We start from the raw sequence: 55652 nt of genomic DNA, 5'->3' as shown, positions 1-55652 counted from the left end.
CCCGCACTGCTGGCGCCACAAGACGCCGGTGATCTACCGCGCCGCCGCCCAGTGGTTCATCCGCATGGACGAAGGCGAAGGCGTGTTCACCAAGGACAAGGCACCGCAGACGCTGCGCCAGACCGCGCTGGCCGCCATCGAGCACACCGGCTTTTTTCCGGCCAACGGCAAGGCGCGCCTGCACGACATGATCGCCAACCGGCCCGACTGGTGCATCTCGCGCCAGCGCAGCTGGGGCGTGCCGCTGCCGTTCTTCCTGCACAAGGATTCGGGCGAACTGCATCCGCGCACCATGGAGCTCCTCGACCAGGCCGTGGCCATCGTCGAGCAGGGCGGCATCGAGGCCTGGAGCCGCGTGACCGCCGAAGAGATCCTGGGCGCCGAGGAAGCCGCCGTCTACACCAAGAGCACCGACATCCTCGAAGTGTGGTTCGACTCCGGCTCCACCTTCTGGCACGTGCTGCGCGGCACCCACCCCGAGGCGCACCACGACACGGGGCCGGAGGCCGACCTGTACCTCGAAGGCCACGACCAGCACCGCGGCTGGTTCCACAGCTCGCTGCTGCTGGCCTCGGCCATCGAGGGCCGCGCGCCCTACCGGGGCCTGTTGACCCACGGCTTCACCGTGGACAGCCAGGGCCGCAAGATGAGCAAGTCGCTGGGCAACGGCATCGAGCCCGACGAGGTCAGCAAGAAGCTGGGCGCCGAGATCATCCGCCTGTGGGTCGCATCGAGCGACTATTCGGGCGACATCGCCGGCGACGACAAGGTGCTGGCCCGCGTGGTCGACAGCTACCGCCGCATCCGCAACACGGTGCGCTTCCTGCTGGCCAACACCAGCGACTTCGACCCGGTCAGGGACGCCTTGCCGCTCGACGAGCTGCTGGAGATCGACCGCTACGCCCTGGCCCGCGCTGCGCAGTTCCAGGCCGAGGTGCTGGAGCACTACCACGCCTACGAGTTCCACCCCGTGGTCGCCAAGCTCCAGCTCTACTGCTCGGAAGACCTGGGCGGCTTCTACCTCGACGTGCTCAAGGACCGGCTCTACGTCACCCAGGCCAAGAGCCCGGCGCGGCGCAGCGCGCAGACCGCGCTGTGGCACATCACCCAGGCGATGCTGCGCTGGATGGCGCCCTTCCTCAGCTTCACCGCCGAGGAGGCCTGGAAGGTGTTCGCGCCGGGCCAGTCGCCGTCGATCTTCACCGAGACCTTCTGGAGCGTGCCGCAGCCCGCCGGCGACGCGGCGCTGCTGCACAAGTGGTCCCGCATCCGCGAAATCCGCGACGTGGTCAACAAGCGCATCGAGGAAGTGCGCGCCGAAGGCCGGATCGGCTCGTCGCTGCAGGCGGCCGTCACCATCGCCGCCGCGCCCGAGGACCATGCCCTGCTCGCGAGCCTGGGCGACGACCTGAAGTTCGTGACCATCACCTCGGCGGCCGCGCTGGCCGCCGGCGATGCGCTGGCGGTCGAGGTCGCGCAGGCGCCGGGCGCCAAGTGCGCGATGACCTGGCACTACAGCGAGACCGTAGGCCGCGACCCGGCCCACCCCGAACTGTCGGCCCGCGCCATCGACAACCTCTACGGCGCCGGCGAAACGCGCCGCTTCGCCTGAATATACTCCCCTCCCCAGGCCGCCACAGCGGGCGCAAACCGCGCGCTGTGGCCATATACCCTCAGTATTCACGCAGCACACGACATGCCACGCTCCTCGTCCCCGGCCGGCCGCGGCCCCTGGCTCTGGCTCGGCTGGGCGCTGATCCTGCTGATCGCCGACCAGTTCACCAAACTCCTGATCCTGGGCTGGTACCGGCTCGGCGACGCAACCTACGTCACCGGCTTCTTCAACGTGGTGCGGGCCCACAACACCGGCGCGGCCTTCTCGTTCCTGGCGACCGGCTCGGGCTGGCAGCGCTGGCTCTTCATCGGCATCGGCGCGGCCGCCGCCGTGTTCATCCTGTGGCAGCTGTGGCTGCACGCGGGCCAGCGGCTGTTCTCGTTTGCGCTCTCCAGCATCCTGGGCGGCGCGGTGGGCAACGTGGTAGACCGCGCGCTGCACGGCTACGTGGTGGACTTCCTCGACTTCCACTGGGCCGGGCGGCACTTTCCGGCTTTCAACGTGGCCGACGCGGCCATCACCGTCGGCGCGGCCTGCCTGATCCTCGACGAACTGCGGCGCGTCGGAAAGAGCCGGTAGAGCCGTCTGCCCGGCCGATCCGCCGGGCCATACCGGCGCAGGTATCGCGGCAGGCCGGGCGCCGCGGCGGAGGCCGCGCACCGCAGGAACGGGGGTATAGTCAATGCCCTGTTTTTATGAAGCACCTGCTGAACCTGCTCGCCGCCGTCGCCTTGCTCGTCTGGGGATCTAACCTGGTACGAACGGGTGTGCTGCGGGTGTTCGGCGCCAGCCTGCGGCAGATCCTGGCGCGCAGCATGGGCAACCGCTTCACCGCGGCGCTGTCGGGCATCGGCGTCACGGCGCTGGTGCAGTCGAGCACCGCGACCTCGCTCATGACCTCCTCCTTCGTCGGCCAGGGCCTGATCGCCCTGCCGGCGGCGCTGGCCGTGATGCGCGGCGCCGACGTGGGCACGGCGCTGATCTCGGTGCTGTTCTCGGTCGACCTGTCGTGGCTGTCGCCGCTGTTCATCTTCGTCGGCGTGGTGCTGTTCGTCTCGCGCCAGGACCGGCCCTCGGGCCGCGTCGGCCACGTCTTCATCGGCCTGGGCCTGATGCTGCTGGCGCTGCAGCTCGTGGTGCAGGCCACCGAGCCGCTGCTGGCCGCGCCTGCGGTGCGCACCCTGCTCGGCTCGCTGTCGAGCGACATCCTGCTGGAGATCACCATCGGCGCCGCGCTGGCCGTGGTGGCCTATTCGAGCCTGGCCATCGTGCTGCTGATCGCCGCCATGGCCCAGTCGGGCGCGGTGCCGATGGAGGTGGCGCTGGGTCTGGTGCTCGGCGCCAACCTGGGCAGCGGCGTGCTGGCGGTGCTGACCACCGCCAAGTCGGCCGTCGAGGTGCGGCAGGTGACCATCGGCAACCTGTTCTTCAAGCTGCTGGGCGTGGCCTTTGTCTCGCCCTTCGTCGGGCTGTGGATCGACCACGTGCATCCGTACATGACCGACCGCACGACCAGCGTGGTGCTGTTCCACCTGGGCTTCAACGTGGTCATCAGCCTGGGCTTCATCGGGCTCACGCAGTGGGTGGCCGACGCCATCACCCGGCTGCTGCCCAAGCCGCAGGACAGCGCGTCGTCGCTGCGCCCGCGGCACCTCGACCCGTCGGCGCTGTCGACGCCGACGCTGGCCATCTCCAACGCCGCGCGCGAGGCGCTGCACCAAGCCGACATCGTCGAGACCATGCTGCTCGGCGTGCCCGAGGTGATCCGCAACAACGACCTGCGGCTGGCCCAGGATCTGCGGCGCATGGACGACCGGGTCGACGAGCTGTACTCGGACATCAAGTACTACCTGACCAAGGTCTCGCGCGAATCGCTCGGCGAGGAGGAGAGCCGGCGCTGGACCGACATCATCAGCTTCACGATCAACATGGAGCAGATCGGCGATATCGTCGAGCGCATCCTCATCGACATCGAGGACAAGAAGATCAGGCAGGGCCGCAGCTTCTCCGAGGCCGGCATGGCCGAGATCACCGAACTGCACCAGCGCCTGATCGCCAACCTGCGCCTGGGCATGAGCGTGTTCCTCAACGGCAGCGTGCGCGACGCGCAAAAGCTGCTGGAGGAAAAGGCCCGCTTCCGCGATCTGGAGCGCGCCTACGCCGGCACCCACCTGGAGCGGCTGGCCGACCAGACGCTGCCGAGCATCGAGACCAGCTCGCTGCACATCGACCTGATCAGCGACTTGAAGCGCATCAACTCCCACATCTGCTCGATCGCCTACCCGATCCTCGATTCGGCCGGCGCGCTGGCGCCGAGCCGGTTGCGCGAGCCGGTCGTCAGTGGAGACCGGACCGTGCCCCAGCCCCCCCCGGCTCCGTGACGCCGCCGGCCGTGGCCCGGCGCTGCTGCTCGCGGCGGCACCAGGTCATGAGCGCATCGATCTCGGTGGACTTGTCGAACACTGCATCGGCGCCGAGCTGCGCGCAGCGCCAGCGGATCTCGCGCGTGGCATGGTTGCTCAACACCACCATCTTCTGCTGCGGCCGCCGGCGCCGGCAGGCTTCGAGCACATTGAGCCCCGAGCCTTCGCGCAGGAAGAGATCGACGATGGCGATGTCCCACTGCTCGGCGTGGCTCAGCAGCCAGTCCTTGCCTTCCTGCTCGGTGTCGGCCTCGCCGAGCGCCTCGACGTCGGCCAGTTCCTTGAGCGCTTCCTTGAGGTTGTCGCGGATCGTGACACTGTCCTCGACGATGTAAGCCCTGAATCCCATGTTCCGTTCTCCTTCGGCAGAAGGCGGGGCACCTTGCCGGCCCCAGCGTCCGGAGTCAATGTAGGAGTCGGGCCGTCCCGGGGGTGAGAGCCCACTGCCCATGGCCGGGTAGGAAAAACTGCCGCCGCCTAGCGGGCCGGCGTGGCCGCCGCCGTAGGCACCGCCGGCGCGTCCGGCCGGCGCGCATAGCGCTGCGCCAGCACGGCACAGACCATCAGCTGCATCTGGTGGAACAGCATCACCGGCAGCACGATCGGCCCCACGGCCGCGGCCGGGAACAGCACGTTGGCCATCGGCACGCCGCTGGCCAGGCTCTTCTTGGAGCCGCAGAAGACGATGGTGATCTCGTCCTCCTTGCCGAAGCCGAGCCGGCGGCTGGCCCAGGTCATCGTCGCCAGCGCGGTGGCCAGCAGCAGCGCGCAGACCAGCAGCAGGCTGGCCAGCTGCGCACCCGAGACCTGGTGCCACAGCCCTTCGATCACCGCGGCGCTGAAGGCGGTGTAGACCACGAGCACGATGGAGCTCTGGTCCACCAGCTTGAGCGTCTTGGCCCTGGCGCGCACCCAGCCGCCGATCCACGGCTGGAGCAGGTGCCCCAGCGCGAACGGCACGAACAGCTGCAGCACGATGCGACCGACGGCTTCGAGCCCGCCGTACGAGGCGCCGCCGTGCGGCGCGACCAGCGCGCCGACCAGCAGCGGCGTGACGAAGATACCCAGCAGCGTCGAGGCCGAGGCGCTGCACACCGCCGCCGATACGTTGCCGCGCGCAAGCGCCACCATCGCGATCGACGACTGCACCGTCGAAGGCAGCACGCAGATGTAGAGCACGCCGAGGTAGAACTTGGGCGACACCAGCGGCTCCAGCAGCGGCTTGAGCACCAGGCCCAGCAGCGGGAACAGCACGAAGGTGCTGGCCAGCACCAGCAGGTGCAGCCGCCAGTGCAGCAGGCCGGCGACGACCGCCTGGCGCGACAGCCGCGCCCCGTGCAGGAAGAACAGCAGCGCGATCGCCAGCGTGGTCAGCCACTTGAAGACGACGGCGGCATCGCCGGCAGCGGGCAGGACGCTCGCCACCACGACAGTGGCGACGAGGCAGAGCGTGAAGTTGTCGGGCAAGAGCGCCGGGCGGGCCATGGCGGAATCCTCAGAAATCTGGATGCGGAGCAGGCGGCGATTGGACCCCAGCCGCGCGCCGAAAAGAAATGGATTTATGTGATGTATCTATGATTACGAATCATCAATTCACTGAGACACCATGTCCGATGCCGACCGCCCCTGGAATCCCAACATCACGCTGCGCCAGCTGCGCGTGTTCCAGGCGGTCGCGCAGCAGCGCAATTTCAGCGGCGCCGGCGAATCGATCGGCCTGACCCAGCCGGCCGTGAGCCGCAGCATCCGCGAGCTGGAGGCGCAGCTGGGCCTGAAGCTGCTCGACCGCACCACGCGCGAGGTGGCGCTGACCGACGCCGGCCGCAGCCTGGCCGGCCGGCTCGACCGGCTGCTGGACGACCTGGAACTCGCCCTGCTCGACCTGCGCGGCATGGCCACGCGGCGCCAGGGCCGGGTGCGTGTGGCCAGCAGCCCGACGCTGTCGGCCAACCTGCTGCCGGCCTGCATCGCGGCCTGCCGCACGCAGGCGCCGGGCATCGAGATCGTGCTGCTCGACCGCTTGCAGCAGGACGTGCTGGCCAGCGTGCGCTCGGGCGAAGTCGATTTCGGCGTCGTGGTCGAGCCGGGCGCGGCCGGAGATCTGCACTGCGAGGCCATCCTGCGCGAGCCCTTCGTGCTCGTCTGCCCCGGCGACCATGCGCTGGCGCAGGCGCGCGCGGCGGCCTGGCCTGCGCTGGCGGACTGGCCGCTGGTGCTGCTGGACCATGCCTCGGGCAGCCGCCGGCTGATCGACGCCGCGCTGGCGGCCGAAGGCGTGGCCGCCGAGGTGGCGCAGGAGGTCGGCCACGTCAGCACCGTGTTCCAGATGGTCGCCGCCGGCCTGGGCGTGGCCGTGGTGCCGGCCCTGGCCCTGCCCTGCCTGCCGGCCGGCGCCACCGGGCTGGCGGTGCGGCCGCTGGCGCCGCAGGTGGAGCGCGACGTGATGCTGGTGCACCGGCGCAACCGCACGCTGGCACCGGTGGTGGAACAGGTCTGGCAGCTGGTGCGCGGCGTCGCCGCGGCGATGGAGCCTATCGCACCGGCGCCGGCTGGAGGTTAGGCATACCCCCCGACCAACCAACCGCTGGCGCACGGCCTACGCTCACTACAGGGATATACCCCCGTTAAAAACAACAAGCCCCGCAGCGCGGGGCAGATGCAGGTAGCGGCTGCGCGCTCAGACTTTCCATTTCTCCAGCAGCTTCTGCGGCCGGGTGCGGTCGTAGGCTTCGAACGGCTGGTGGATCCAGGGATTGGTCGGCAGGAATTCGACCGAGTAGTCGGCCTGGAACACCGACACGCCCTTGGTCCAGATCACGGCCGTTCTGAGTTCGGTGACCGGCTTGTAGTGGGTGCGCAGGTTGTCGACCACGGCGCCGAACGTCCTGCCCGAATCGGCCAGGTCGTCCACCAGCAGCACGCGCCCTGCGATTTCGCCGCGCGGCGTGGTGATGAAGCGCGCGATGTCGAGCCGGTCCTGCACCGTGCCCGCCTCGGCGCGGTACGAGCTGGTCGACATGATGGCCAGCGGCTTGTCGAAGATGCGCGAGAGGATGTCGCCGGGCCGCATGCCGCCGCGCGCCAGGCACAGGATGTTGTCGAACTCCCAGCCCGACTGGTGGATCTTGATCGCGAGCTTCTCGATCAGGTTGTGGTACTCGTCGTAGCTGACGTAGAGATGCTTGCCGTCTTCGGTCAACATGGTGGGGGACTCCAGCTTCGCCCTCAATCGGCCAGGTAGGGGTGGCGCTTGAGGATCGTGTGATCGCGGTCGGGGCTCGTGGAGATCAGGTCGATCGGCACGCCGGAGATGTGCTCGATGCGCTGCAGATACAGGCGCGCGTTGACCGGCAGGTCTTCGTAGCGGGTCACGCCCACGGTCGATTCGGTCCAGCCTTCCAGCGTCTCGTAGACCGGCTTGCAGCGCGCGATCTCGTCGGCGCCCAGCGGCAGGATGTCGATCCTCTGGCCGTCGAGCTCGTAGCCGGTGCACAGCTGCAGCTCCTCGATGCCGTCGAGCACGTCGAGCTTGGTGATGCACAGGCCGGACAGGCCGTTGACCTGCGCGCTGCGCTTGAGCAGCGCGGCGTCGAACCAGCCGCAGCGGCGGCTGCGGCCGGTGGTCACGCCCTTCTCGGCGCCCACGGTCGACAGGTGGTAGCCGACGGTGCCCGGCGTCTCCCAGTCCAGCTCGGTCGGGAACGGGCCGCCGCCCACGCGGGTGCAGTAGGCCTTGGTGATGCCCAGCACGTAGTGCAGCAGGCCCGGGCCCACGCCGGCGCCCGCGGCCGCGTTGCCGGCCACGCAGTTGCTCGACGTGACGAACGGATAGGTTCCGTGGTCCACGTCGAGCAGCGTGCCCTGCGCGCCTTCGAACAGCAGGTTGGCGCCGTCGCGGTGGGCGTCGTTGAGCTCGCGCGACACGTCGGCGATCAGCGGCCCCAGCAGCACGGCATGGCGCAGCGCCTCGTCGTAGATCGGCTCGAACTCCAGCGCCGGTGCCTTCAGGTACTGCGTGAGCACGAAGTTGTAGAGGTCCAGCAGCACGCGCAGCTTCTCGGCCAGGCGCTCGGGGTGCTTCAGGTCCTGCACGCGCAGCGCGCGGCGGGCGATCTTGTCCTCATAGGCCGGGCCGATGCCGCGGCCGGTGGTGCCGATCTTCTCGCTGCCGCCCTGCTCGCGCGCGGCCTCGCGGGCCACGTCGAGCGCCGCGTGGAACGGCAGGATCAGCGGGCAGGCTTCGGACACGCGCAGGCGCGAGCGCACCTCGACGCCGGCCTTCTCCAGCCCCTCGATCTCCTCAAACAGCTTGGCCGCCGACAGCACCACGCCGTTGCCGATGTAGCACTTCACCCCGGGGCGCATGATGCCGCTCGGGATCAGGTGCAGCGCCGTCTTCACGCCGTTGATCACCAGCGTGTGGCCCGCGTTGTGGCCGCCCTGGAACCGGACCACGCCCTGCGCGCTCTCGGTCAGCCAGTCCACCAGCTTGCCCTTGCCTTCGTCGCCCCACTGGGTGCCGACCACCACCACGTTGCGACCGCTCGTCTTGCTCATCTTGCTTCGCCTGCTGAAACTACTCAAATGGATTGCACGACCCACTGCCCGCCCTGCTCGATCAGCTCGCGGTCGCAATGGAATTCGTCGATTTCGCTGCCGTGGCCCGGCAGCGCGCAGACCACCGTCTCGCCCCGGGCGCGCAGCGCCGCGATGGCCTGGCGCAGCGCGGGCGCATCGCCCCACGGGGCACGCACGGCCGCGCGCAGCGGCCGCGGCGCGGCCACGGCGACCAGCTCGCGCAGATCGAGGCTGAAGCCGGCGGCCGGCCGGTTGCGGCCGAAGACCGCGCCGACCTCGTCGTAGCGGCCGCCGCGCACCAGCGCATCGGCCGCGCCCGGCACGTAGACCGCGAAGCGCGCGCCGCTGTAGTACGCATAGCCGCGCAGGTCGGCCAGGTCGAATGACACCGGCGTGCCTTCCAGCTGGTCGGCCAGCCAGCCCAGCTGCGCCAGCGCCTGCTGCAGCGCGGGCGAGGACGGCAGCACGCGCCCGGCCTCGTCGAGCACCTCGCGCTCGCCGTAGAGGCGCAGCAGCGCCAGCAGTGCGGAGCGCACCGGCGCGGCGCAGTCCTGCGCGGCGCCGGCGAGTTCGCTCGCATCCTTGGCGGCGAGCGCGGCATGCACGCGGGCCAGCGTTTCGGCCGGCACGGCCGTGCCCGCGAGCAGCGCGCGCACGATGCCGGCATGGCCCAGGTCGACCGTCGCGCCCTGCACGCCGGCCACGGCCAGGCAGTCGCGCGCCAGGCTCAGCGCCTCCAGGTCGGCTTCGAGGCCGGCATGGCCGTAGATCTCGGCGCCGAACTGCAGCGGCTCGCGCGTGGCATGCGGGCGGTCGGGGCGGGTGTGCAGCACCGGGCCGCAGTAGCACAGGCGGGTGACGCCGTCGCGGTTCAAGAGATGGGCATCGATGCGGGCGACCTGCGGCGTGGTGTCGGCGCGCAGGCCCATGCTGCGGCCGGAGAGCTGGTCGACCAGCTTGAAGGTCTTGAGGTCCAGTGCGCGGCCGGTGCCGGAGAGCAGGGATTCGAGATGCTCCAGCAGCGGCGGCATCACGAGTTCGTAGCCATAGCCGCGCGCGGTATCGAGCAGCCCGCGACGCAATTCTTCGATGTGCCGCGCCTCGGACGGCAGGACATCGGCGATGTGATCCGGGAGGACCCAGGCAGACATGGGGTGAGGCAGGCTGTTAAAAACGTGATTCTACCGGGCAGGCGCTGGCCCGCCCGGCAGGACCCACCTTCAGGAGACCAGCGCGAGCAGGATCAGGCCGGCCGCGATCGATGACAGGCCGATGAACCGGATCTGTCCGTCACGCAGCTCCAGCACCTGCGTGAACAGGCGGCGCCAGCCGCCCGGGGAGATGAACGGCATCAGCCCCTCGATCACGAGAACGAGGGCCAGCGCCGTCCAGAGGGAATCGCCGTCCATGGCCGGAGAAACCGTGCGCGAACGCGCGGCCTGCCTACTTGCGGGCCGGCGCGCCGCCGCCGGCCGGCGCGGCGCCGGCGCGGAAGTTGCGGAAGAAGTCCGACGAGGCCGGATCGACCACCAGCACGTCGCTCTTCTTGGCGAAGCTGGACTTGTAGGCTTCCAGGCTGCGGTAGAACTGGGCGAACTGCGGGTCGCGGCCGAAGGATTCGGCATAGACGCGCGCGGCCTCGGCGTCGCCCTCGCCCTTGATCTTCTGCGCGTCGCGGTAGGCGCTGGCGATGGTCACCTCGCGCTGGCGGTCGGCGTCGGCGCGGATCTTCTCCCCCTCGGCCGCGCCGGTGGAGCGCAGTTCGTTGGCCACGCGCTTGCGCTCGGCCTCCATGCGGCGGTAGACCGACTCGGTGATCGCCTCGACGTAGTCCACGCGGGTGATGCGCACGTCCACGGCGTCCACGCCCCAGGGCCGGGCGCCGCGCACCACGTCCAGCACGTCCTTCTTCACATCGTTCATCAGCGCGTCGCGCTTGGTCGACAGCAGTTCGCGCACGGTGCGGCGGTTGACCTCTTCCTGGAAGGCATTGCGCACCACGCGGTTGAGCTGGATGGCACCGGCGCTTTCGTCGAGGCCGACATTGCGGATGTACTCCGACGGGTCGGAAATGCGCCAGCGCACGTACCAGTCGATCACAACGCGCTGCTTCTCGGCCGTAAGCATCGACTCGGTGTCGGAACTGTCGAGCGTGAGCAGGCGCTTGTCGATGTACGAGACGTTCTGGAACGGCGGCGGCAGCTTGAAGTTCAGGCCCGGCTCGGTGATGACTTCCTTGATCTGGCCGAGCGCGTAGACCACGCCGAACTGGCGCTGGTCCACGACAAAGATGGTGGAGCTCAGCAGTGCGAGCACCAGCACGATGGTCGCGCCGATGAAACCGATTCTGTTCATGTGTTCGTTCTCCCTCTCGTCTCAGCGCACCTCGCGGTCGCGCGTGCGGCCGCTGTCGCGCAGCCGCCCGTCCACGCCGCCGTAGGGTGTGATCGGCACGACGGTGGTGCCGGACGGCGCGGCCTGGCCCGCGGAATTGTCGGAAGGCTGCTGGGACGACGCTGCGGCGGGCGCGGCGGCCACGCCCTGGATGATCTTGTCGAGCGGCAGGTACAGCAGGCTGCCGCCCTGGCGTGCATCGACCAGCACCTTGGTCACGTTGGTGTAGACCTGCTGCATCGCGTCGGTGTACATGCGGTCGCGCGTGACCTGCGGTGCCTTCTGGTACTCCGACAGCACCTGGGCGAAGCGCTGGGCGTCGCCCTGCGCCTGCGCCACGATGCGGGCCTTGTACGCCTCGGCCTCTTCCTTCAGGCGCGAGGCGGTGCCGGCGGCGCGCGGCACCACGTCGTTGGCATAGGCCTGGGCGTCGTTCTTGGCGCGCTCGCGCTCCTGGCCGGCCTTGAGCACGTCGTCGAAGGCCGCCTGCACCTGCTCGGGCGGGCGAACGCCGCCCTGCTGCAGGTTGATGCCGACGACTTCGACGCCGACCTTGTAGCGGTCGAGGATGGTCTGCATCAGCGTGCGCACGCGCGGCGCGATCTGGTCGCGCTCCTCGGCCAGCGCCGTGTCCATCTTCATGTTGCCGACCACCTCGCGCACCGCCGTCTCGGCGGCCTGCACCACGGCCTCGGCCGGGTTGCGGCTTTCGAACAGCCAGGCGCGCGCGTCGTTGAGGCGGTACTGCACGGCGAACTTGATCTCGACGATGTTCTCGTCCTGCGTCAGCATGGCCGACTCGCGCAGTCCGGTGGACCTGACGATGGAGTCGCGCCCCACGTCGGCCGAGCGGATCTGCGTCACGAACACCAGTTCATGGCGCTGGATCGGGTACGGCAGGCGCCAGTTGAAGCCGGCGCCCACGGTGGACTGGTAGCGGCCGAACTGGGTGATGACGGCCTGCTGGCCTTCCTGCACGATGAAGAAGCCGGTGCCCAGCCAGATCAGCACGGCCACGGCGGCGATCAGGCCCAGGCCGACGCCCGCGCCGCGGAAGTCCGGCGGCATGCCCCCCGAGGATCCGCCGCGGTTGCCGCCACTGCCCTTGACGCCGAACAGGCCGCCGAGCTTGCGGTTGAGGTCGCGCCAGAGCTCGTCGAGGTCCGGCGGCTGGCTGGCGTTGTTGCCGCGCCCGCGGCTGCCCGGCGGCGGGTCGGTTTCGTTGCGCGGACCTTCCTGGTTGTTGTTGTCGTCGCCGCGGCCCCAGCGCGGGTCGTTCAGGTTGAACATGCCCCTGATGCGGCCCGGCAGCGTGGCCCGGCAGAAAGCCCGAAGATGGAGATTCATGCGCAGCTTCTATCGTCTTTGGATGGTGTGCGGGGGATTGTGCCCAATCACGGTTCGGCCCCCTGCAATTCGGCAGCGGCTCCTGGGGTCATGGCCGCGGCGGCTTCGGCCGCGAGGCGCTCGCGCAGCACGGCCAGGCCGGTGCCGGCCTGCGCGCTCACGAACAGCCGCCGCACCTGCACGCCGTCGATCTCGTAGCTGTCCTCCAGTTGCACCGGCCGCTGCGCGGGCGCTACCGCGTCGAACTTGTTGAACACGAGGATCTGCGGGATCGCATCGGCCCCGATCTCGCCGAGCACGCGCTGCACCTCGGCGATCTGCTCCGGGAACTCGGGGTTGGACGCATCGACCACATGCAGCAGCAGGTCGGCATCGACCGCCTCCTGCAGCGTGGCCTGGAAGGCGTCGATCAGGCCGTGCGGCAGGTCGCGGATGAAGCCCACGGTGTCCGACAGCGACACCGAGCGCGCGCGACCTTCTGCATCCTGGCCCAGGTAGAGCTGGCGCGTGGTGGTATCGAGCGTGGCGAACAGCTGGTTGGCCGCGTAGGTGCGGGCCTTGACCAGCGCGTTGAACAGCGTGGACTTGCCGGCGTTCGTATAGCCGACGATGGAGATGTTGAAGGTCTCGCGGCGCTCGCGCTGGCGGCGCTGGGTGGCGCGCTGCCTGCGTACCTTGTCCAGCCGCTCCCTGGTGCGCTTGATCGCCTCGGAGATCATGCGGCGGTCGAGTTCGATCTGCTTCTCGCCTGGGCCGCCGCGCACCCCGGCGCCGCCGGTCTGGCGCTCCAGGTGGGACCAGCGCCGCACGAGGCGCGTGCTCACGTACTGCAGCCGGGCCAGCTCGACCTGAAGCTTGCCCTCATGGCTGCGCGCGCGCTGCGCGAAGATCTCCAGGATGAGCAGCGTGCGGTCGTTGACCGGCATCTGCAGGTGCCGCTCCAGATTGCGCTGCTGCGCCGGGCTCAGCGCCTGGTCGAACAGCACCTCCTGCGCGCCGTGGATCCGGGCCAGTTCCCGGATCTCGTCGGCCTTGCCGCTGCCGACGAAAAGCGCCGCGTCGGGCGCGCGGCGCTTGCAGGTGATGCGGGCGACCGGCCGCATGCCGGCGGTATCGGCCAGCAGGCCGAGTTCGGACAGTTCGACATCGAAGTGGGGCAGGCCGAAGTCAACCCCGACGAGAACGACGGGGGTGGCGGCCGGAGTGGACGGTGTGGTGGGCGAACTCAAGGAGCGACGATGGGGGTGCCAGGCACCCGAGCCGCAGGAGCCGGGATGCCCGGGAGATCAGGCGCCGTTGCCGGCGTCGGGAGCCTCGGCCGCGGAGAAATTCACGGCGCGGCCCGGCACGATGGTAGAGATGGCGTGCTTGTAGACCATCTGCGTCACAGTGTTGCGCAGCAGCACGACATACTGGTCGAAGGATTCGATTTGCCCCTGCAGCTTGATGCCGTTGACGAGATAGATGGACACCGGCACGTGCTCGCGGCGCAGGGTGTTGAGGAAGGGGTCTTGAAGAAGCTGGCCTTTGTTGCTCACGATATTCTCCGTGTTCAGGGGAATTGTTGTTGGAACGCCACCTTACCACAGGCAAAGCTTGCCCCGGCCCGGCAGGCCTGCTATTTACCGCGCCGCCATACGTTTATGCGCCGTCCTTCGACGCGAACGGATTCTGCGAGGTCTTGAACTCCACCCGCAGCGGCGTGCCGACCAGGTCGAACTGCTTGCGGAAGCGCCCTTCAAGGAAGCGCTTGTAGGCATCGGTCACATGCTCCAGCGAATTGCCGTGGATCACGATGACCGGCGGGTTCATGCCGCCTTGGTGCGCATAGCGCATTTTGGGGCGGTACATGCCGCTCTTGGGCGGCGTCTGGAACTGCACGGCCTCCTGCAGGACGCGGGTGAGCACCGGCGTGGTCATCTTGCAGGTCGCCGCCTTGTTGGCCTGCACGATCGATTGCCATACCGGACCCAGGCCCTGGCGCTTCTTCGCCGAGATGGAATGGATGTTGGCGAAGCGCAGGAAGGCCAGGCGCGTCTCGATCGAGCGCTCGACCAGCTTGCGCTGGTACTCGTCGACCGCGTCCCACTTGTTGACCGCGATCACCACGGCGCGGCCGCTGTCGAGGATGTAGCCGGCGATGTGCGCGTCCTGGTCGGTCACGCCCTGGGTCGCGTCGAGCAGCAGCAGCACGACGTTGGCGCCCTCGATGGCCTGCAGCGTCTTGACCACCGAGAACTTTTCGATCGCCTCGAACACCTTGCCTTTGCGGCGCAGGCCGGCCGTGTCGATCAGCTCGAAGCGCTGGCCGTTGCGCTCGAACGGCACCGAGATCGCATCGCGCGTCGTGCCCGGCAGGTCGAAGGCGACGAGCCGCTCCTCACCGAGCCAGGTGTTGATAAGGGTGGACTTGCCCACGTTCGGGCGGCCGGCCACGGCCAAGCGCACGATGCCGCGGTCGACTTCGTCCTCGTCCTCGTCGGGGCCCGACAGGTTGAGCGGTTCCAGGGCCAGCTCGACCAGGCTGCGGATGCCCTGGCCGTGCGCGGCCGAGACCGGGTAGACCTCGCCCAGGCCCAGCTCGTAGAACTCACCCAGTTGCACACCTTCCTTCATGCCCTCGGCCTTGTTGGCCGCCAGCACGCAGGGCTTGCCGAGCCGGCGCAGGTAGCCGGCGATGTCGTGGTCCTGCGCCGACAGGCCGGCACGTGCGTCCACGACGAAGACGACGACGTCGGCCTCGGCCACGGCCTGGCGCGTCTGCTTGGCCATCTCCTGGTAGATGCCGGAGTCGGCCGTCGGCTCGAAGCCGCCGGTGTCGATGACGATGTACTCGTGCCTGCCCTGCCGGCCGTTGCCGTAGTGGCGGTCGCGCGTGAGCCCGGCGAAGTCGGCAACGATGGCGTCGCGCGACTTCGTCAAGCGGTTGAACAGCGTCGACTTGCCGACGTTGGGGCGCCCTACGAGGGCGATGACGGGCTTCATGGAACTCCTGGCTGGCGCTCCGTGCTGTGTCAGTTGGGGCGGAAGCCGTAGACCGTGCCCTTGTCCGTCACCAGGACCAGGGTGTCGCCGGCCGAGACCGGCGCGGCGGCGATGGCCGAGCCATCGGCGACCAGGCGGTTGAGCGGCGAGCCATCCTCGCGCGACAGCAGGTGCACGGTGCCGGTGCTGTCGCCGATGACGACCGCACGGCCGAGCAGCAGCGGCGCGGTCAGGCTGCGGTACTGCAGGCGCTCGGAGGTCCATGCCTTCTCGCCGTCGGCCTGGCGCCAGGCGACCACGGTGCCGTTGCTCTCGGTACCGAACAGCAGCGTGCCGTCGCCACTGACGCCGGTGGCGCCGTTGGCCGTCTTGCTCCACAGCACTTGGCCGCGCAGCGTGTTCACGCAGCCGACGGCCGCCTGGAACGCGCGGGCGCAGACCACGTCGCCGCTGCGGCTGACGTTGGCCACCAGCTCGACCAGCCGCTCCACGTCGTTGGTGCCGCGCGGCGTGGCGATCGGCGCCTCCCAGCGCACGGTGCCGTTGCCGGGGTTCAGGCCGGTGAGGCGGCCGGCGAAGCCGGTGACCAGCGTATCGCCCACGGCGATGAGCACGCCGGGCTGGCTCAGCACCAGGGGCTCGCCCGGGCGCTGCTGGCTCCAGAGGCGGCGGCCGCTGCGGCCGTCGAAGGCCGCGATGGAACGGTCGGCCGCCACGACGAACACGCGCTCGCCGGCGACCAGCGGCACGGTGTAGCCCTGGGCCGGCAGCTTCTGGCGCCACAGCACCTGGCCCTGCGCCAGCGCGACCACCTCGTTCGTACGGGTGAGGACGGCACTGACCTTGCCGTCGCTGCCGACGCCGGCGGCGATCTTGGCGCCCACGCTGGCACGCCACAGCTCCTGGCCGTTGCGGGTGTCGAGTGCGGTGACGGTTCCGTCCTCGCTGGCGACGATGGCGCTGGCGCCGTCGACATGCACCTGCAGCGGGAAGCCGATCTGGCCGACGCGGGCCGTCCAGATCTGGCGCACGGCCAGCTTGGCCTCGATGGGCCCCAGCTCGGCCGGCTTGGGCTTGGACGAGCTCGACAGCCAGCTCGGCATGTACGAACAGCCGGCCAGCGCCAGCGCCGCTCCCGCGAGCGCGAGGCCGCACACGGCCCGGCTGCGCAGCACCATCGTCATCGATCCATCAGCCATCATCACTTCCTGTCCTCCGTGGCCGGCGCTGCCGCGGTCGCCCGCGGATCCACGCCCAGCGCGTTCAACTTGACCTCGACGAGGCCGCGGTATTCCGAGCGCTCGTCGAACTTCTGGTAGGCCTGCGTATACGCGGCCGCGGCCTCGGGCTTCTTGCCCTGCAGCGCGAGAATGTCGCCCTTGCGGTCGGCCACCAGCGCCGCGAATTCCGGCGGGAAGCTGCCGGACACCTGGGCCAGCGCTTCGTCGTAGGCTTTCTTCTCGACCAGCAGGCCGGCGAGCCGCAGCCGCGCGAGCGCCTGCAGGCCTTCGTCTGCGGCCTTGTCGGCCACCCATTGCAGGGCCGCGCGGGCCTCATCGGCCTCGCCCTTCTCGTCGAGCACGCGGCCGGCCAGCAGGCCGGCCTGCTGGGCATAGGCGGTGCGCGGGTATTTCTCGCGGATGTCGCCGAAGGCCTGCTTCAGCCTGGCGGCGTCGCCCGCGTTGGCGGCGGACTCGATCGCGTCATAGAGGGCCGACGCCTGGCTGGCCTGCCGGTTCTGCCAAAGCTGGTAGCCGTTCCATGCGGCCACGGCGGCCAGCACCACGACGGCGAGCCAGGTGATCCAGGTGCCGTGCGTCTTCCAGAAATGCTTGATCTGGTCGAGCTGTTCCTGTTCTTCGAGATCGAAATGTTGTGCCATGGAAAGCGGTAGGTTCAACGAGCCGGGGATTGTAGAGTGGCGGCCCAGCCGGCCACGTCTGCAAGTTGTCGCGCCTCCTGTGCACCGCTGCCGTCGCGCAGCGCCTTGACGGTGACCTCGCCGCGCGCGAGTTCGTCGCTGCCGAAGACCAGCGCGTACTGCGCCCCGCTCTGGTCGGCCTTCTTGAACTGGGTCTTGAAGCTGCCCCGGCCGTCGGCACCGCCCGCATGCATCTGCACCCGCACGCCGGCGTCGCGCAGCTTCTGCAAGGTGCGCAGGACCACCGGCAGGGCCTGCGCATCGGGCACGATGGCATAGGCGTCGGGCACCGGCGCGGCGGTGGTGGTGCCCGATTCCTGCACGAGCTCGAGCACGCGCTCGACGCCGAGCGCCCAGCCGACGGCCGGCGCCGGCCTGCCGCCGATCTGGCCGACGAGGTAGTCGTAGCGGCCGCCGGCGCAGATCGTGCCCTGCGCGCCGAGGCGGTCGGTGACGAACTCGAACACCGTGAGGTTGTAGTAGTCGAGGCCGCGCACGAGGCGCGGGTTGACCGTCCAGGCGATGCCGTTGGCGTCGAGGATGGCCTTGAGCCCGTCGAAGTGGGCGAGCGACTCGGCGCCGAGGAAGTCGATGAGCCGCGGCGCGCCCTCGACGATCGCCTGCAGCGCGGGGTTCTTGGTGTCGAGGATGCGCAGCGGGTTGCCGTGCAGCCGGCGGCGGGCCTCCTCGTCGAGCGCATCGACATGGCCTTCGAGGTAGGCGATGAGCCGGCGGCGGTGCTCGGCGCGCTCGGCCGGCTGGCCCAGGCTGTTGATCTCCAGGCGCCAGTCGGCGATGCCGAGCCGGCGGAACAGCGCGGCGGCCAGCAGGATCAGCTCGGCATCGACGTCCGGGCCGGCGAAGCCCAGCGTTTCGGCGCCGACCTGGTGGAACTGGCGGTAGCGGCCACGCTGCGGGCGCTCGTGGCGGAACTGGGGGCCGGCGTACCAGAGCCGCTTGCCGCCGTCGTAGAGCAGGTTGTTCTCGATGACGGCGCGCACGACGCTGGCGGTGTTCTCCGGGCGCAGCGTCAAATGCTCGCCGTTGAGCCGGTCCTCGAAGGAGTACATCTCCTTCTCGACGATGTCGGTCACCTCGCCGATGCCGCGCACGAAGAGCTGCGTGTGCTCGACGATCGGCGTGCGGATGTTGCGGTAGGCATAGAGCGCCATGAGCGCGCGCACGTGCGCTTCGAGCCACTCCCAGCGCGCCGATTCGGCCGGCAGGATGTCGTTCATGCCCTTGACGGCGGACAGCTTCTCGGGACGGGCGTTCTTGTTGTCGTTGCTCATGGCAGTGGAGTCGGGGCGCCCGCGGCTGCGAAGCGGCAGGAGCGGGAGGTCAGGCGGCTGCGTGGGTGCCGCCGAAGCGCTTTTCGATGTACTGCTCGACGAGCTGGTGGAACTCGGCGGCGATATTGTCGCCGCGCAGCGTGAGGGCCTTCTCGCCGTCGATGAAGACCGGCGCGGCCGGCGCCTCGCCGTTGCCCGGCAGGCTGATGCCGATGTCGGCATGCTTGCTCTCGCCCGGGCCGTTGACGATGCAACCCATGACCGCGACCTTGAGCCCTTCGACGCCCGGATAGCGGCCGCGCCAGAGCGGCATCTGGCGGCGCAGGAAGTCGTCGATGTCCTTGGCCAGTTCCTGGAAGGTGGTGCTGGTGGTGCGGCCGCAGCCGGGGCAGGCGGTCACACTCGGCACGAAGACGCGCAGGCCGAGCGCCTGCAGCAGTTCGTTGGCGATCACGACTTCCTGCGTGCGGGCCTCGCCGGGCTGCGGCGTGAGCGACACGCGGATGGTGTCGCCGATGCCTTCTTGCAGCAGGATGGCCAGCGCCGCGGCCGAAGCCACCGTGCCCTTGGTGCCCATGCCGGCCTCGGTCAGGCCCAGGTGCAGCGAATAGTCGCAGCGGCGGGCCAGTTCGCGGTAGCAGGCCACCAGGTCCTGCACGCCGCTCAACTTGCACGACAGGATGATCTGGTTGCCGTCCATGCCCATCTCCTCGGCGCGGCGGGCCGAGCCGACGGCGGAGGTGATGAGCGCCTCGTACATGACCTGACGCACGTCCCAGGGACGGGCGCGGCGGGTGTTCTCGTCCATCAGCGCGGCGAGCAGCTCCTGGTCCATGCTGCCCCAGTTGACGCCGATGCGCACCGGCTTGTTCCAGCGGATGGCAGCCTCGATCATCTGGCCGAACTGCTTGTCCTTCTTGTCGCCCTTGCCGACGTTGCCGGGGTTGATGCGGTACTTGGACAGCGCCTCGGCGCAGGCCGGGAATTCGCTGAGCAGCCGGTGGCCGTTGAAGTGGAAGTCGCCGATCAGCGGCACGTCCACGCCCATGCGGTCGAGCTGCTCGCGCACGTAGGGCACGGCCTGCGCAGCCTCGGGCGTGTTGACGGTGATGCGCACCATCTCGGAGCCGGCCTGGGCCAGTTCCTTGACCTGGATCGCGGTGGCGATGGCGTCGACCGTGTCGGTATTCGTCATGGACTGCACGCGCACCGGCGCGCCGCCGCCGAGCGTGACCACGCGCGGGCCCCAGACCACGCGGGCCTGGCGCGCCTGCCGGACCAGCGGCGCGCCAACCGGGATCGGCTCGCCCTGCGGCACCACGGACGGGAAGGAATCGTTCACGGCGGGCTCACTTGACCTGGAAGCGGGCGACGTTGTCGCGCGCCAGCGGCGCGAGGTCGAACGGCTTGCCGCGCACCTGCACCGTCGTGGCGCCGGCCCGGCCGACGACGACGCTGAGCGGCAGGCTGCCGGACGCGCTGGCGCTCTCGCCCGTGGCCAGCACCTTCTGGAAGACGACCCTGCCTTCGGCATCGGTGACCTTGATCCACGATTCGCCGGTGGCGGTGAAGGTCAGCAGCGGCGCCGCGACGCTTTCGGCCGGTGCCGGCGTGGTGACGGCGGGCGGCTGGCCGGCCACTGTGGCCGGAGCGACCTGCACCGGCGCGGCCGTGCCGGCCGGCGCCTGGGGCTGCGGCTGGACCGGCGCGCCCGGGGTCGCAGGCAGCGCGGGCGTGCCCGGGGCAGCCGCCACGCCGGCCACATCCTTGCGGTCGACGTTCTCGACGATGGCCGCGGCCGCCGGCGCGGCCGCCTCGGCGGGCGCGGGCCCGGCGGATGCCGCGGCCCGGTCGGCGCGGCCGGCCTGGAAGGAGGCCACGGCCTCCTTGATGTGCGGCAGCAGGATCAGCACCAGCGCGCCCAGCAGCAGTGCAACGACGCCGTAGATGATGGGGCGCGAGCGGTTCTCGCCGGCCGCGGCGCGCTGGGCCTTGTGGGCGGACCTGAAGGGTGCGTTGATGCCCGCCTCGTGCGTGACCAGCTGCGGCGCGCGCGACTGCGGCAGGCGGGCCAGCACCGGCGCGGGGTCCACGCGCAGGGCACGGCAGGCGCTCGATGCCAGGCCGCGCACGAAGACCGGGTCGGACAGGGCCGCGTAGTCGTCGGCCTCCAGCGCCTCCAGCTTGGCGACCGGCACCTTCAGCGCGGCGGCCAGCGCCATGATGTGCGCGCCGCAGGCCTCGCGGGCCTGGCGCAGCAGCGTGCCGGCGGTCACGCCGTCGTGCGGCGCCGCACCGCCGAAATCCGCCTGCCCCTGCTGCTGGTCTGCCGCCTCACTCATCGAAAGCCCCTCGTTCATAAGCCAACAGTTCCCGCGCGTCCGGGAAACGCTTGCGCAGCTGATCGGCCAGTTGCTCCATCGCCACGCGGTCGCCGAGCCGGCGCTCGATGCGAATGCCGCGCCACAGCGACTCGGCGTTGGCGTAGTCGCCGTTGTTCAGCCGGCGGATGTAGAAGCGCGCATGCTCCATGTCGCCGCGGCGGAACGCCATCGCCGCCAGATTGTAGGCGACGATCGGATTGGCCGGATCGCGCTCGTAGGCACGGGCGAGCGTCTGCTCGGCCTCGGCCGTGCGGCCGGCGCGCGCCTGGCACAGGCCCTGGGCCATCTGCGTCTTGGCGCGGCCGGCGTACAACGGGTTGGCCGCGGCCTGCGCGAACAGGCGCTCGGCCTCGTCATAGCGGCGCTGCTGGCACAGCAGCCAGCCATAGTTGTGCTGGGTGTCCGAATCGCCGGCGTCGATCGACAGCGCGCGGCGGAAGCTCTCTTCGGCCTGGCCGTTGTCGCCCAGGCGCATGAAGATCAGGCCGCGCAGGTTGTAGGCCTCGGCATGGTTGGGATCGGCAGCCAGCGCCTGCCGGACCTCGTCGAGCGCGACGGCGGTCTTGCCCTGGTCGAAATAGCTGGCGGCGAGTTCCAGCCGCAGCCGCGCGCGGCGCTGGGCATCGGTCTCGCCCGAGGGCGTGGACACGTTGGCACGCGGCGCAGGCGTGGGGTCGGCCGCCGCGCTGACCGTCGTCGTCGTGCTGGTCGTGGTGCAGCCCGCAACGAGCAGCAGCAGTGCCAGCAGAACCGGCGCGAGGCCGGCGGAAGACCCGGACGGAAGCGGGGATCGCAGCGCCATGCGCTCAGGCCTCCTCGGTCGCCGTCTGGCGCACCGGATGCAGCGGGATGGTGCGCCGGCGGGCCATGCGTTCGGCCGCGCGGGTGCGATCGCGCACGTCGCCGGCCAGTTGGCCGCAGGCCGCGTCGATGTCGTCGCCGCGGGTCTTGCGCACCGTGGTCACGATGCCGGCGTCCACTAGCGCGCGCGCGAAGGCGGCCACGCGCTCGGGCTTGGAGCGCAGCAGGCCCGAGGCCGGGAACGGGTTGAACGGGATCAGGTTGAGCTTGCACGGCACGCCGCGGCCGGCATGGTGCCTGACCCGATCGATCAGCTCGCGCGCATGCCCGGCCGTGTCGTTGACGCCGTCGAGCATGCAGTATTCGAAGGTGATGAAGTCCCGCGGCGCATGCGCCAGATACCGGTTGCAGGCATCGAGCAATTCAGCGATCGGGTACTTGCGGTTGAGCGGCACGAGGTTGTCGCGCAGCGGGTCGCTGGGCGCATGCAGCGACACGGCCAGGGCGACGGGGCAGTCCTGCGACAGGCGGTCCATCATCGGCACGACGCCGGAGGTGGAGACGGTCACGCGCCGGCGCGACAGGCCGTAGGCATGATCGTCGAGCATGGTGCGCAGCGCAGGCACCAGCGCAGCGTAGTTCTGCAGCGGCTCGCCCATGCCCATCATCACGACGTTGGAGATCACGCGCTCGTCGCTGCCCGCCCGGCGGCGCAGAAAGTGCTCGGCGAACCAGAGCTGCGCGACGATCTCGGCCGTGCCCAGGTTGCGGCTGAAGCCCTGGTGCCCCGTGGAGCAGAACCGGCAGCCGACGGCGCAGCCCGCCTGCGAGGAGACGCAGAGCGTCCCGCGATCGTCTTCAGGGATATAGACCGTCTCGACCGCATTGCCGTCGCCCACGTCGAACAGCCACTTGATCGTGCCGTCGGCGGAGATGTTCTGGCTCAGCACCGGCAGCGCGGCCACGTGCGCGCGGGCCCGCAGCTTCTCGCGCAGCGACTTGGCCAGATCGGTCATCTGGTCGAAATCGGCCGCGCCGCGCTGGTGGATCCAGCGGAAGAGCTGCCGGGCGCGGAAAGGTTTCTCCCCCAGCCCGCCGCAGAAGGCGGTGAGGCCCTCCAGGTCGAAATCGAGCAGATTGGTCATGGCATACCCCCAGGGGTTGGCCTTTGGTTCGGACGGATGGCAAGCGCTATCAGCGCATACTCCCCGCTCTTCACCAAAGGCCCATGGGTGCGGCTCAGCGTGCGTAGACGTTCAGCGACGGAAAGAAGAACGCGATCTCGGCCGCGGCGGTCTCGGCCGCGTCGGAGCCGTGCACGGCGTTGGCGTCGATGCTGTCGGCGAAGTCGGCGCGGATGGTGCCGGCGGCGGCCTTCTTCGGATCGGTGGCGCCCATCAGGTCGCGGTTCTTCTGGATGGCGTTCTCGCCTTCCAGCACCTGCACGAACACCGGGCCCGAGGCGATGAAGTCGACCAGGTCGTTGAAGAACGGGCGCTCCTTGTGCACGGCGTAGAACTGGCCGGCCTCTTCCTTCGACAGCTTGGTCAGGCGCGCAGCGGCGATCTTCAGGCCGGCGGCTTCGAAGCGCGAGACGATCTGGCCAATCACGTTCTTGGCGACGGCGTCGGGCTTGATGATGGAGAGGGTACGTTCGATGGCCATGGTGACTTCTTCCTGAATGGGTCCGTGGATGATGGATGAATGCCGCTGCGGTGCCGGCGCGAAAAAAGCGCCGCCGGGCGGACAAAGCGCTGGATTTTAGCCTGCGCCCTGCGTGCACAAGGCTCCCGGGCGGGAATATCCGCGCCCGCGGGCCGGCTGTCCTTGCCGCGCAATCAGCGGCCGCGACCGCGGCCTGCGCCGCGCGGCCCGACATTGCCGCCGCCGAAACCGCCACCGCCGCCGCGGCGGTTGCCGCCGCCCGGCGCCCCCTGGCGCTGGCGCGAGAGGCTGTCGGAGCCGATGTAGCCCAGCGAGGTTTTCATCGGGTCGGGCTGGCTGCCCTTGCCGCCGCCGAAGGACTTGTGGCCGTCGCCGTTGCGGCCGAAGGATTTGCCCGCGCTGCTGCCGTTGCCGGAACCACCGGAGCGGTTGCCGCCGCCGGCCGCGCCGTTGCCGCGCGGGCCGCCGCGGCGCGGGTCGCGGCTGCCGGCGCCGCGGCCGCCCGGGGCCTGGCGCGGCACCGCCGGCTCGACGCCCGCCGCCTGCTGCAGCGCGCGGATGTCGCGCTCGTCGAGTTCCATCCAGGCGCCCCGGCGCAGGCCGCGCGGCAGCAGCATGGCGCCGTAGCGGATGCGGATCAGGCGGCTGACGGCGCGGCCCACGGCCTCGAACAGGCGGCGCACCTCGCGGTTGCGGCCTTCGGAGATCGTGACGCGGTACCAGGTGTTGGCGCCTTCGCCGCCGCCGTCCTCGATGGAGCCGAACTGGGCCTGGCCGTCGTCGAGGCGCACGCCGTCGAGCAGGCGCTGCTTCTCGTCCTTGCTCAGCGCGCCGAGCACGCGCACCGCGTATTCGCGCTCCAGGCCGAAGCGCGGGTGCATCAGGCGGTTGGCCAGCTCGCCCGAGCTGGTGAAGAGCAGCAGGCCCTCGGTGTTCAGGTCCAGCCGGCCGACCGACTGCCATTTGCCGTGCTGCAGCTTCGGCAGCTTGCGGAAGACGGTGGGCCGGTTCTGCGGATCGTCGTGGGTGACGACCTCGCCGACCGGCTTGTGGTAGGCGATCACGCGCGCCGGCGGCGGCTCGATGCGCACGCGCAGCGGCCTGCCGTTGACCTTGACCTGGTCGCCCCACTGGATGCGCTGGCCGATGTGGGCCGGCTCGTTGTTGACCGAGATGCGGCCTTCGAGGATGAGCTGCTCCATCTCCAGCCGCGAGCCGAGGCCGGCCTGGGCCAGCACCTTGTGGAGCTTGGGCGCATCGGCCTGCGGGGCGAGCACGCGCTTGCCCGGCACGGCGGGGGCGCCGGATGCTTCCTCGGCGTCGAAGGCGCCGGAGACGACGTCGGCGAACAGGCTGCCCTGCGCGGGCGCAGCGCCCCCGGGGGCAGCAGGCGCCGCGTCGCCCCCGGCGGCTGCCGGCGCTTCGACGGCCGCCTCGGGGCGGCGGGCGCGCGGCTTGCGCGCCGGTGTGGCCGCGGGCTCGCCGGCCGGCGTGGCATCGGCTGCGGCGGCGTCTTCGGGTCGGGATGCTTCGGTGGTCATGAAAGGCTTTCGGTCTTCGGGGCGGCTGGGTCGTCGTCGTGGTCGCCGCTGCTTGCGCCATCGGCTGCGGGCTCCTGCGGGCCAGCGGCCGGCAGAGGGTTGTCGGGGGAGGAGGGGAAGAGGGGTTCGGCCGGCGGCTCCAGGTCGAGCCCGGCGAAGGCATCGAGCTGCTGCGACGGCGCTTCGAGCGGCGGCAGCTGGTCGAGCGCCTGCAGGCCCAGATCGTCGAGGAACTGGCGCGTGGTCGCGAACAGCGCGGGCCGGCCGACCGTCTCGCGGTGGCCGATCACCTCGATCCAGCCGCGGTCCTCCAGCTGCTTGATGATGAGACTGTTGACCGTCACGCCGCGGATGTCCTCGATGTCGCCGCGCGTGACCGGCTGGCGGTAGGCGATGATGGCCAGCGTCTCCAGCGTGGCGCGGGTGTAGCGCGGCGGCTTCTCGGGATGCAGCCGGTCGAGGTGCTCCCGCATCTCGGGGCGACTCTGGAAGCGCCAGCCCGAGGCCACCTGCACCAGCTCGACGCCGCGCTGCGCCCAGTCCTGCTGCAGTTCGAGCAGCAGCGCCTTGACCGTGTCGGCGCCCAGAGCGTCGTCGAACAGCGTGCGCAGCTCGCGCAGCGGCAGCGGCGTCGGCGCGCAGATCAGCGCGGTCTCGAGGACACGTTTGGCGTCGCCCGTGTGCATGGTGTCGGTCGGTCAGTCTCGGCAGGAAGGCCGCGGCGCGCTGCACAGGCAGGGCCGGTCGGTCGAACGGGAAAGGAAGCGGCTTGTTCGAAAAGGGGCCGCCGCAGCGCGCGGGCCATGCCGCATCGACATGCCGGGCCGGGCGAATGCCGCGGCACCTCCATCGGCACCTCCATCGGCACCGCCGCGGCCGGACAGCCGCGCGGCGCCATTGTAGCCTGCCGCGTCGCCGCCGCCCTCCACCCAGGCGAACGTATGGGGGTATATTCAGACTGTGCCCACCAATAGCTGGATATGGACCCATACTCCTGCCGGTATGGTTTTTACACAGCCGGCAACACCGGCTCGATGCCCCAGCGGACCAGCGCTTCGCGCATGTCCCGCGGCAACGGCGCACGCAGGTCGACGGCTGCACCCGTGGCCGGGTGTACGAAGGCGAGACGAAATGCATGCAGTGCCTGCCGCGCCAGTCCGGCCGCAGGCGCGCCGCCATAGAGCGCATCGGCCACCAGTGGATGGCCGAGCGACGCCATGTGCACGCGGATCTGGTGCGTGCGGCCGGTGTGCAGCGTGCAGCGCACCCAGCAGCCCTCGCCGCCGGCCGCGTCGGCCAGCCAGGCCACGTCGGTGGCGGCAGGTTTGCCGGCCTGCGCCAGCAGGTCGACCACGGCCATGCGCAGGCGGTTGCGCGGGTCGCGGCCCACGGCGCCGGTGACGTGCCGCACCGCCGGCCCGCTCCAGGCACGGTGCGCCAGCGCGACGTACTGGCGGCGCACGTCGCGCGCGGCGATCAGGCGCACCAGCGCGTCCATCGCCGTGCGGGTGCGGGCCACCACCATCAGGCCGCTGGTGTCCTTGTCGAGTCGGTGGACGATGCCGGCGCGCGGCAGGTCGGCCGAGCGCGGATGGCGCGCCAGCAGCGCGTTGAGCAGCGTGCCGCTCCAGTTGCCGGGCGCCGGGTGCACGACCAGGCCGGCGGGCTTGTCGAGGACGAGCAGGTGCTCGTCCTCGTAGACCACGTCGAGGGGGATCGCCTCGGGCTGGAAGGCCTGGCTCTGCGGCGTGGGGCGCAATTCGACCTCGATGCCCTCGCCCGCTTTGACCTTGAGCGAAGGTTTGCGTGCGGCCCGCGCGGCCACGCGCACCGCGCCGGCCTCGACCAGCTGCGCCAGGTAGCTGCGCGAGAACTCGGGCACGAGCACGGCGAGCGCGCGGTCGAGCCGCTCGCCATGCAGGGCGGCGGTGACGGCGATGCTGCGGAGTTCGGTATCAGGCGCGTCCTGCGGGCCGTCGTCGAAGCCCTCGGCCGGGCCGGCCTCCGCAGGGTCGGCCGATATAATCGATGGGCTGTTGTTCAACAAGGTCCGTCCGTGATGCTGCGAGCCAAATTATCGGTTGTCCCTCTCCTGGCCGCCGCGAGCCTGCTGGCCGCCGCGCTGTCCGGCTGTTCCTCGACCGAGGTCGACAAGACGGCCGACTGGAGCCCCAACCGCATCTACGCCGAAGCCAAAGACGAGCTGGGCAGCGGCGCCTACGACAAGGCCGTGCCGCTGTACGAGAAGCTCGAAGGCCGTGCCGCCGGCACCCAGCTGGCCCAGCAGGCGCAGATCGACAAGGCCTACGCCCAGTACAAGGGCGGCGAGAAGGCCCAGGCCGTGGCCACGCTCGACCGCTTCCTCAAGCTGCACCCGGCGAGCCCGGCGGTGGACTATGCGCTCTACCTCAAGGGCGTGGTCAACTTCAACGACGACCTGGGGCTGTTCTCGGCACTGTCGCGCCAGGACCTGTCGGAGCGCGACCAGAAGGCCGCCAAGGATTCGTTCGAGGCCTTCCGCGAGCTGACGACGCGCTTCCCCGAGTCGAAGTACACGCCCGACGCGCGCCAGCGCATGGTCTACATCGTCAACGCGCTTGCGCAGTACGAGGTCCACGTCGCCCGCTACTACTACCAGCGCGGCGCCTACGTGGCGGCCATCAACCGCGCGCAGATCGCCCTGAACGACTACCGCGAGGTGCCGGCATTGGAAGAGGCGCTGTACATCCTGGTGCAGTCCTACGACGCGCTGGGCATGACGCAGCTGCGCGACGACAGCAAGCGCATCCTGGATGCGACCTATCCCAACAGCGCCTACCTGAGGCGCGGATTCCGCAAGAGCGACGACCCCTGGTGGAAAGTCTGGTAGCTCACCCCCCGAGCCGCTTCGCCGCTCCATGCTCGCCTGCGCAGCATGGACGGGCCGAGCGCCTCACCGCTGGCCAGGAGCTTCACGCCGGCGCTGCGGGGCGTCCCTTGCGGCGGGTCTGCTGGCTTGGTCGTGCCGGTTTCAGCCATCCGTCAGCTGATCCAGCGCCGCATCGAATTCTTCCTGGCTTTGTAATCTCCGCATCGGCGGCAGCGCCCGCAGCAGGCGCTTGCCGTAGCCCATCGTGGACAGGCGCACGTCGCCCACCACCAGGATGCCGCGGTCGGTCTCGCTGCGGATCAGGCGACCGGCACCCTGCTTGAGCGTGATGGCGGCCTCGGGCAGCGCATAGTCGGCGAAGGGGCTGCGGCCTTCGCTCTCCAGCTGCTGCGAGCGGGCCTCGACGACCGGGTCGCCCGGCGGCGGGAACGGCAGCTTGTCGATCACGACCAGCTGCAGCGCATCGCCCGGCACGTCCACCCCTTCCCAGAACGAGGCCGAAGCCACGAGCACGCAGCCGGCCAGCCGGCCGCCGGCATCGCCTTCGCGGAAACGCTCCATCAGCACCCGCTTGGCGCCCTGCCCCTGCACCAGCACCTCGATCGCGCCACCGCTGGGAAATCGCTGCTGCAGGGCCTCGCCGATCGCGCGCAACGCCTTCAGCGTCGTGGTCAGCACCAGCGTGCGGCCGCGCAGGCGCAGTGCGGCGTCGCCGGCCAGCCGCGCCACGGCCGCGCCGTGGGCCGGGTCGGCCGGCCGCGGCAGCGTCCGCGGCACGTAGAGCGCTGCCTGTCTGGCGTAGTCGAACGGGCTGTCCACACGCAGCACCCGCGCGGATTCGAGCCCGCAGGGCTCGACGAACCAGCGCAGCGCCGGGTCATCGCCGAGCGTGGCCGAGGTGAAGATCCAGGCCCTGCCGCGCTCCGGCGCGGCAGTCGGTCTCTCGCGCTCCGGCGCGGCAGTCGGTTCCTCGCGCAGCGCCGGTCCGTCCTGGACCGCCGGCGTACCCAGCAGCCGGCTGCGCACCGTGTCGGCAATGTCCAGCGGCGACTCCATCAGCGCCAGCTGCAGGCCCACGTCGGCCCAGCGCACCGCACCGGCCCCGTCCGGCGGCGCGGCGAAATGCAGCGTGCGGGCGGCCAGCGTGGCCGCCCGGCCGCCCAGCCGCACGAACTCCGGCGCCAGTTCGCTGACCGTGTCGAGCGCCTCGGCCGCGGCCACACAGGCCGCATGCACGTTGTGCAGCGCGTCCTGCCAGCCTTGCGGCTCGACGCCCTCCGGAGCATCTTCCAGCCACCGCAGCCGCGTGCCCGCCGGCAGCCGGCCTGCGGCCATGCGCAGGTCGCGCGCCGCGGTGTCGACCGCTGCGGCGACGCCCGGCCAGTCCACAAGACCCCTCGCCTGCTCCAGGCCCGCGGCCAGCACATCGCGCGCGAAGTCCAGCAGCTGGCCGGTGCCCAGGCGCAGCCCCAGGAACTGCACGCCGGTCTCGTTGAGCTGGTGCGCCTCGTCGAAGACCACGACGCGCACCGTCGGCAGCAGCTCGGCCATGCCGGATTCGCGCACCGCCAGGTCGGCGAAGAACAGGTGGTGGTTGACGACGACCACGTCGGCCGCAAGGGCCTCGCGCCGCGCCAGGTTCACATGGCAGCTGCGCAACGACGGACAGGCAGCGCCCAGGCAGTTCTCACGCGTGGAAGTGACGAGCGGGATCAGCGGCGAGCGGTCGTCCAGCCCCGGCAGCTCGGCCAGGTCGCCGCTGCGCGTGGACAACGACCAGCGCTCCACCCGGGCCAGGCCGCGCCGGGCCGCCGCATCGTCCACGCCGGCGGCTTGGCGGGCGTGCTGGAGCCGGTGCAGGCAGAGGTAGCTGGAGCGGCCCTTGAGCAGCGCGCTGCGCAGCGGCAGGCCGAGCGCCTCGGCCAGGCGGGGCAGGTCGCGCGAGAACAGCTGGTCCTGCAAGGTCTTGGTCGCGGTGGACAGCAGCACCCGTTCGCCGCTCAGCAGCGCGGGAACCAGGTAGGAGAAGGTCTTGCCGACGCCGGTGCCAGCCTCCACCACCAGCGCGCCGCCCTGCTCGATGGCCTCGGCCACCGCGACCGCCATGGCCTGCTGGCCCGGCCGCGGCCGGAAAGCGTCGATCGCGGACGACAGCAGGCCGCCCTCGTCGAAGGCGCCGGCAACGGCGGTGGTGAAATGACTCATGGGTCTCGTGGGAAGGAGTTCGCGGCGTTTTCCGACTACGGGACGGGCGCTGGCTCGTTCAATAATACGAGGCTCTACACGTCAACATGGCCTACCGACTTCTCGCCTCCACCGGCATCCACAAGGGCGACCGCGAATACCAGCAGGACCAGGTGGCCCTGCTGAGCCATCCGCGGGCCCATGGCTGCCTGCTCGGCGTGGTGGCCGACGGCATGGGCGGACGCAGCGGCGGCCGCAAGGCGTCCGACCAGGTGATCCTGACGGCGCGCCAGCTGTTCGAGCGCTATGCGCCGGGCACCGACGACGGCGCCGCGCTGCTGCAGCAGCTGGTGCGCGAGGCGCACATCGTCATCCGCCTCACCGCCATCTCGTCCGAACAGGAGCCGCACAGCACGCTGGCCGCCTTCCTGGTCAATCCGCTCGGCGACGTGCACTGGGTCCATGCCGGCGATTCGCGCATCTACCACTTCCACGGCGGGCGGCTGCTGTGCCGCACCAGCGACCATTCCTACGTGCAGGCGCTGGTGGACCGCGGCGAGCTCAGCGCACAGCAGGCGCAGTCGCATCCGCAGTCCAACATCCTGATCGGCTGCCTGGGCGCCGAGCAGGACCCGCCGGCCACCACCCACCTGATACCCCAGCTGCAGCCGGGCGACGCGCTCATGGCCTGCAGCGACGGCATATGGCACTACTTCCTGCCCGACGAGCTGACGGCCGTGGTCACCTCGCTGTCGCCGCGCGAGGCGACCGAATTCCTGATCGACAAGGCCCGCGTGCGGGCGCGCGGAGGCGGCGACAACCTGTCGCTGGTGATCGTCAAGGTCGAGGCCGTGCCGCCGGCCTGAGGGCGCGGCCGCTCAGGGCGGCACCGGCAGCGATCCGGCCGCGGGTTTTCGGGCCTTCTCGGCCTGTTCCTTCTCGTGCTGGGCGCGGTGCTCGGCCGCTGCACGCTGCTTTTCCTCGAAGCGGGCACGCTCGGACGGAGCCTGCGCCGCACGCTGCGCACGCTGCGCGGCAGCCTGCTCACGTTCCTGGCTGCGCTGCTGCTGCTGGGCCGTGCGGCCCTTCGCTGCCTGCGCGCGCTCGGCGGCGGACTGCTGCGGGTCGGCATGCGTCTTCGGCGACCGGGTCTGCCGGTCGAGCGCACGCTGTTCGCGGTCGCGCTGCTGCTCTTCGAGGCGCTCGTCGACCCGGCCGCGCTGGGCGGCGCCGCGCTCGCGGCGCTCCTCGTCGTTCAGCGAGATCTCCTGGCGCCGCAGATCGGACAGCGCACCGCGGTAGCGCGCGCGGACCTCGCTCAGGCAGTCGGTCACTGCGAAGCGCTTGTAGCAGGCCGCCTCGTCCCTGCTGCGGTCGCCCTGGATCTTTTCGCGCTCGCGCTGGATGCGCTGCCGCTCGGCGTCGCGGCGGGTCTGGGCGCGCGCGCGTTCGGCCGCATCCGCGGCCGACGCTGGCGGCTTGCCGGCCTGCTGCGCCGCTGCGGGGCCGGCCAGCGCCAGCAGCACGACGGCGGCGGCCGTCCACCAGCGCCGGCCGCGGCGCATGAAAAACTGGGATTGCATGGTTGGTTCTACCTCGGTGAAATGCCCGCCGCTCACCACTGGCAAGCAGCATGCCGGTCGGGCCGTCAGGTCAGGCCGGTATCGACCACCCGCCGCTCGAGCGCCAGGAATTCCTTGGACTGCATCTCATTGAGCCGCGACACCGTCCGCGGGAATTCGTGCGCGAGCGGCCCTTCAGTGTAGAGCTGCTCCGGCGGCGTGGCCGCCGAGATGACCAGCTTGACCCTGCGGTCGTACAGCACGTCGATCAGCCAGGTGAAGCGCCGGGCCTCCGAGGCCATGCGCGGCGGCATGGTGGGCACGTTGGACAACAGTACCGTGTGAAACCGGCTGGCGATCTCCAGATAGTCGTTCTGGGAGCGCGGGCCGCCGCACAGCGTCTTGAAGTCGAACCAGACGACGCCGCCGGCGCGCCGCAGCGCACGGATCTCGCGCGCCTCGATGTGCAGCACCGGATCCTCGTCACGCACCTCTGCCAGGTGCTCGAAGGCCTCGCGCATGCGGGCGTCGGCCTCGGCCCCCAGCGGCGTGTGGTAAAGCTGCACATGCTCCAGCGTGCGGCGCCGGTAGTCGGTGCCGTTGTCCACGTTGACGACTTCGAGCCGCTCGTTGAGCAGCGCGATGGCTGGAAGGATCCGGTCGCGGTGCAGTCCGTTGGGGTACAGGTCGTCGGGCTTGAAGTTGGACGTGGTCACGAAACCGACACCGTTGTCGAACAGCGAAACCAGCAGCCGATGCAGGATCATCGCGTCGGTGATGTCGGCGACGTGGAACTCATCGAAGCAGATGAGCTTGTAGCGCCTGGCGATGTGGGCGCCTAGCACGTCCAGCGGATTGACCGTGCCCTGCAAGCCGACGAGTTCGCGGTTGACCTCGCGCATGAACTCGTGAAAGTGCAGCCGCACCTTGCGGCGCAGCGGCACGGCGTTGAAGAAGCAGTCCATGAGGAAGCTCTTGCCGCGCCCCACGCCGCCGTACATGTAGACGCCGCGCGGAATCTCGGGGCGGTTGAAGAGCTTTTTGATCGCGGTGGAGCGGCGGGCCTTGTAAGCAGCCCAGTCGTCGGCGCAGCGCTGCAGCGCGTCCACCGCGCGCAGCTGCGCGGGGTCGCTCTGGAAGCCGCGGGTCTGCAGTTCGGCCTGGTAGGCCGCGCGCACCGCCCCCGCGGCCTGCTCGGCCGCCATCAGAAGTTGAGCGTACGCTTGTCGACGGCCAGCGCGGCTTCCTTGGTCGCCTCCGACAGCGACGGATGGGCATGCGTCGTGCGGGCGATGTCCTCGGCGCTGGCCTTGAACTCGAGCGCGAGCACGGCCTCGGCGATCAACTCGCTGGCCTGCGGGCCGACGATGTGCACGCCCAGGATCTCGTCGGTCGTGGCGTCGGCCAGGATCTTGACGAAGCCGGTCGTGTCGCCCAGCGCGCGGGCGCGGCCGTTGGCCAGGAACGGGAACGAGCCCGGCTTGTAGGCGCGGCCTTCGGCCTTGAGCTGCTGCTCGGTCTTGCCGGCCCAGGCGATCTCGGGGCTGGTGTAGATGACCCAGGGGATCGTTGCGAAGTTGACGTGCCCGTGCTGGCCGGCGATGCGCTCGGCCACGGCCACGCCCTCTTCCTCGGCCTTGTGCGCGAGCATCGGGCCGCGCACCACGTCACCGATGGCCCAGACGCCCGGCAGGTTGGTGCGGTTGTCGTCGTCGACCGCGATGGCGCCGCGCTCGTCGAGCTTCAGGCCCACGGCTTCGGCGTTGAGGCCGACGGTGTTGGGCACGCGGCCGATCGAGACGATCAGCTTGTCGACCTCCAGCGTCCGGGCTTCACCCTTGGCATCGGTCCAGGCGATGCTCACGCCCTTCTTGCCGGCCTTGATCTCGCCGACCTTGGCGCCGAGCTCGATCTTCAGGCCCTGCTTGTCGAAGGCCTTCTTGGCTTCCTTGGCGACCTGCTCGTCGGCAGCGGCCAGGAAGGTCGGCAGGCCTTCGAGGATGGTGACGTCCGCACCCAGGCGGCGCCAGACCGAGCCCAGTTCCAGGCCGATGACGCCGGAGCCGATCACGCCGAGCTTCTTCGGCACTTCGGTGAAGCGCAGGGCGCCATCGTTCGACACGATGGTTTCCTCGTCGAACGGCGCGCCCGGCAGGGCGCGGGCATTGGAGCCGGTAGCCACGATGACGTGCTTGGCCAACACGGTCTCTTCCTTGGCGCCCGCGACCTTGATCTCGTAGCTGCCATCCCTGGCCGCGACGAACGAGCCGCGGCCGTGGAAGAAGGTGACCTTGTTCTTCTTGAACAGGTACTGGATGCCGTCGTTGTTCTGCTTGACGACGGTCTCCTTGCGGCCGACCAGCTTGGCCAGGTCCAGCGACAGGCCTTGCACGCCGATGCCGTGCTCGGCAAAGTGCTTGCCGGCGTGTTCGTAGTGCTCCGACGACTGCAGCAGCGCCTTCGACGGGATGCAGCCAACATTGGTGCAGGTGCCGCCGAGGGCCGGGCCGCCCTTGTCGTTCTTCCACTCGTCGATGGCAGCGACCTTGAAGCCGAGCTGCGCCGCGCGGATGGCCGCGATGTAGCCGCCGGGGCCGCCGCCGATCACGACGACGTCGAATTGTTGTTGGGACATGGTGTTGATTCTTTCCTGTGAAAAGGGGCGGGCGGCGCTGCCGCACGGCACGCCGCCCGCCCCGAGGGATGGGTTTAGATATCGAACAGCAGGCGCGACGGGTCTTCCAGCGCGTCCTTGATCGCGACCAGACCCAGCACGGCTTCGCGGCCGTCGATGATGCGGTGATCGTACGACAGGGCGAAGAAATTGATCGGGCGCACCACGACCTGACCATTGACCACGACGGCGCGGTCCTTGGTGGCGTGCACGCCCAGGATGGCCGACTGCGGCGGGTTGATGATCGGGGTCGACAGCAGGGAGCCGAAGGTGCCGCCGTTGGAGATGGTGAAGGTGCCGCCCGACAACTCTTCAAGGCCCAGCTTGCCGTCCTTGGCCTTCTGGCCGAACTCGGCGATCTTCTTCTCGATGTCAGCGAAGCTCAGCTGGTCGGCGTTGCGCAGGACCGGCACCACCAGGCCGCGCGGGCTGCCCACGGCCACGCCGATGTCGAAGTAGCCGTGGTAGATGATGTCGTTGCCGTCGACCGATGCATTCAGGATCGGGAACTTCTTGAGGGCGTGCACGGCCGCCTTGACGAAGAAGCTCATGAAGCCGAGCTTGACGCCGTGCTCCTTGGTGAAGGAGTCCTGCAAGCGCTTGCGCAGTTCGACCACGGCTGAGAAGTCGATCTCGTTGAAGGTGGTCAGGATGGCGTTGGTGGACTGCGACTGCAGCAGGCGCTCGGCCACGCGGGCACGCAGGCGGGTCATCGGCACGCGCTGCTCCGGACGGTCACCCAGGTTGACCGGAGCGACCGGAGCGGCCACCTGCTGCAGCGCCGGCTTGGCCGCGGCTGCAGGCGCTGCGGCCGGGGCCTTGGCGCCAGCGGCGACGGCGTTGACCACGTCGTTCTTGAGCACGCGGCCGTCCTTGCCGGAGCCGGCCACGTCGGTGGCCTTGAGGTTGTTCTCGGCCAGCAGCTTGGCAGCGGCGGGCAGGGCCACGTCGCCCTTGGAACCGCCGGCTGCCGGGGCAGCAGCGGGCGCCGGTGCGGCAGCGGCCGGCGCGGCGGCGCCGGCGACGGCCTCGGTGTCAATCCTGGCGATGACCTGCTCGGACACGACGGTTCCGCCGTCGGCCACGACCAGCTCGGTCAGCACGCCGGCCGACGGTGCGGGCACTTCGAGCACGACCTTGTCGGTCTCGATCTCGATCAGGATTTCATCGGCGGCGACGGCTTCGCCGGGCTTCTTCTTCCATTGCAGCAGCGTCGCCTCGGCGATGGACTCGGACAGCTGGGGGACCTTGACTTCTACGATTGCCATTTTGTGAATTCTTCCGTTGCGTAGGGGCCGGACCGGGGCGCGACGCGCCCCGGCCGCGGGTGGGTTACTTGGTCAGCACGAAGCCCTTGAGCTTGGCGAACGCGCCTTCGACCAGCGCCTTCTGCTGCTCCTGGTGCAGGTGCGAGTAGCCGACGGCCGGCGATGCCGAGGCGGCGCGGCCGGAGTAGCCGAGCTTCTGGCCGTCCTGCAGGTTCTCGTGGATGTAGTGCTGCACGAAGAACCAGGCGCCCTGGTTCTGGGGCTCGTCCTGCGCCCAGACCACTTCGGCGGCGTTCGGATACTTCCTGATCTCGGCGGCGAAGGCCTTGTGCGGGAACGGGTAGAGCTGTTCCACGCGGATCAGCGCCACGTCGTCGTGGCCCTTCTCGGCACGCTTCTTGGCCAGGTCGTAGTACACCTTGCCCGACGAGACGACGATGCGCTTGACCTTGTCGGCATGGCGCACCACGTCTTCGTTCTGCTCGGAGATGACGGTCTGGAAGCTGCCCTTGGTGAACTCGGCGAGCGGCGAGGTCGCATCCTTGTTGCGCAGCAGCGACTTGGGCGTGAAGACGATCAGCGGCTTGCGCAGCGGGCGCACGATCTGGCGGCGCAGCAGGTGGAAGATCTGGCTGGCCGTGGTGGGCTGCACGACCTGGATGTTGGTGTCGGCCGACAGCTGCATGAAGCGTTCCAGGCGCGCCGAGCTGTGTTCCGGGCCCTGGCCCTCGTAGCCGTGCGGCAGCAGCATGGTCAGGCCGTTGACGCGGCCCCACTTCACTTCGCCCGAGGCGATGAACTGGTCGATCACGACCTGGGCGCCGTTGGCGAAGTCGCCGAACTGGGCCTCCCAGATCACAAGCGTGTTCGGGTCGTTCGATGCGTAGCCGTATTCGAAGCCGAGCACGGCCTCTTCTGACAGGATCGAGTCGATCACGACGAACGGGGCCTGCTTGTCGGCCACGTTGTTCAGCGGAATGTAGATGCCCTCGTCGAACTTCTCGCGGTTCTGGTCGTGCACGACCGCATGGCGGTGGGTGAACGTGCCGCGGCCGCAGTCCTCGCCCGACAGGCGCACCGGGTAGCCGCTGGCGACGATGGACGCGTAGGCCATCGTCTCGCCGAAGCCCCAGTCGACGTTGATCTCGCCGCGGCCCATGGCGGCGCGGTCGTCGTACACCTTCTTGACCAGCTGGTGCGGCGTGACGCTGGCGGGAATGGTCGTGACGCGCTCGGCCAGGCGCTTCCATTCGGTCAGCGGGATGGCGGTGTCGCCGGCGTCGGTCCACTTCTTGCCGAGGTAGGGGCTCCAGTCGACGGCGTACTGGCTCTTGAAGTTGGTCAGCACCGGATCGACCGTGTGCTTGCCTTCGTCGAGCGCGGCACGGTAGGCTTTGGCGAGGTCGTCGCCGCGCGTCTCGCCCAGGCCCTGGGTCGCCAGCTTGTCGGCGTACAGCTTGCGCGTGCCGGGGTGCTTGGCGATCTTCTTGTACATCAGCGGCTGGGTCAGCGAGGGCGTGTCCTGCTCGTTGTGGCCCAGCTTGCGGAAGCAGATGATGTCGACGACCACGTCCTTCTTGAACTCGGCGCGGAACTCCAGCGCGAGCTGCGTGGCCAGGGCCACGGCTTCCGGATCGTCGCCGTTGACGTGCAGCACCGGCGCCTCGATCATCTTGACGATGTCGGTGCAGTACAGCGTGGAGCGCGCGTCGCGCGGGTCGCTGGTGGTAAAGCCGATCTGGTTGTTGATGACGATGTGGACCGTGCCGCCGGTGAAGTAGCCGCGGGTCTCGGCCAGCGCCAGCGTCTCCATGACGACGCCCTGGCCGGCGAAGGCCGCGTCGCCGTGCACCAGCACCGGCAGCACCTGCTTGCCCTGGTGGTCGCCGCGGCGGTCCATGCGGGCGCGCACCGAGCCTTCGACCACGGGGTTGACGATCTCGAGGTGCGACGGGTTGAACGCCAGGCTCAGGTGCACCGGGCCGCCGGGCGTGGAGACGTCGGAGCTGAAGCCCTGGTGGTACTTCACGTCGCCGCTGGGCAGGTCCTCGGGTGCGGTGTGGTCGAACTCGGCGAACAGGTCGCGCGGGGCCTTGCCCAGGGTGTTGACCAGCACGTTGAGGCGGCCGCGGTGGGCCATGCCGATCACGACCTCCTGCACGCCTTTGGCGCCGGCCTGGTTGATCAGCTCGTCGAGCGAGACGATGAAGCTCTCGCCGCCTTCGAGCGAGAAGCGCTTCTGGCCGACGTACTTGGTGTGCAGAAAGCGCTCCAGGCCTTCGGCGGCCGTCAGGCGTTCGAGGATGCGCTTCTTCTTCTCGGCCGGAAACTGGGGCTTGCTGCGGATGCTTTCGAGCTTCTGCTGCCACCAGCGCTTCTGGTCCTGGTCGGTGATGTAGTTGTACTCGGCACCGATGGTGCCGGCATACGTTTCGCGCAGCGCGTTGATCAGGTCGCGCAGCGACAGGGTGTCCTTGCCGAAGAACGTGTTGCTGGTGTCGAACACGGTTTCCTGGTCGGCGTCGGTGAAGCCGTAGAACGACGGCTCCAGCTCGGGGATGGCCGGGCGCTCGGTGCGCTTGAGCGGGTCGAGGTCGGCCCAGCGAGCGCCGACGTTGCGGTAGGCGGCGATCAGCTGCTGGACGGCGGTGCGCTTGCGGCCCAGTTCGACGTCGGGGCTGGCCTGGACGACGCGGGTCTGGCCCTGCTTGGCACGCTCCGCGAAGGCGTTGATGACCGGCAGGTGGGCTACGTCCTTGGCGGCCGAGCCGTCGGCCGCGGGCACGTGCTGCAGCGCATCGAAGTATTCGCGCCAGTTGTCCGGCACGCTGCCAGGGTTGGCGAGGTAGTTCTCGTACAGTTCCTCAACGTAGGGCGCGTTGCCGCCGAAGAGGTAGGTGTTGGCCTGGTAGGCATCGTAGACAGAGCCGAGCGCTGCCTGCAGGGACTGATCACTCATGTTCCGCTGACCTCCGCTTCCCTGGGGGAAGCATTAGCTGGTAAGAAAACCTTCCGCGACACGGCTGAACCGATTGGCGGATGCGACTGTGAATTGGGAAGGGCCTGTTTGCGGGCGCCATTGTGCCACCGAACAACGGGCCGCCGGTACGAGCAAACGCGGGCTGCGCTGGCGTCAGGGGCTTGCGCGGGCCGTCGTGCGGCCTTCATCGCCGGCTGCCTGGAACAGGGCCTGGATGCGCGCGAAGACCTCCTGCGCCTCGGCGCCCGCCCCGGCGGCAGATGCGCCCGGCTCGCGCAGGCTGGCCAGCAGCCGCGACAGCGCCTCGCCGTGCGGCAGCACCGGCGCCAGGAACCGCGCCCGGCCCTCGCCGCCGACCAGAATGGTCGGGAATGTCTCGACGTCGAGGTCGCCGACGAGTTCGTCCTCGTCCTCCACGTCCACCCAGAGGAAGCGCACGTCCGGATGCTGGGCCGCGACCGCGTCGAAGGTCGCGCGGTACTCCCGGCAGACGCCGCACCAGTCGGCGCACAGACAGACGACCCACCATTGCGGCATTGCTTGCAAGCCTTTTCAGATCCAGGAAGAAACGGAAGGTGGATGCTACACGGCAGCCATGCGCCGGCACTGACGTCGCTCAAGATCCCCTGCGCTCCCTGGCCCGGGCGACATCGAGCGCACCCACCGGCGCCGCGCGGTGGCCCCAGGCACTCCGGATGTAGCTGGCGACCGCGGCCACGTCCTCGTCGCCCAGCACCTGGGTGAAGGGCGGCATGCCGTGCGGCCGCGGGTTGCCGGCCGTGGCCGGCGCATAGCCGCCCTGGAGGATCATGCGCAGCACGTTGGCGGGCTGGGTCATCGTCACCGCCCGGTTGCCGGCCAGCGGCGGAAAGGCGCCGGGCGTGCCCTGTCCCTGCGCGCCGTGGCAGTCCGCGCAGTGGCGCGTATACAACGCCGCCCCGCGCTGCAGCACGGCCGGCGGTGCCGGGTCGAAGGCCCGCGGCGCCGGCGCCGGCTGCTGCGGCAGCGCGCGCAGAAAGGTAGCCATGGCGCGCAGGTCGCCGTCGTCCAGGTACTGGGTGCTGCGGAAGACGACTTCCGCCATCGGGCCGACGGCCAAGCCGCGCGGCGCCACGCCGGTGCGCAGCAGCGCCTCGACCTCCTCCAGGCGCCAGTGGGCGACACCGGCCTCGGCCTCGTCGTTGAGCGCCGGCGCATACCAGTTCTGCACCGGGATCAGGCCGCCGCTGAGTGCCAGCCGCTCGCTGCTGGCGCCCAGCGCGTTGCGTGCGGTATGGCAGGCGCTGCAATGGCCCAGGCCGCGCACCAGGTAGGCGCCGCGCCGCCACTCGGCCGGCCGGGCCGCGTCGGCCGGCTCGGGCGCGCCGCTGCCCGGGCGGAAGAACAGCGCGCGCCATGCAGCCAGCGCCAGCTGCGTATCGAACGGAAAGCGCAGCGCATGCGGCCGCCTGGGCTGGTCTGCCGGCGGCAGGCTCTGGAAATAGGCGAAGAGCGCGTCGCTGTCCTCGCGCGTGACATGGGTGTAGCTGGTGTACGGGAACGCCGGATACAGCAGCCGGCCGTCGCGCGAGCGGCCTTCGTGCAGCGCCCGCCAGAACGCATCGGCCGACCAGCCGGCCAGCCCGGTCGCATGGGGCGTGAGGTTGGACGCATGGACCGCGCCGAAGGGCGTTTCGATCGCGCGGCCGCCGGCGAACGGCGCACCGCCCGGCACCGTGTGGCAGGAGTCGCAGTTGCCGACGCGCGCCAGGTAGGCGCCGCGCGCGGCCTGGGCGGCGTCGGCCGTCGCCGGGGCCGGCACGGCGGGCAGTTCACCCCCGCCCAGCAGATCCCGCGCCAGCGGCACCGCGAGCAGCAGAACACATACTGCTGCCAGGACCAGCGTAATGCGCATGACAGTCGCCAACTTCAAGGCGATACCCCCGCCCCCACGACACCACCGCAACGCGCAGGCATCGGCGCCGGCAATGCGGCGGCCGGCTTGCCGCCGCCCGGCACCGGCTGGGCCGCCAGCCAGGCCGTGACGGCGCCGACGTCCTCCGGCGCCAGCCGGCGGGCGACGTCGGCCATGCAGTCCGGCGCCTGGGCGCGGCGCTGGCCGGCCTGCCAGGCGCCGAGCTGGCCGTTGAGGTAGTCGCGCGGCAGCCCGAGCAGGCCGGGGATGGACGGCGCCACGCCGGTCAGCGCGCGGCCGTGGCAGGCCGCGCAGGCCGGGATGCCGCGGGCGGCGTCGCCCTGGCGCACCAGCGCCTCGCCGCGGACCAGCACCTGCGCGCCGGCCTGGGGCGGGGGCGGCGGCGGATACGGAATGTCCTGCGCGGCGAAGTAGCCGGCGATCTCGCGCAGGTAGTCGTCCGTCATGTGCTCGATCAGGGAGGCCATGAGCGGGTAGTTGCGCCGGCCTTCGCGGAAGTTGAGCAGCTGGTTGGCGAGATAGCCCGCCGGCTTGCCCGCGATGCGCGGGGAGTAGCCCTGCGGCGTGGCCCGCCCCTCGCGGCCGTGGCAGGCGGTGCAGGCCAGCACACGGCTGGCCAGCGTATCGGGCGCCGGCACCCCCTGGGCGGCGGCCGGCCGCGCGGACAGCAGCGCCAGGGCCAGCAGCAGCATCATCCCCGTTGTGTTCTTTATCGCGGGCATGCGCCGACTCTAGCCAACCGGCAGCCGGCCGCCCATGGGGCGACCCCGCGGTGGTACGTGGCCGATACGAAATGCCGCTTGATTTCCGGCGCTCCTGGCCGATAAGGCAGACATGCAAGTCTCCGCCGTCTCCTCATCGACCTCGACCTCCGCCAGCTCGGGAAGCAGCAGCGACACCGCGGCGCTGCAGAAGCAGCTGCGCGAGCTGACGCAGGAACTCAAGGACACCACCACCGACACCAGCCTTGACGCCCAGGCCAAGCAGCAGAAGACGCAGCTGCTCCAGGCGCAGATCCAGGCCGTGCAGGCGCAGATCGCCGCGATCCAGCGCCAGAAGCAGCAGGAGCTGCAGCAACTGCAGGAAAAGGCCGACGCGGCGCGCGAGGCCGACGGCGCGGCGCCGGTCTCGGCCGACAAGCAGCCGCAACAGAAGAGCAACCCGCCCGGCCTGGGCGAGAACGTCGATACCTACGCCTGAGCCGCGGCCACCAGCCGCTGCGTGTAGGGATGCTGCGGCGCATCCAGGACCCGGTCGAACGGGCCGGCTTCGACCACGGCGCCGTCCTTCATCACCAGCACCTCGTGCGCCATGGCGCGGATCACGTCCACGTCATGGGTGATGAGCAGGTAGGCCAGCCCGCGCTCGCGCTGCAGGCGCTGCAGCAGCCCGAGCACCTGCTTCTGGACGGTGACGTCGAGCGCGCTCGTGGGCTCGTCGAGCACCAGCACCTGCGGGCCGATGACCAGCGCCCGCGCAATCGCCAGCCGCTGCCGCTGGCCGCCGGAGAACTCGTGCGGATAGCGGCCGAGCAGGCCGGGGAAGCGCTCCTCGGTCAGGCCCACGTCGTCGAGCGCGGCGCGCACGCGCTCGCGGCGCGCGGCGGCATCCAGCCCGTCTTCATGCACGCGCAGGCCCTCGCCGACGATCTCCTCGACCGTGAGGCGCGGCGACAGCGACGAGAACGGGTCCTGGAACACCACCTGCACCGCGCGGCGCAGCGCCCGGTTGCCCGCATCGTTGCGCAGCCCGCCGCCGTGCCAGGCCTGGCCGGCGATGCGCAGCGCGCCGTCGCTGGGCAGCAGGCCGAGCACCGCCTGCGCCAGGCTCGACTTGCCCGAGCCCGATTCGCCGACGATGCCCAGCGTGCGGCCGGCCGCAAGGCGCAGATCCGCGCCCTGCACCGCGGTGAACCAGTCGTGGCCGAACCAGCCGCGCAGGCCCGGCCGCGGCACCGGGTAGCGCACGCGCAGGTCGCGCGCCTCGATGATGGCGGGGGTATCCTCCTGTAGCGCGCGCTGGTCAAGCGCGCGAGATGGAGTACTCCCCAGGAGTTTTTTCGTATAGGCATGCTGCGGCCGGGCGAACACCTCGGCCACCGGCCCGTGCTCGACGATGCGGCCGGCCTCCATGACCGCCACGCGGTCGGCGAAGCGGCGCACCAGGTGCAGGTCGTGGGTGATGATCAGCACGGCCATGCCGGTGCGGCGCTGCAGGTCGGCCAGCAGGTCGAGGATCTGCACGCGCAGCGTGACGTCGAGCGCGGTGGTCGGCTCGTCGGCCAGCAGCAGCTTCGGCTGGCTCGCGAGCGCCATGGCGATCATCGCGCGCTGGCGCTGGCCGCCCGAGAGCTGGTGCGGGTAGGCGCGCGCGCGCCGCGCCGGCTCGGGAATGCCGGTGTCGGCCAGCAGGCGCTGCACCTCGGCCGCGGCCTCGGCACGGGTGAAGGCGCGCTTCAACTGCAGCACCTCGGCGATCTGCGCGCCGATGGTCATGAGCGGGTTGAGCGCGGTCATCGGCTCCTGGAAAACCATGGCAATCTCGCCGCCACGCACCGCGCGCAGCGCGCGCTCGGGCAGCGCGAGCAGATCGCGGCCCGCGAACCGGGCGGTGCCATCGATCGCGGCATCGCCCGCGAGCCGCAGCAGCGCGAGCGCCGAGACGGTCTTGCCCGAGCCCGATTCGCCGACGAGCGCAAGCTTCTCGCCGGCGGCGACATGGAAGTCGATGCCGTGCACGACCGGCGTGCCGTCGAAGGAGATGCGCAGGCCGCGCACGTCGAGCAAAGTTTCTTCTTCGGTCATGGGGCGGCTTTTCGGGGGTCGAGCGCATCGCGCAGCGCGTCGCCCATGAAGGTCAGCAGCAGCAGCGTGAGCACCAGCACGCCAAACGTGGAGATCGAGATCCACCAGGCGTCGATGTTGGCCTTGCCCTGGTTGAGCAGTTCGCCGAGCGAGGGCGTGCCCGGCGGCACGCCGAGGCCGAGGAAGTCCAGCGAGGTCAGCGCGAGAATGGCCGCGCTCATGCGAAACGGCAGGAAGGTGACGACCGGCACCATGCTGTTGGGCAGGATGTGGCGGCGGATGATCTGCCAGTTGCTGACGCCCAGCGCGCGCGCGGCCTTCACGTAGTCGAGCTGGCGGTTGCGCAGGAACTCCGCGCGCACATAGTCCGACAGCCCCATCCAGCCGAACAGCGACAGCAGCACCAGCAGCAGCGCCACGCTCGGCGCGAAGATGGCCGAGAAGATGATGAGCAGGTAGAGCTCGGGCATCGAGCCCCAGATTTCGATGAAGCGCTGGAACGAGAGGTCGGTGCGCCCGCCGAAGTAGCCCTGGACGGCGCCGGTGACGATGCCGAGCACCACGCCGATGGCCGTGAGCGCGAGGCCGAACAGCACGCTCACGCGAAAGCCGTAGATCAGCTGCGCGAGCAGGTCGCGGCCGCGGTCGTCGGTGCCGAAGTAGTTCTGGGCCGACGGCGCGGCCGGGTTCGGCGCGGCGGCGAAGTAGTTGAGCGTGCGCGGGCCGTAGCGGTTGGGCGCGTAGACGGCCCAGTTGCGGCCCGTGGTGATGCGCTCGCGGATGTACGGGTCGAGGTAGTCGGCCGGCGTGTCGAAGTCGCCGCCGAAGGTGGTCTCTGCATAGTCGCGCAGCACCGGGAAGTAGGTCTGCCCCTGGTAGCGCACGACGAGCGGCCGGTCGGTGGACAGCACCTCGGCGAACAGGCTCAGCACGACGAGCGTGGAGAACAGCACGAGGCTCCAGAAGCCCAGCCGGTTGCGGCGGAAGCGCCGCCAGGCGCGGCGGGCGGGCGAGCGGGATGGCGCGGGCGTCGTCATCCGGCCTCGAAAGGATTGAGCATGACGATGCCGCAGCCGTCGAAGTCGCGCACGTTGCGCGTGACCAGCGTGATCGCGTGGACCTGGGCGGTGGCGGCGATGAGCATGTCGGCCTGCTCGCACACCTTGCCGCGCTGGGCGAGCAGGCCGCGTATCTCGCCAGCGCGGCGCGCGATGGTTTCCGTCACGTCCAGCACGACGCAATGCGCGGCCAGCACGTTGAAGCGCTCGAGCGAATTCGGCCGGGGCTTGTGCGTGAGGCCGAAGATGATTTCATCGAACGAGACGACCGAGGCCGCAAAAGCTGCCGCATGGTCGAGTCCGTCCGCCCATCGCTGCACACCCGCATGCGGCACGGGGCGCATCAGTTCGCTGATGACGTTGGTATCGGCGAGGTACACGGCGGATCAGCGCTTCGCCCCGGAGGCCGGTGCGTCTTGCGGCTCGTCCCAATAATGGGGATCGTCCACCATCGGGTTGGGGCGCGTGGTGCGCGGCGGAAGCTCGATGCCGTCCTCCGCGCCCTCGGCGATCAGCGCGGCGCGGATGTCGGCGAAAAGCTCGGAGATCGTCGGCCGCCTCTGCGCCTCCTTCCACTGCTTGAACTTCTCGAACTCGTCGGCAGAAATCAGGACGGCCACCGGCTTGTCGCGGTTGTAGATGGCCTGCGGCTCCTCGACGGCGAGGCGGACGACTTCGGAGAACTGCTGCTTGGCATTGGCGATGTTCCAGCTCATGGCATCACCTCCAGAAGAAAATCAAAGTTGGACATTTTGCCACGCAACATGTCCATCATGCCGCCTCGAACTTCACCCGCGGATCGACCCAGACGTAGCAGAGGTCGCTCACGAGCTTGGTCACCAGGCCGATCAGCGTGAACAGGTAGAGCGTGCCCAGCACCACCGGATAGTCGCGCCGGATCACGCTCTCATAGCTCAGCAGCCCCAGCCCGTCGAGCGAGAACAGCGTCTCGATCAGCAGCGAGCCGGTGAAGAAGGCGCCGATGAACGCGGCCGGAAAGCCGGTGATGATCGGTATCAGCGCGTTGCGGAACACATGGCGCCAGAGCACCTGCCGGTCGGTGAGGCCCTTGGCGCGCGCGGTGAGCACGTACTGCTTGCGGATCTCCTCCAGGAACGAGTTCTTGGTCAGCATGGCCGTCACCGCGAAGCTGCCGAACACCATGGCCGTGACCGGCAGCGTGATGTGCCAGAGGTAGTCCACCACCTTGCCGCCCCAGCCCAGCGACTCCCAGTTCGCCGAGGTCAGCCCGCGCAGCGGGAACCACTGCAGCTGCCCGCCGCACACCACGAGCAGCGCCACGCCGAGGACGAAGCCGGGGATCGCATAGCCCACCAGCACGACCAGCGTGGTCACGAAGTCGAACCGCGTGCCCGCGCGCACCGCCTTGGCCACGCCGAGCGGCACGGCGATCAGGTAGCTGATGAAGAAGGTCCACAGGCCCAGGCTGATCGAGACCGGCAGCTTCTCCTTGACCAGCTCCCACACGCCCTTGTGCTGGTAGAAGCTGCGGCCGAGGTCGAAGGTGGCGAAGGACTTCAGCATGCTCCAGAAGCGCTCGACCGGCGGCTTGTCGAAGCCGTAGAGCGCGCGGATTTCCTTGATGCGCGTCTCGTCGAGCCCCTGGCGGCCGCGGTAGCCCGCGCCGGCCGCGGCCGCACGTTCGCCGCCGGAATCGCGCCCCTGCAGCTGCGCCACCATCTGCTCCACCGGCCCGCCGGGCACGAACTGGATCGTCACGAAGGTCAGCAGCAGCACGCCCAGCAGCGTGGGCACCATGAGCAGCAGGCGCTTGAGGATGTAGGAGGCCATGGTCGGGGGTATGGGCTGCTAGCGCGCGCCATCCGCGCGCCACCAGGTGCTACTGGCCCAGGTATCCGGGCCGTAGTAGGGCGGGATCACCGCCGGCAGGCCAAACGGCCGCGGCCGGTAGCCGATCAGGAAGGCGTCGCCGTAATACTGCGGTATCGAATAGTGGCCGTGCGACAGCACGCGGTCGAGCGCGCGCATCGCCGCCGCGAGCTCGGGCCGCGTGGTCGCCGCGACCACCTTGCGCACCAGCGCATCGACGGCCGGGTCGGCGATGCCCCAGTAGTTGGAGGAGCCCGGCGTACGCGCGGCCTCCGAGCCGAACAGCTCCAGCAGTTCGCCGCCCGGCGCGGTGCTGCCAGGCAGGCGCATGCTGGTCATGTCGAAGTCGAAGTTCTCCATGCGCTGCTGCGACAGCGAGAAATCGACGGTGCGGAATTCGAGCCGGATGCCGAGCTTTTCCAGCGCCGTCTGCAGCTGCGTGGCCACGCGGATCAGCGAGGGCTGGTCGTTGAGGAATTCGATGACCATCGGCTGGCCCCGGGCGTTGCGCAGCGCGCCGTCCCGGTAGGTCCAGCCGGCCTCGGCCAGCAGCGCACGCGCGCGGCGCAGATTCGCGCGCAGGCTGCCCGGCGGCTCGGTCGAGGGCGGCACCGGCGCCGGGCCGAAGACCTCGGGCCGCAGCTGCGCACGCAGCGGCTCCAGCAGCGCGAGTTCGTCGGGCTTCGGCAGCCCCTCGGCATGGAACTCGCTGTTCGGGAAGTAGCCCACCACGCGCTTGTAGAGCCCGTAGAACAGCTGCCGGTTGAGCCACTCGAAGTCCATCGCGAGCCCGATGGCCTGGCGCACCCGCACGTCCTGGAACATGGGACGGCGCAGGTTGAAGATGTAGCCCTGGAAGTCGCCGGGATTGCCGTTCTCGAACGCGCGCTTCTTCAGTTCGCCCGAGTCGAACTGCTTTCCGGTGTACTGCCGCGCCCAGTTGCGCGAGACGAACTCGCGCATGAAGTCGAACTCGCCGGCCTTGAGCCCCTCAAAGCGCGAGGTGTCGTCAAGGTAGACCTTGTAGACGATGCGGTCGAAGTTGAAGAAGCCGCGGCGCACCGGAAGCTGCCAGCCCCAGTAGTCGGCGCGGCGCTGGTAGGTCACATCGCGGCCCAGCCGCACGCCGGGAATCGTGTAGGGGCCGGAGGCGACCGGCAGCTCGGTCACGATCTGGTCGAACGGCTTGCCTGCGCCCCAGGCGCGGCTGAACACCGGCATGCCGCCCACGACCAGCGGCAGCTCGCGGTTGGCGCTCGCGAAGTCGAAGCGCACGGTGCGGGCGTCGACCGCGACGGCGCGCTGCACCTCGGCATAGATCGTGCGGTACTGCGGCGCGGCGAGCTTGCCGGTCAGCGTGGCGAAGGAATGCACCACGTCGGCCGCGGCGACCGGCGAGCCGTCGTTGAACCGCGCCTCCGCGCGCAGCCGGAAGATGGCCGACCGCCGGTCGGGCGCGACCTCGACGTCCTCTGCCAGCAGGCCGTAGGCGGTGGTCGGCTCCTCGGCATTGCCGGCGAGCAGGCTCTCGAACATCAGCGTGCCGATGCCGTAGGGCGCCGTGCCCTTGAGCGTGAACGGGTTGAACTTGTCGAAGTTGGTCGGCCGCGTCGGCGGCACGATGCGGATCTCGCCACCCTTGGGCGCGTCGGGGTTCACGTAGTCGAAGTGGGAGAACCCGGGCGGGTACTTCACGTCGCCGAACTGCGCATAGGCGTGCGCGGCCCAAAGCGGCATCGGCAGAAGGAGCAGGCAGAGCAGCAGACCTCGCATGCGACAATTCTGCGCGATCCGATCCACGAAATTCCGAAAGAACTTATATGGGATTCCTGACAGGCAAGAAGCTGCTGATCACCGGCGTGCTGTCCAACCGCTCCATCGCCTACGGCATCGCGAAGGCCGCCCATGCGCAGGGCGCCGAGCTGGCCTTCAGCTACGTGGGCGAGCGCTTCAAGGACCGCATCACCGAGTTCGCGGCCGAATTCGATTCGACGCTGGTGTTCGACTGCGATGTCGGCGACGACGCCCAGATCGAGAAGCTGTTCGCCGACCTGGGCCAGGCGTGGCCGAAGTTCGACGGCTTCGTGCACAGCATCGGCTTCGCGCCGCGCGAGGCCATCGCCGGCGACTTCCTCGACGGCCTGTCGCGCGAATCGTTCCGCATCGCCCACGACATCAGCGCCTACAGCTTCCCGGCGCTGGCCAAGGCCGCCCTGCCCTATCTGAACGTTGGCGCCTCGGTGCTGACGCTGAGCTACCTGGGCGCCCTGCGCGCGGTGCCCAACTACAACACGATGGGCCTGGCCAAGGCCAGTCTCGAAGCCAGCGTGCGCTACCTGGCCGAATCGCTGGGCCCCAAGGGCATCCGCGCCAACGGCATCAGCGCCGGCCCGATCAAGACCCTGGCCGCCAGCGGCATCAAGGACTTCGGCAAGCTGCTGGGCACCGTGGCCAGCGCCTCGCCGCTGCGCCGCAACGTGACGATCGACGACGTGGGCAACGCCGCCGCCTTCCTGCTCAGCGACCTGGCCAGCGGCGTCACGGCCGAGATTCTCTACGTGGACGGCGGCTTCAGCCAGACCGGCGGCATCAGCCGGGATAGCATCGGCTGATGACCGATAGGGGAGTATAGGCTGCAGGCCGGCAAAATCCGCCGGCTTCAGCCACCTACCCCCCTCCAGTATCCAAAACCTCAGGGCTGCGCCACGACTTCGGCATCGCTCGGTAACAACTGAATGCTGGCCCGCAGGCCCGGCACCGCGTCGATCAGGGCCTGCTCCACCGCGGCGCGGCGTGCCGCGGCCTCCCCCAGCGTCCAGTTTGCCGGCACGTGCATGTGCAGGTCGGCGAACAGCCGCTGTCCCGCGCGGCGCGTGCGCAGGTGATCGAAGCGCACCGGCGCTACGGCCAGCCGCTCCAATACATCCGTGATCGCCGCCTGTGCCTCGGGCTCCACGGCCTCGTCCATCAGGCCCTGCGACGAGCGCCAGATGAGCCGGCCTCCGACCCAGACGATGTTGAGCGCCACGCCAATGGCGACCACCGGGTCCAGCCACAGCCATCCCGTGAGCCCCACGGCGCCGATGCCGACGACCACGCCGGCGGAGGTCCATACGTCGGTGAACAGGTGGTGCGCGTCGGCCTCCAGCGCGATCGAACGCTGCGCCCTGGCCGCGCGCAGCATCACCCCGGCCAGCCCGCCGTTGAGGGCCGAGCTCAGCACCGACAGCGCCAGGCCCCAGCCCACCTGCTCCAGCGGCTGCGGTTCGCGCAGGCGCAGCACGGCCGCGCCGATGATGGCGATGGCCGCACCCAGGATCAGGATGCCTTCGAAGCCGGAGGAAAAGTATTCGGCCTTGGAATGGCCGAACGGATGGTCCTCGTCGGCCGGCCGCTCGGCCACGGCCACCATGGCCAGCGCGAAGGTGGCGCTGGCCAGGTTGACGAAGGACTCCATCGCATCGGACAGCAGTCCGACCGATCCGGTGACGTACCACGCGGCCGTCTTGAGCGCGATGGTGGCGACCGCGACGGCGATCGACACCTGCAGCAGCCGCCGCGGCGCCGGCGCGGTCACACCTTGCGGCCGTAGGGACCGTCGTTGCCGACCTCGACCAGTTCCTCGGCCTTGGGCGGATCGCGCTCGTCCGTCCTGCGGCCGGGGCGGGCCACGCAGTCGGCGTAGTAGCGCACGTGGCCGTTCTCGTCCTCCAGTTCCACCAGGCCGTGGATGTCGGTTTCGAAGCCCGGGCACTTGGCGCTGAACTCGCGCGAGAACTTGAGGTAGTCGACGATCTTCCTGTTGAACACCTCGCCGGGGATCAGCAGTGGAATGCCCGGCGGGTACGGCGTGATCAGGCTCGTGGTGATGCGGCCTTCGAGCTCGTCGATGGCCACACGCTCGGTCTTGCGGTGCGCGATGTGGGCATAGGCGTCGCTCGGCGTCATCGCGGGCTCGAGGTCGCTCAGGTACATCTCGGTCGTCAGGCGCGCGACGTCGTACTCCGCGTACATGGTGTGCACGTGCTGGCAGAGGTCCTTCAGGCCCATGCGCTCGTAGCGCCGGTGCTGCTGGCAGAACTCCGGCAGGATGCGCCACATCGGCTGGTTCTTCTCGTAGTCGTCCTTGAACTGCTGCAGGGCGGTGAGCAGCGTGTTCCAGCGGCCCTTGGTGATGCCGATGGTGAACATGATGAAGAAGCTGTAGAGCCCGGTCTTCTCCACGATCACGCCGTGCTCGGCCAGGAACTTGGTGACGATGCTCGCGGGAATGCCCGACTCGGCGAAGCTGCCGTCCATGTCCAGGCCCGGCGTGACGATGGTCGCCTTGATCGGGTCGAGCATGTTGAAGCCGTCGGCCAGCGTGCCGAAGCCGTGCCACTTGGCGTCGCGCTCCTCGCCCTTGATGATCCAGTCGTCGGCGGTGCCGATGCCTTCGTCGGCCAGCTTCTCGGGGCCCCAGACCGTGAACCACCAGTCGTTCTCGCCGAACTCGGCCGCGACCTGGCGCATGGCACGGCGGAAGTCCAGCGCTTCGAGGATGCTCTCCTCCACCAGCGCGGTGCCGCCGGGCGGCTCCATCATCGCGGCGGCCACGTCGCAGCTCGCGATGATCGCGTACTGCGGCGAGGTCGAGGTGTGCATCAGATAGGCCTCGTTGAACAGATGCCGGTCGAGCTTGCGGTGCTGCGAATCCTGCACCAGCACGTGGCTGGCCTGACTGATGCCGGCCAGCAGCTTGTGGGTCGACTGCGTCGAGAAGACCAGCGTTTCCTTCGGCCGCGCGCGTTTCTTGCCCATCGCGTGGTAGGGCCCGTAGAACGGATGGAAGGCCGCGTGCGGCAGCCAGGCCTCGTCGAAGTGCAGCGTGTCGACGTAGCCGTCGAGCGCCTGCTTGATCGTCTCGGTGTTGTAGACCACGCCGTCGTAGGTCGACTGCGTGAGCGTGAGGATGCGCGGCTTGACCTTGTCCGCATCCACGCCCTTGAGCAGCGGATTGGCCCGGATCTTGGCCTTGATCGCCTCCACGTCGAACTCCGAGCGCGGGATCGGGCCGATGATGCCGAAGTGGTTGCGCGTGGGCTTCAGGAACACAGGGATGGCCCCGGTCATGATGATCGCGTGCAGGTTGGACTTGTGGCAGTTGCGGTCCACCACCACCACGTCGCCCGGTGCCACCGTGTGGTGCCAGACCATCTTGTTGCTCGTGCTCGTGCCGTTGGTCACGAAGAAGCAGTGATCCGCGTTGAAGATGCGCGCCGCATTGCGCTCGCTCTCGGCCACCGGGCCGGTGTGATCGAGCAGCTGGCCCAGTTCCTCCACGGCGTTGCAGACGTCGGCGCGCAGCATGTTCTCGCCGAAGAACTGGTGGAACATCTGGCCGACCGGACTCTTGAGGAAGGCCACGCCGCCCGAATGGCCCGGGCAGTGCCACGAATAGGAGCCGTCTTCCGCATAGTCGAGCAGCGCCTTGAAGAACGGCGGCTGCACGCTCTCCAAATATGCCCTGGCCTCGCGGATGATGTGGCGGGCCACGAACTCCGGCGTGTCCTCGAACATGTGGATGAAGCCGTGCAGCTCGCGCAGGATGTCGTTCGGTATGTGGCGCGATGTCTTGGTCTCGCCGTAGATGTAGATCGGCACCTCGAGGTTCTTGCGCCGCACCTCGGCGATGAAGGTGCGCAGGTTCAGCACGGCCGGGTCGAGGTCGGGGCCGGCGGTGAACTCCTCGTCGTCGATCGACAGGATGAAGGCGCTGGCGCGGCTTTGCTGCTGCGCGAACTGGCTCAGGTCGCCATAGCTCGTGGCGCCGAGCACCTCGAAGCCCTCGCTCTCGATCGCCTGGGCCAGGGCGCGGATGCCCAGGCCCGAGGTGTTCTCGGAGCGGAAGTCCTCGTCGATGATGACGATGGGGAAGCGGAATTTCATGCGGACTCTCCGAGCGAAAGGCGGCCCTTTCCGGGCCCCATAAGCAAATAGCCGCGAAGTGTACGGAATAACGGTTTCCCGGCTTTGGAAGAAACCGCACATGACCCACAATGTCGCGCGGGCAAGACATACGAAGGACACAAGGACATGGCGCAATCGACCATCTGGTGGCTGCTGGCGGGCGGGGCCATCGCCATCGAGCTTCTGAGCGGCACCTTCTACCTGCTCATCCTGGGTCTCGGCTTCGCCGTGGGTGCGCTGGCAGCACATGCGGGCTTGGCGCTTGCGGTACAGATCGTCATCTCGGCCGCAGCCGGCGGCGGCGGCGTCGCAGCCTGGTATTTCATCCGCAGGCGTCGGCCGGCCGCACCGCCGGCTTCGGGCAACCCGGACGTCAACCTCGACGTTGGCGCCTCGGTCGTCATCGACGCCTGGGCGGCCGACGGCACGGCGCCGGTGCGCTACCGCGGCGCGCAGTGGACGGCGGTGCTGCGGCCCGGCAACGCGCCTTCCACCGGCGTGCACCGCGTCAGCGAGATCGTAGGCAACCGGCTGCTGGTCGACAAGCTCTGATTCACGGGCACAAGCACGAAAGGAAAGAGGGAACGAACATGGAAATCGCCATCGTCATCTTCGTCATCGCCGCAATCTTCGTCAGCCAGTCGATCAAGGTCGTGCCCCAGCAGAACGCCTGGGTCAAGGAGCGCCTGGGCAAGTACGCCGGCACGCTCACGCCGGGGCTGAACTTCCTCATGCCCTTCATCGACCGCGTGGCCTACAAGCACAGCCTCAAGGAAATCCCGCTCGACGTGCCAAGCCAGGTCTGCATCACGCGCGACAACACGCAGCTGCAGGTCGACGGCATCCTGTACTTCCAGGTGACCGACCCGATGCGCGCGAGCTACGGCTCGTCGAACTACATCACCGCCGTGACCCAGCTCGCCCAGACCTCGCTGCGCAGCGTGATCGGCAAGCTCGAACTCGACAGGACCTTCGAGGAGCGCGACATCATCAACGCTCAGGTGGTCGCCGCCATCGACGAGGCCGCGCTCAACTGGGGCGTGAAGGTGCTGCGCTACGAGATCAAGGACCTGACGCCGCCCAGCGAGATCCTGCGCGCCATGCAGGCCCAGATCACCGCCGAGCGCGAGAAGCGTGCGCTGATCGCCGCATCTGAGGGCCGCCGGCAGGAGCAGATCAACATCGCCACCGGCGAGCGCGAGGCCTTCATCGCCCGCTCCGAGGGCGAGAAGCAGGCCGCGATCAACGCCGCCCAGGGCGAGGCCGCCGCCATCACCGCCGTGGCCGATGCGACCGCCCAGGCCATCGAGCGCGTGGCTGCCGCCATCCGCCAGCCCGGCGGCGACCAGGCGGTGCAGCTCAAGGTCGCCGAGAAGGCGGTCGAAGCCTACGGCAAGGTGGCGGCCGACGCCAAGACCACGCTGATCGTACCGAGCAACATGACCGAGGTCTCGGCCCTGATCGGCTCGGCGATGAAGCTGGTGCAGGGGAGCCGGCCTGCCGCGTGAGGCCGAAAAGGCGTCGAAGCGCTGCTACAATGGCCGGCTCCGGAGAGGTGGATGAGCGGTTTAAGTCGCACGCCTGGAAAGCGTGTGTGGGTTAATAGCCCACCGCGGGTTCGAATCCCGCCCTCTCCGCCAGAAGACGCCGCCGATTGCCGCAAAGATTGGTCGCTTACGAACCGATAGGCGATATGGTTTAGTTCAGGCACCTTGCGCCATGGCGACCGATTTTACGCACGCGACGTCTTCCAGGATGATGCAATAGGGGGCTGGGCCGCCCCCATAAGCGACGTTGCAACTCTCTACGAAGCTCGCAATGTTCTTCTCAAGCTCCCTCAGTTCCTTCAGTTTCGCTTGCACCTCCTTCAAGTGCCCGTGTGCCAAGTCCCGGGCCTCGAAACAGGATCGGTCCCGATCCTGCATGAGCGACGTCAGCGTTCGTACCTGTTCGATCGAGAAGCCGCAGTCCCGGCAGCGCCGAATGAAGGTCAACCGCTTCACGGCGTCGTCGCCATAACGGCGTTGATTGCCCTCCTGGCGGTCGGGCCGCGGCAACAGCCCGATCCCCTCGTAGTAGCGGATCGTCGGCGTGTTCGTTCCAGTGCGTTCGGCGAGTTCACCAAAGTTCAATTCAGGCATCTGCGAATCCTCGGAAAATAGCCTCTTGAACTTGAAGTTGCTTGAAGTCGTATCTCTGTACCAGCAGGAAACGCCACAGATCGCTGCTATGAAGACAAGGGAGAACGAGATGAACGACATACCTACTGCGCCGCCGATCGCCTGCACGCTGGACACCGGCTCGTTCAAGGAAAGGATCGCGTGGATAGCCGACCTCAATGCAAGATCGCTCATGTCGTCACGACGCAGCGATCTTGCACTGACGCTTGAGTATCAGCCTGCGGCGCGTAGTGACGTTCGGAAACTCGTCCACAACGAGCAGGCTTGCTGCGTGTTCCTCAACTTCGACCTCGATGAGCGTGCTGACAGGCTTATCCTCACGATCGTCGCACCCGATACCGCAGCACGAGACGCAGCAGACGTGCTGTTTGAACAGTTGGGGGCGAAAAGCGGACATTGAGAAGGCGTTGCTATCCCGCTTGTTCGGCCACGCGATGAAGCTTGGCGCGTGTCGCCTGAATGCAACAAAGGACGTGGAGCCTCATGGGGGGCAGGCCCGCACGAAGGCAGTTGACCCGGCGGTACTGGCCCGCTTTTTGGCATGGCTGGAGCAGCAGACTCCCCAGCGCCGGATCATCGGGATGGCGGCCGAGTATTGCAGCCTGGCGGGTAGCCGCAAGGTCGAGTTCTTGGACTTGTCGTGGCCGCAGATCAACGAGACAGCCAAGGTCGTGCGCGGGCAAAGCAGCGCGGCAAGCTGCGCGGCGAAGTCATCGAGGCCATCGCCATCACGCCGAGATTGCAGGCGCTCATAGACCGCCTCAAGGCGCTGCGGGCCGAGCGCGGGCTGGATTGTCTCTATGTCTTCCCGACGCGCGACAACAACGCCTACAGCGCCCTCGGATTCAAGACCTGTGGCAGCGCAGCGTGGCGCAGGCGCTGGAGGAAAAGGTCATCGCGGCCGAGGACCGATTCACCTTCCATGATCTGCGGAGCTACTACGTCACCATGCACAAGCAGGCGCATGGAACGCTGCCGGACCTGCACAAAACCGAGAGACCACGGCCCGGGTCTATGACCGAACACAGACTGTCAAGCGCGATGCGCTGTGACGAGAATATTCCCACGGTGGGAATAAAAAGCAAAAAGCGCTAGGCTTTTGATAGCACCAGCGCCTTTATCCGTGTGGGGTGGCTGATGGGACTCGAACCCAAATTATAGGGGATTGGAGGGGATATAGGGGGATTGGAAGCATTGATTTTGCAGGGGTTTGCACACTCGCTTACTCCTGCTATCCCCCGATTTGTCCCAAGATTTGTCCCAGGACAACCCCTATTTGCCCTTTGGTTTCCACCCGCAGCGCTTGGCGCCGGCCTGGTCATACGCCAGAATTTCCTTGGCCGTGGCGTCCGACAGCGTGTCGCCATCGTGGACAAGGATTGGCCCCGTCCAGTCGCAGGCAGTATCCACGG

Annotated in this window: 52 protein-coding genes and 1 tRNA gene (1 of these 53 running past the window's edge); 13 read left to right on the top strand and 40 right to left on the bottom strand. The window is 69.3% G+C overall.

Translation table 11 applies throughout. The annotated features are described in order from the left end of the window. From ileS to GAK38_RS12350, 3 genes are all read left to right on the top strand, one after another. Nucleotides 1-1612: the 3' portion of an isoleucine--tRNA ligase gene (gene ileS, locus GAK38_RS12360; RefSeq protein WP_325344521.1), read on the top strand. Its footprint begins 1235 nt before the window's first position; only the last 1612 of its 2847 coding nucleotides appear in the window; its start codon lies off the left edge, out of view; it ends in the stop codon at nt 1610-1612. A gap of 84 nt (nt 1613-1696) precedes the next feature. After that, nucleotides 1697-2194, top strand: coding sequence for a signal peptidase II (gene lspA, locus GAK38_RS12355; RefSeq protein WP_325344519.1), 498 nt, complete (start codon nt 1697-1699; stop codon nt 2192-2194). A gap of 116 nt (nt 2195-2310) precedes the next feature. Continuing rightward, nucleotides 2311-3996: a Na/Pi cotransporter family protein gene (locus GAK38_RS12350; protein WP_325344517.1), complete on the top strand. Its 1686-nt coding sequence runs from the start codon at nt 2311-2313 to the stop codon at nt 3994-3996. Here the strand turns inward: GAK38_RS12350 and GAK38_RS12345 are convergent. Both GAK38_RS12345 and GAK38_RS12340 read right to left on the bottom strand, forming a co-directional pair. Then, entirely contained in the window at nt 3953-4387 is a 435-nt protein-coding gene (locus tag GAK38_RS12345) for a response regulator transcription factor (RefSeq protein WP_325344515.1), read from the bottom strand. The genes GAK38_RS12350 and GAK38_RS12345 overlap by 44 nt on opposite strands. A 128-nt stretch (nt 4388-4515) precedes the next feature. Further along, nucleotides 4516-5523 carry a bile acid:sodium symporter family protein gene (locus GAK38_RS12340; RefSeq protein WP_325344513.1) on the bottom strand — a complete coding sequence of 336 codons (1008 nt, stop codon included), beginning with the start codon at nt 5521-5523 and terminating at the stop codon, nt 4516-4518. Nucleotides 5524-5644: 121 nt separating this feature from the next. Here GAK38_RS12340 and GAK38_RS12335 point away from each other — a divergent pair, with 121 nt between their 5' ends. Next, nucleotides 5645-6598, top strand: a complete 954-nt coding sequence (locus GAK38_RS12335) for a LysR family transcriptional regulator (RefSeq protein WP_325344511.1) — start codon at nt 5645-5647, stop codon at nt 6596-6598. Between the two features lie 117 nt (nt 6599-6715). On the opposite strand, the gene GAK38_RS12330 is transcribed toward GAK38_RS12335, so the two are convergent. From GAK38_RS12330 to GAK38_RS12235, 20 genes are all read right to left on the bottom strand, one after another. Next, a complete protein-coding gene (locus GAK38_RS12330; protein WP_325344509.1) occupies nt 6716-7240 on the bottom strand; it encodes a phosphoribosyltransferase in 525 nt (174 codons plus the stop codon). A gap of 23 nt (nt 7241-7263) precedes the next feature. Beyond that, nucleotides 7264-8595: an adenylosuccinate synthase gene (locus GAK38_RS12325; RefSeq protein ID WP_325344507.1), complete on the bottom strand. Its 1332-nt coding sequence runs from the start codon at nt 8593-8595 to the stop codon at nt 7264-7266. Between the two features lie 23 nt (nt 8596-8618). Continuing rightward, nucleotides 8619-9767 (bottom strand): ATP phosphoribosyltransferase regulatory subunit, encoded by a 1149-nt coding sequence (locus tag GAK38_RS12320; RefSeq protein ID WP_325344505.1) that lies wholly within the window; start codon nt 9765-9767, stop codon nt 8619-8621. A 69-nt stretch (nt 9768-9836) separates the two neighbouring features. Beyond that, on the bottom strand, nt 9837-10025 hold the full coding sequence (locus GAK38_RS12315) for a DUF2065 domain-containing protein (protein WP_325344503.1): 189 nt from the start codon (nt 10023-10025) through the stop codon (nt 9837-9839). 34 nt (nt 10026-10059) lie between these two features. Further along, nucleotides 10060-10971 carry a protease modulator HflC gene (gene hflC / locus GAK38_RS12310; protein ID WP_325344501.1) on the bottom strand — a complete coding sequence of 304 codons (912 nt, stop codon included), beginning with the start codon at nt 10969-10971 and terminating at the stop codon, nt 10060-10062. A 21-nt stretch (nt 10972-10992) separates the two neighbouring features. After that, nucleotides 10993-12357, bottom strand: coding sequence for an FtsH protease activity modulator HflK (gene hflK / locus GAK38_RS12305; RefSeq protein ID WP_325344500.1), 1365 nt, complete (start codon nt 12355-12357; stop codon nt 10993-10995). A gap of 47 nt (nt 12358-12404) precedes the next feature. Next, nucleotides 12405-13586: a GTPase HflX gene (gene hflX, locus GAK38_RS12300; RefSeq protein WP_325344498.1), complete on the bottom strand. Its 1182-nt coding sequence runs from the start codon at nt 13584-13586 to the stop codon at nt 12405-12407. 57 nt (nt 13587-13643) lie between these two features. After that, nucleotides 13644-13895: an RNA chaperone Hfq gene (hfq, locus tag GAK38_RS12295; RefSeq protein WP_443089209.1), complete on the bottom strand. Its 252-nt coding sequence runs from the start codon at nt 13893-13895 to the stop codon at nt 13644-13646. 103 nt (nt 13896-13998) lie between these two features. Further along, on the bottom strand, nt 13999-15342 hold the full coding sequence (der, locus tag GAK38_RS12290; protein ID WP_325344497.1) for a ribosome biogenesis GTPase Der: 1344 nt from the start codon (nt 15340-15342) through the stop codon (nt 13999-14001). Between the two features lie 29 nt (nt 15343-15371). Continuing rightward, the gene (bamB, locus tag GAK38_RS12285; RefSeq protein WP_325344496.1) at nt 15372-16541 is read right to left on the bottom strand and encodes an outer membrane protein assembly factor BamB; all 1170 of its coding nucleotides are present in this window, start codon (nt 16539-16541) and stop codon (nt 15372-15374) included. Nucleotides 16542-16543: 2 nt separating this feature from the next. Then, nucleotides 16544-17224 (bottom strand): YfgM family protein, encoded by a 681-nt coding sequence (locus GAK38_RS12280; protein ID WP_325344494.1) that lies wholly within the window; start codon nt 17222-17224, stop codon nt 16544-16546. A gap of 14 nt (nt 17225-17238) precedes the next feature. Beyond that, entirely contained in the window at nt 17239-18555 is a 1317-nt protein-coding gene (gene hisS, locus GAK38_RS12275; protein WP_325344492.1) for a histidine--tRNA ligase, read from the bottom strand. Nucleotides 18556-18604: 49 nt separating this feature from the next. Continuing rightward, nucleotides 18605-19897, bottom strand: coding sequence for a flavodoxin-dependent (E)-4-hydroxy-3-methylbut-2-enyl-diphosphate synthase (gene ispG, locus GAK38_RS12270; protein ID WP_443089208.1), 1293 nt, complete (start codon nt 19895-19897; stop codon nt 18605-18607). Between the two features lie 7 nt (nt 19898-19904). Beyond that, nucleotides 19905-20897, bottom strand: a complete 993-nt coding sequence (locus GAK38_RS12265) for a helix-turn-helix domain-containing protein (protein ID WP_325344490.1) — start codon at nt 20895-20897, stop codon at nt 19905-19907. Continuing rightward, the gene (gene pilW, locus GAK38_RS12260; protein ID WP_325344487.1) at nt 20890-21741 is read right to left on the bottom strand and encodes a type IV pilus biogenesis/stability protein PilW; all 852 of its coding nucleotides are present in this window, start codon (nt 21739-21741) and stop codon (nt 20890-20892) included. Before pilW ends, GAK38_RS12265 begins: the two co-directional genes overlap by 8 nt. Before the next feature lie 4 nt (nt 21742-21745). Next, the gene (rlmN, locus tag GAK38_RS12255) at nt 21746-22885 is read right to left on the bottom strand and encodes a 23S rRNA (adenine(2503)-C(2))-methyltransferase RlmN (protein WP_325344485.1); all 1140 of its coding nucleotides are present in this window, start codon (nt 22883-22885) and stop codon (nt 21746-21748) included. Between the two features lie 94 nt (nt 22886-22979). Further along, nucleotides 22980-23405, bottom strand: coding sequence for a nucleoside-diphosphate kinase (gene ndk, locus GAK38_RS12250; RefSeq protein WP_325344483.1), 426 nt, complete (start codon nt 23403-23405; stop codon nt 22980-22982). 173 nt (nt 23406-23578) lie between these two features. Next, entirely contained in the window at nt 23579-24946 is a 1368-nt protein-coding gene (locus GAK38_RS12245; protein ID WP_325344481.1) for a pseudouridine synthase, read from the bottom strand. Further along, on the bottom strand, nt 24943-25632 hold the full coding sequence (gene scpB, locus GAK38_RS12240) for an SMC-Scp complex subunit ScpB (protein ID WP_325344480.1): 690 nt from the start codon (nt 25630-25632) through the stop codon (nt 24943-24945). The genes GAK38_RS12245 and scpB overlap by 4 nt, the downstream gene beginning before the upstream one ends. Before the next feature lie 323 nt (nt 25633-25955). Beyond that, entirely contained in the window at nt 25956-26993 is a 1038-nt protein-coding gene (locus GAK38_RS12235; RefSeq protein WP_443089207.1) for an RluA family pseudouridine synthase, read from the bottom strand. Between the two features lie 12 nt (nt 26994-27005). Between GAK38_RS12235 and GAK38_RS12230 the strand changes: the two genes are divergently transcribed. Continuing rightward, complete coding sequence (locus tag GAK38_RS12230) at nt 27006-27815, top strand: outer membrane protein assembly factor BamD (RefSeq protein ID WP_325344533.1); 810 nt, start codon at nt 27006-27008, stop codon at nt 27813-27815. A gap of 141 nt (nt 27816-27956) precedes the next feature. On the opposite strand, the gene GAK38_RS12225 is transcribed toward GAK38_RS12230, so the two are convergent. Then, nucleotides 27957-30020, bottom strand: a complete 2064-nt coding sequence (locus GAK38_RS12225) for an ATP-dependent DNA helicase (protein WP_325344478.1) — start codon at nt 30018-30020, stop codon at nt 27957-27959. A gap of 86 nt (nt 30021-30106) precedes the next feature. Here GAK38_RS12225 and GAK38_RS12220 point away from each other — a divergent pair, with 86 nt between their 5' ends. Next, nucleotides 30107-30865, top strand: a complete 759-nt coding sequence (locus tag GAK38_RS12220) for a PP2C family protein-serine/threonine phosphatase (RefSeq protein ID WP_325344475.1) — start codon at nt 30107-30109, stop codon at nt 30863-30865. A 12-nt stretch (nt 30866-30877) separates the two neighbouring features. Here the strand turns inward: GAK38_RS12220 and GAK38_RS12215 are convergent, their stop codons facing one another. From GAK38_RS12215 to GAK38_RS12180, 8 genes are all read right to left on the bottom strand, one after another. After that, entirely contained in the window at nt 30878-31582 is a 705-nt protein-coding gene (locus GAK38_RS12215; RefSeq protein WP_325344474.1) for a hypothetical protein, read from the bottom strand. A gap of 65 nt (nt 31583-31647) precedes the next feature. Further along, nucleotides 31648-32766 (bottom strand): cell division protein ZapE, encoded by a 1119-nt coding sequence (zapE, locus tag GAK38_RS12210; protein WP_325344473.1) that lies wholly within the window; start codon nt 32764-32766, stop codon nt 31648-31650. Then, on the bottom strand, nt 32766-34196 hold the full coding sequence (gene lpdA, locus GAK38_RS12205) for a dihydrolipoyl dehydrogenase (RefSeq protein ID WP_325344472.1): 1431 nt from the start codon (nt 34194-34196) through the stop codon (nt 32766-32768). The genes zapE and lpdA overlap by 1 nt, the downstream gene beginning before the upstream one ends. A 74-nt stretch (nt 34197-34270) precedes the next feature. Continuing rightward, nucleotides 34271-35503 carry a 2-oxoglutarate dehydrogenase complex dihydrolipoyllysine-residue succinyltransferase gene (gene odhB / locus GAK38_RS12200; RefSeq protein WP_325344471.1) on the bottom strand — a complete coding sequence of 411 codons (1233 nt, stop codon included), beginning with the start codon at nt 35501-35503 and terminating at the stop codon, nt 34271-34273. A gap of 64 nt (nt 35504-35567) precedes the next feature. Further along, on the bottom strand, nt 35568-38462 hold the full coding sequence (locus GAK38_RS12195; RefSeq protein ID WP_325344469.1) for a 2-oxoglutarate dehydrogenase E1 component: 2895 nt from the start codon (nt 38460-38462) through the stop codon (nt 35568-35570). A gap of 174 nt (nt 38463-38636) precedes the next feature. Then, entirely contained in the window at nt 38637-39020 is a 384-nt protein-coding gene (locus tag GAK38_RS12190; RefSeq protein ID WP_325344467.1) for a thioredoxin family protein, read from the bottom strand. 79 nt (nt 39021-39099) lie between these two features. Further along, nucleotides 39100-40377 (bottom strand): c-type cytochrome, encoded by a 1278-nt coding sequence (locus GAK38_RS12185; RefSeq protein WP_325344465.1) that lies wholly within the window; start codon nt 40375-40377, stop codon nt 39100-39102. A 14-nt stretch (nt 40378-40391) separates the two neighbouring features. Next, entirely contained in the window at nt 40392-41093 is a 702-nt protein-coding gene (locus GAK38_RS12180; protein ID WP_325344463.1) for a c-type cytochrome, read from the bottom strand. Between the two features lie 139 nt (nt 41094-41232). On the opposite strand from GAK38_RS12180, the gene GAK38_RS12175 reads away from it, so the two are divergent. Further along, nucleotides 41233-41598, top strand: coding sequence for a FlxA-like family protein (locus GAK38_RS12175; protein ID WP_325344461.1), 366 nt, complete (start codon nt 41233-41235; stop codon nt 41596-41598). Here GAK38_RS12175 and GAK38_RS12170 read toward each other — a convergent pair. From GAK38_RS12170 to GAK38_RS12145, 6 genes are read right to left on the bottom strand one after another with little or no spacing between them, the layout of a single operon-like run. Beyond that, entirely contained in the window at nt 41589-43202 is a 1614-nt protein-coding gene (locus GAK38_RS12170) for an ABC transporter ATP-binding protein (protein WP_325344459.1), read from the bottom strand. The genes GAK38_RS12175 and GAK38_RS12170 overlap by 10 nt on opposite strands. Next, nucleotides 43199-44239: an ABC transporter permease gene (locus tag GAK38_RS12165; RefSeq protein ID WP_325344458.1), complete on the bottom strand. Its 1041-nt coding sequence runs from the start codon at nt 44237-44239 to the stop codon at nt 43199-43201. The genes GAK38_RS12170 and GAK38_RS12165 overlap by 4 nt, the downstream gene beginning before the upstream one ends. After that, the gene (locus tag GAK38_RS12160; protein ID WP_325344456.1) at nt 44236-44640 is read right to left on the bottom strand and encodes a PIN domain-containing protein; all 405 of its coding nucleotides are present in this window, start codon (nt 44638-44640) and stop codon (nt 44236-44238) included. Before GAK38_RS12160 ends, GAK38_RS12165 begins: the two co-directional genes overlap by 4 nt. Before the next feature lie 6 nt (nt 44641-44646). Beyond that, nucleotides 44647-44976 carry a type II toxin-antitoxin system Phd/YefM family antitoxin gene (locus GAK38_RS12155; RefSeq protein WP_325344454.1) on the bottom strand — a complete coding sequence of 110 codons (330 nt, stop codon included), beginning with the start codon at nt 44974-44976 and terminating at the stop codon, nt 44647-44649. Between the two features lie 55 nt (nt 44977-45031). Further along, nucleotides 45032-46072 carry a microcin C ABC transporter permease YejB gene (locus GAK38_RS12150; RefSeq protein ID WP_325344452.1) on the bottom strand — a complete coding sequence of 347 codons (1041 nt, stop codon included), beginning with the start codon at nt 46070-46072 and terminating at the stop codon, nt 45032-45034. 18 nt (nt 46073-46090) lie between these two features. Then, the gene (locus GAK38_RS12145; protein ID WP_325344450.1) at nt 46091-47848 is read right to left on the bottom strand and encodes an extracellular solute-binding protein; all 1758 of its coding nucleotides are present in this window, start codon (nt 47846-47848) and stop codon (nt 46091-46093) included. Nucleotides 47849-47931: 83 nt separating this feature from the next. On the opposite strand from GAK38_RS12145, the gene fabI reads away from it, so the two are divergent. Next, nucleotides 47932-48723 (top strand): enoyl-ACP reductase FabI, encoded by a 792-nt coding sequence (gene fabI / locus GAK38_RS12140; RefSeq protein ID WP_325344448.1) that lies wholly within the window; start codon nt 47932-47934, stop codon nt 48721-48723. An 80-nt stretch (nt 48724-48803) separates the two neighbouring features. On the opposite strand, the gene GAK38_RS12135 is transcribed toward fabI, so the two are convergent. After that, a complete protein-coding gene (locus GAK38_RS12135) occupies nt 48804-49688 on the bottom strand; it encodes a cation diffusion facilitator family transporter (protein WP_325344446.1) in 885 nt (294 codons plus the stop codon). Continuing rightward, entirely contained in the window at nt 49685-52039 is a 2355-nt protein-coding gene (locus GAK38_RS12130; RefSeq protein ID WP_325344444.1) for an arginine/lysine/ornithine decarboxylase, read from the bottom strand. Before GAK38_RS12130 ends, GAK38_RS12135 begins: the two co-directional genes overlap by 4 nt. A gap of 147 nt (nt 52040-52186) precedes the next feature. On the opposite strand from GAK38_RS12130, the gene GAK38_RS12125 reads away from it, so the two are divergent. The 3 genes from GAK38_RS12125 to GAK38_RS12115 all read left to right on the top strand — a co-directional run bounded on the left by GAK38_RS12125 (nt 52187) and on the right by GAK38_RS12115 (nt 53700). Further along, nucleotides 52187-52612: an NfeD family protein gene (locus tag GAK38_RS12125; RefSeq protein ID WP_325344442.1), complete on the top strand. Its 426-nt coding sequence runs from the start codon at nt 52187-52189 to the stop codon at nt 52610-52612. A 38-nt stretch (nt 52613-52650) separates the two neighbouring features. Beyond that, nucleotides 52651-53568 carry an SPFH domain-containing protein gene (locus GAK38_RS12120; protein ID WP_325344440.1) on the top strand — a complete coding sequence of 306 codons (918 nt, stop codon included), beginning with the start codon at nt 52651-52653 and terminating at the stop codon, nt 53566-53568. Nucleotides 53569-53609: 41 nt separating this feature from the next. Then, nucleotides 53610-53700: transfer RNA gene (locus GAK38_RS12115), tRNA-Ser, on the top strand. A gap of 63 nt (nt 53701-53763) precedes the next feature. Here the strand turns inward: GAK38_RS12115 and GAK38_RS12110 are convergent. Further along, nucleotides 53764-54201, bottom strand: a complete 438-nt coding sequence (locus GAK38_RS12110) for a MerR family transcriptional regulator (protein ID WP_325344439.1) — start codon at nt 54199-54201, stop codon at nt 53764-53766. A 109-nt stretch (nt 54202-54310) separates the two neighbouring features. On the opposite strand from GAK38_RS12110, the gene GAK38_RS12105 reads away from it, so the two are divergent. Then, the gene (locus GAK38_RS12105) at nt 54311-54640 is read left to right on the top strand and encodes a hypothetical protein (RefSeq protein ID WP_325344437.1); all 330 of its coding nucleotides are present in this window, start codon (nt 54311-54313) and stop codon (nt 54638-54640) included. A 467-nt stretch (nt 54641-55107) separates the two neighbouring features. After that, the gene (locus GAK38_RS12100) at nt 55108-55335 is read left to right on the top strand and encodes a hypothetical protein (protein ID WP_325344435.1); all 228 of its coding nucleotides are present in this window, start codon (nt 55108-55110) and stop codon (nt 55333-55335) included. Nucleotides 55336-55652: the final 317 nt, after the last annotated feature.

Source organism: Xylophilus sp., from assembly GCA_009914555.1.
Taxonomy (GTDB): Bacteria; Pseudomonadota; Gammaproteobacteria; order Burkholderiales; family Burkholderiaceae_C; genus WNDY01.
This window is presented reverse-complemented; position numbering and strand designations above follow the sequence as displayed.

Bases quoted from the DNA above. Each gene is read 5' to 3' on its own strand.
- zapE (WP_325344473.1), bottom strand. From the start codon at position 32,766: ATGGCGGCCGAGCAGGCCGCGGGGGCGGTGCGCGCGGCCTACCAGGCC.
- GAK38_RS12315 (WP_325344503.1), bottom strand. From the start codon at position 10,025: ATGGACGGCGATTCCCTCTGGACGGCGCTGGCCCTCGTTCTCGTGATC.
- GAK38_RS12280 (WP_325344494.1), bottom strand. From the start codon at position 17,224: ATGGCACAACATTTCGATCTCGAAGAACAGGAACAGCTCGACCAGATC.
- rlmN (WP_325344485.1), bottom strand. From the start codon at position 22,885: ATGACCAATCTGCTCGATTTCGACCTGGAGGGCCTCACCGCCTTCTGC.
- GAK38_RS12190 (WP_325344467.1), bottom strand. From the start codon at position 39,020: ATGCCGCAATGGTGGGTCGTCTGTCTGTGCGCCGACTGGTGCGGCGTC.
- GAK38_RS12180 (WP_325344463.1), bottom strand. From the start codon at position 41,093: ATGATGCTGCTGCTGGCCCTGGCGCTGCTGTCCGCGCGGCCGGCCGCC.
- GAK38_RS12110 (WP_325344439.1), bottom strand. From the start codon at position 54,201: ATGCCTGAATTGAACTTTGGTGAACTCGCCGAACGCACTGGAACGAAC.
- hisS (WP_325344492.1), bottom strand. From the start codon at position 18,555: ATGAGCAACGACAACAAGAACGCCCGTCCCGAGAAGCTGTCCGCCGTC.
- GAK38_RS12320 (WP_325344505.1), bottom strand. From the start codon at position 9,767: ATGTCTGCCTGGGTCCTCCCGGATCACATCGCCGATGTCCTGCCGTCC.
- odhB (WP_325344471.1), bottom strand. From the start codon at position 35,503: ATGGCAATCGTAGAAGTCAAGGTCCCCCAGCTGTCCGAGTCCATCGCC.
- GAK38_RS12215 (WP_325344474.1), bottom strand. From the start codon at position 31,582: ATGCAATCCCAGTTTTTCATGCGCCGCGGCCGGCGCTGGTGGACGGCC.
- GAK38_RS12170 (WP_325344459.1), bottom strand. From the start codon at position 43,202: ATGACCGAAGAAGAAACTTTGCTCGACGTGCGCGGCCTGCGCATCTCC.
- GAK38_RS12145 (WP_325344450.1), bottom strand. From the start codon at position 47,848: ATGCCGCTTTGGGCCGCGCACGCCTATGCGCAGTTCGGCGACGTGAAG.
- GAK38_RS12335 (WP_325344511.1), top strand. From the start codon at position 5,645: ATGTCCGATGCCGACCGCCCCTGGAATCCCAACATCACGCTGCGCCAG.
- GAK38_RS12120 (WP_325344440.1), top strand. From the start codon at position 52,651: ATGGAAATCGCCATCGTCATCTTCGTCATCGCCGCAATCTTCGTCAGC.
- ndk (WP_325344483.1), bottom strand. From the start codon at position 23,405: ATGGCCATCGAACGTACCCTCTCCATCATCAAGCCCGACGCCGTCGCC.
- lspA (WP_325344519.1), top strand. From the start codon at position 1,697: ATGCCACGCTCCTCGTCCCCGGCCGGCCGCGGCCCCTGGCTCTGGCTC.
- GAK38_RS12245 (WP_325344481.1), bottom strand. From the start codon at position 24,946: ATGACCACCGAAGCATCCCGACCCGAAGACGCCGCCGCAGCCGATGCC.
- hflK (WP_325344500.1), bottom strand. From the start codon at position 12,357: ATGAATCTCCATCTTCGGGCTTTCTGCCGGGCCACGCTGCCGGGCCGC.
- GAK38_RS12230 (WP_325344533.1), top strand. From the start codon at position 27,006: ATGCTGCGAGCCAAATTATCGGTTGTCCCTCTCCTGGCCGCCGCGAGC.
- GAK38_RS12130 (WP_325344444.1), bottom strand. From the start codon at position 52,039: ATGAAATTCCGCTTCCCCATCGTCATCATCGACGAGGACTTCCGCTCC.
- GAK38_RS12345 (WP_325344515.1), bottom strand. From the start codon at position 4,387: ATGGGATTCAGGGCTTACATCGTCGAGGACAGTGTCACGATCCGCGAC.
- scpB (WP_325344480.1), bottom strand. From the start codon at position 25,632: ATGCACACGGGCGACGCCAAACGTGTCCTCGAGACCGCGCTGATCTGC.
- GAK38_RS12350 (WP_325344517.1), top strand. From the start codon at position 2,311: ATGAAGCACCTGCTGAACCTGCTCGCCGCCGTCGCCTTGCTCGTCTGG.
- GAK38_RS12165 (WP_325344458.1), bottom strand. From the start codon at position 44,239: ATGACGACGCCCGCGCCATCCCGCTCGCCCGCCCGCCGCGCCTGGCGG.
- GAK38_RS12175 (WP_325344461.1), top strand. From the start codon at position 41,233: ATGCAAGTCTCCGCCGTCTCCTCATCGACCTCGACCTCCGCCAGCTCG.
- pilW (WP_325344487.1), bottom strand. From the start codon at position 21,741: ATGGCGCTGCGATCCCCGCTTCCGTCCGGGTCTTCCGCCGGCCTCGCG.
- GAK38_RS12155 (WP_325344454.1), bottom strand. From the start codon at position 44,976: ATGAGCTGGAACATCGCCAATGCCAAGCAGCAGTTCTCCGAAGTCGTC.
- GAK38_RS12225 (WP_325344478.1), bottom strand. From the start codon at position 30,020: ATGAGTCATTTCACCACCGCCGTTGCCGGCGCCTTCGACGAGGGCGGC.
- GAK38_RS12325 (WP_325344507.1), bottom strand. From the start codon at position 8,595: ATGAGCAAGACGAGCGGTCGCAACGTGGTGGTGGTCGGCACCCAGTGG.
- bamB (WP_325344496.1), bottom strand. From the start codon at position 16,541: ATGGCTGATGGATCGATGACGATGGTGCTGCGCAGCCGGGCCGTGTGC.
- GAK38_RS12340 (WP_325344513.1), bottom strand. From the start codon at position 5,523: ATGGCCCGCCCGGCGCTCTTGCCCGACAACTTCACGCTCTGCCTCGTC.
- GAK38_RS12185 (WP_325344465.1), bottom strand. From the start codon at position 40,377: ATGCGCATTACGCTGGTCCTGGCAGCAGTATGTGTTCTGCTGCTCGCG.
- GAK38_RS12125 (WP_325344442.1), top strand. From the start codon at position 52,187: ATGGCGCAATCGACCATCTGGTGGCTGCTGGCGGGCGGGGCCATCGCC.
- GAK38_RS12150 (WP_325344452.1), bottom strand. From the start codon at position 46,072: ATGGCCTCCTACATCCTCAAGCGCCTGCTGCTCATGGTGCCCACGCTG.
- GAK38_RS12265 (WP_325344490.1), bottom strand. From the start codon at position 20,897: ATGAGTGAGGCGGCAGACCAGCAGCAGGGGCAGGCGGATTTCGGCGGT.
- hflC (WP_325344501.1), bottom strand. From the start codon at position 10,971: ATGAACAGAATCGGTTTCATCGGCGCGACCATCGTGCTGGTGCTCGCA.
- GAK38_RS12330 (WP_325344509.1), bottom strand. From the start codon at position 7,240: ATGTTGACCGAAGACGGCAAGCATCTCTACGTCAGCTACGACGAGTAC.
- GAK38_RS12220 (WP_325344475.1), top strand. From the start codon at position 30,107: ATGGCCTACCGACTTCTCGCCTCCACCGGCATCCACAAGGGCGACCGC.
- der (WP_325344497.1), bottom strand. From the start codon at position 15,342: ATGAAGCCCGTCATCGCCCTCGTAGGGCGCCCCAACGTCGGCAAGTCG.
- GAK38_RS12195 (WP_325344469.1), bottom strand. From the start codon at position 38,462: ATGAGTGATCAGTCCCTGCAGGCAGCGCTCGGCTCTGTCTACGATGCC.
- lpdA (WP_325344472.1), bottom strand. From the start codon at position 34,196: ATGTCCCAACAACAATTCGACGTCGTCGTGATCGGCGGCGGCCCCGGC.
- GAK38_RS12105 (WP_325344437.1), top strand. From the start codon at position 54,311: ATGAACGACATACCTACTGCGCCGCCGATCGCCTGCACGCTGGACACC.
- fabI (WP_325344448.1), top strand. From the start codon at position 47,932: ATGGGATTCCTGACAGGCAAGAAGCTGCTGATCACCGGCGTGCTGTCC.